Genomic DNA, 57,080 nt, shown 5'->3' with positions numbered 1-57,080 from the left:
GCGCTTGGCCAGCGAGACCACCAGCCGCAGGTTCGCCTCGAGCAGGTGGTTCTTGGCCCGCTCGCCGTCCCGGGAGATCCACATCAGGTCGCGCTGCATCTCCCGGACGAGCTTCTCCTCGCCCTCCTCGGCGGCGCGCAGTCGCTCGGCGGCGTAGAGTCCGGCCTCGATCCGCTTGGCGAGCTCGACCTCCTGCTCGGCGTTGAGCAGCGGGACCTTGCCGATCTGCTTGAGGTAGGCCCGGACCGAGTCGGCCGAGGCGGTCAGCTCGGCGTCCCGGCGCGCCTGCTTGAGCGCCTCGGACTCCTCGTCGTCCCACTCGAAGTCGTTGTCGGTCGCGGCGTCGGCGGCATCTGCCTCGGCGGCCTTGGCCAGCTCGGCCGGCTCCTCGACCACCACGTCCTCGATCTCGGCGGCAAGCTCCTCCGGATCGATGTCGTCGCCGGGACCGTCCGGGTCGCCACCCTTGGTCGGCGCGCCGGCCTTGGCGGCCTTGGCCGGTCCGGTGCCGGCGGCCTTGCCGGCTCCCCGGCCGGGCTTCGCCGGAGCCTTGGCGGCCGTCTCAGCGGCCTTGGCGGCACCAGCCGGCGATGCGCCGTCGGCCGCGAGCGTCGGCTTGCGGGCCGCCGGCTTGCGCGGCGCGCCGGCCGACTCGTCGGCGGCGGGCGCCTGCTTCGGGGCCGGCGGCGCCGACTTCTTGGTCGCCTTGGCGGTGGTCGCCCGCGAGGCGGGGGTGGCGGACCGGGCGGCGGCGACCCGGCGGCGGGTACTCGCCGAGCCGTCGACCACGACGGTCACCCCCGCGTCCGAGAGCGCACGCAGGATCTTCTTGGCCTGGGCCGGAGTCACCTCAGCAGACTCGACCGTACGCGCCAACTCGGCCGACGTGAGCTGGCCGCCGGCGTTCTGCGCATGGGCGATCAGGGTGTCGGTGAGCGAGCGTACGTCGGCGCCGATGTGGCGGGGTTCTGTCACGAATGACCTTCCGGAGGCGATGAGCGAGCACGGCCGGGATCGGCCGGCGCAGCGCTATGCGTTGTGCCGGGCCGATGTGGTTGAGGGACCCCCGTGTCCCGGGCCGGCCGGTGCTCGGCGGTCCGTGGCGCGTGGGCAGGCGTGAATTGTAGCGCCGTCTGCGGCGATCATCCCGCGCCGCACGCCGGAGACGTGGTCCGGGGCCACCGACCCGATGCGCGTGTTGACTTTGTAAGGATGATACTCGCGCCGGGGGCGGGACGTCACAGGCGTGCGGGAAGGGGACGTCATGGACGGCACGACACCGGCTCCGGAGGAGCTGCTGAAGATCGCGGTCGAGGTGGCCCGGGAGGCGGCGGAGACCGCGTACCGGATGCGCGCCGACGGCGTCTCCGGGGTGGCCACCAAGAGCACCGTGACCGACGTGGTCACCGCGGCCGACCGGGCGGTGGAGCGGCAGGCGGTCGCGACCCTGCGGGCGGCCCGGCCCGGCGACGCCGTGCTGGGCGAGGAGTACGGCGACGCCGAGGGCACCGGCCCGGCCGGCGGCAGCGGCGTACGGTGGATCCTCGACCCGATCGACGGCACCGTGAACTACCTCTACGGGCTGCCGCACTACGCCGTCTCGCTGGCCGCCGAGGTCGACGGCGAGGTGGTCGCCGGAGTGGTCCGCAACGCGGCCACCGGGGACGAGTGGACGGCCGTCCGGGGTCGGGGCGCCTACCGGGCCGGCCGGCGGCTGGCGGGCTCGGTGGAGACCGATCTCGGGCAGGCGCTGGTGGCCACCGGGTTCGGGTACGACCCCGCGCGCCGGGCGCACCAGGCCGGGGTGCTGCACCGGCTCATCCCGTACGTCCGGGACATCCGCCGGTTCGGCGTCGCCTCGATCGACCTCTGCCTGGCCGCCGAGGGACTGGTCGACGGCTACTACGAGAAGGGGCTGAACCTCTGGGACCACGCCGCCGGCGGGCTGGTCGCCACCGAGGCCGGGCTCCGGGTCGGCGGGCTGGCCGGTGCCGCACCCGGGCCGGACCTGGTGATCGCGGCCCCACCGGCGCTGTTCGGCCTGCTGCACGACCACCTGGTCCGGCTCGACGCGGCCGGCGGCCCCTGACGGTCAGTTCAGGTTGGGGTCGGCGCAGGTCCGCGGCGGCAGTTGCGTGCTGTCGCTGTCCCGCTGGGTCAGCGCCTGGTTGACCTCGGTGATGGTCGCCAGTTGCTTGAACTCGCCGCCGATGACGACGTCGACCACGTCGTCCTTGCGGTCGAGCTGGAACTCCGGCTCCGCCTCGTTCAGGAAGTACGCCCTGAGCACGTGGTACGAGCCGACGCCCTTCGGCCCGTACCGCAGCACCGCGACCTCGTCGTCGATGCCCTTCTTGGCCGGCTCGTTGCCGGCCTTGAGCACCTGGAACTGCCGGTTCTGGAAGTCGGTCTTCACCGTGTTGGCCAGGCCGGCGGTCTCGGTCGCGTTGTAGACATTGATCTTGATGTCCTTCGGCAGCCGCAACCGCGTGTCGGCGAGCTTGTCGCCTTCCTGGCAGTCGCTGGCGACCTCCTTGCCGGCCTGGGTGTCGCGGACGAGGGTGACGGCGACGAACACTATGGCGATCACCGCGAGCACGCCGACGACGAGGAGGGCTCGGACGCGCGCGAAAGTCATCTGCTTGGCTCCTGCGAAGCTGGTGTGGAACAGACACCGGGCGGCCGACCGGGCGGGCCGCCGTGGCTATCGAGTATGCCGGTGGCGCCAGCCGTTGTCCGACCGGGTGCTGAATCCACCAGATTTGTCGGCGCGCCGACGCCGATCGGCCGACCGCTACCCCTATCTTCGTGTCGCCTGAGTCACATTGGGAACAACTCCGCGCGCTCGGACGTACATGTCTGCCGCAGGGACGGTATACATGCCTCGCCCGAAGGGGGGTAAGGTACCCCGCTCGCCGGGGGAGTTCCGCCCGGCGGCCACGACCCGGAACGTGCGCCGGGTCGGGCGACCGGAAGTGATGGCCGGCCAGCGGGAACCGAAACAGCGTCCTCCGGCGTTACAACCGGAAGCGACTATATCGATATGGGAGAGTGAGACCGATGGCCACCGACTACGACGCCCCGCGTCGCGACGAGGTCGACCTCGGCGAGGACAGCCTGGAAGAGCTCAAGGCTCGGCGGGTCGACTCACAGTCGGCCGCCGTGGACGTCGACGAGGCCGAGGTCGCCGAGAGCTTCGAGCTGCCCGGTGCCGACCTGGCCGACGAGGAGCTCACCGTGAAGGTGCTGCCGATGCAGTCGGACGAGTTCCGCTGCGCGCGCTGCTTCCTGGTGCACCACCGCAGTCAGCTCGCGGTGGAGCGCAACGGTGAGCTGATCTGCCGCGAGTGCGCCTGACCACTGCGGCCGGAGCGGTCTTCCCGGGCAGGGGAGTCCGTCCGGCGGGTACGGGGTGAGTCTTCCGGGACGGGGGGAGCGGCGACCTCCACGGCTGGGGGTCGCCGCGCGTGATTCGACATGCGGGGCTGGCGGGTAACTGCTTGACTCGATGCGCGTGGTGGCACGCCCCACCGACGACACGCGCTGGAGGTCATGATGAGCCGCTCCGACCGGGCGTCCGACGCTTCCTCGCCGGGACCGACCGATGCCGCCTCGGCGGGACCGACCGACCGGGACGGACCCGCCGTACCGGTCGACGACACGACCTCGGCCACGCCCGCCGACCGGGGTGCGACGCCAGGTGCCGAGCTGGCGTCCCGGGACGACGAGCTGAGTTCGACCGTCGCCGCGCTCACCGCCGACGAGCTCAACCAGTCCCGTCGGCGACGGCTGCTCGGCCGGCTGGTCGGCCAGGTGCGCACCGGGCGACCCGGAAACCTGTTCAAGCCGAAGGCGGCGGTCCGCTGGCTCACCGACACGGTGACGGAGATCGCGCCGCACATCCCGGTGCGCGACCGGGAGACCCTGCTCCGGCACTTCGACGGTCTCGACGGGGACGCGCTGGCCGAGCGGCTGATCCGCAACGCCGTCAGGGCGACCGCCGGGGTGGGCGCGGCCGGTGGCGGTGTCGCGGCGGTGGAGTGGGCCGTCACCCCGACCCTGCTCTCGGCACCGCTGCTGCTGGCCGCCGAGACCGTCGCGGTGGTCGCCATCGAACTCAAGCTGATCGGCGAACTGCACGAGGCGTACGGCGTGCGGCTGCCGGGCGGCGGCGGCCAGCGCGCCGTCACCCTGATCCGGTCCTGGGCGGGCCAGCGCGGAGTCAATCCGCTGCTGCCCGGGGTGGGCGTCGGCGCGGTACTCGGCACGGCGGCCCGCAAGGAGCTGCGGGACCGGCTGCTGCGGCGGTTCGGCCGCAACCTGACCACCCTGGGGCCGTTCCTGACCGGCGCGGCGGTGGCCGGTTTCCTCAACGGCCGGGCCACCCGGGGACTCGGCGACCGGGTCCGGGAGGACCTCCGCCAGGGGCCCAAGGCGCTCGGCGGATGACCGACCGACCCGGCGATCGGCCGGCTCCGGTGCCTTGCCCGGGTGCGGGTCCAGGTGGGCGGTGGACCGGGTGCGGGTCGGGCGGCGGTCAGTCCGGGTCGCGGGCCGCGAGGATCGCCTCGGCCAGGCGTACCGGATGGCGGGAGCTGATCACCCAGTAGGGTGTCGGGTCGGCCGGGTCGTCGAGGACCACCTGCACCGCTCCCGGCACCCACGGACGCTGCACCACGAACGCCAGCGGGTCGGCACCGACGCCGAGCACCTCACGCCGGCCCTCGGCGTCCAGCGGGATCGCGTCGGCGACGAACCGCACCGGCAGCCGGGCGTCGTCGACCAGGAGTTCGCCGTCGCGTACGGCGATCCGGATCCGGCCGAGCCAGCCGAGACCGACGGCGGCCAACGGCAGGAGCACCACGAAGGGCAGCCAGGCGCGTACGCCGGTGGAACCGAGCCAGAGTTCGGTGGCCAGCAGCCCGGCGGCGGCGATCCCGGCCAGCCAGAGCCACCAGGGCAGGGTCAGCCGCTCGGCGTACCGGGCACGGGCCGGGACGACGGCGGGCTCGGAACTTGTCGGGGCCACGCTGGAAGGGTACGGCCCGACGCGCCCGGTCGACCCGGCAGGATGGGGGCAGCACCGATGGATCCGCGAACCTGCCAGGAGAGTGAGAGCGTGACGCACGTGCTGCCCGTACCTGTCCGGCGACTCGACCCCGACCTGCCACTGCCGGCGTACGCCCATCCGGGTGACGCCGGAGCGGACCTGGTCGCCGCCGAGGAGGTCGAGATCCCGCCCGGCCAGTGGCGGCTGGTCCGGACCGGTGTCGCGCTGGCCCTGCCCGCCGGGTACGTCGGGCTGGTCCATCCGCGGTCGGGGCTGGCGGCCAGGCTCGGTGTGACCGTGCTCAACGCGCCCGGTACGGTCGACGCCGGTTACCGGGGCGAGATCCTGGTCAACCTGATCAATCACGACCGGGTCACCCCGGCGAAGATCTCCCGGGGGGACCGGATCGCGCAGCTCGTGGTGCAGCGGGTGGAGCGGGTCGAGTTCCTCCCCGTCGACGAGTTGCCCGACTCCGTCCGGGGCGCGGGCGGGCACGGCTCGACCGGGGGGCACGCCGGACTGGTCGCCGCCGACCACCGGGGCGAGCGGGTCGAGGGGACGGAGAGCCGGTGAACCCGCCGGAAAGAGTGCCCGGGTCGGCCCACGCCGCACACCGTGCCCGACAATGCGAGTGAGATCCGCCCACCCGGCAGCCGGAAACGGAAGGTAGCAGGTAAGCACGATGATCTTCTCCCGAGGACGCGGCGGGCGCCACTCCCGCGACGAGCGCTCCGGTCGGCAGTCGGCCGACACCCAGGACCTCGCCGCCGCGGCCGAGCCCGAGGGGCCCAGGCGCGGGCCGTACGACATCGGCGACGCGCCGCCGGACGTGCAGCGGCTCGACCTGGGCAGCCTGCGCATCCCGGCCGTACAGGACGTGGAGGTACGCGTCCAGGCCAACCCGGACGGGGTGATCCAGCAGGTCGTCCTGGTGCACGGCGAGAGCGCCCTCCAGTTGGGGGTCTTCGCGGCGCCGCGTACCGAGGACATCTGGCCGGAGTGGCGGGAGGAGATCCGCACCTCGCTGGCGGCCGACGGGGTGGTGGCCGAGGAGGTGGACGGCGAGTACGGCACCGAACTGCGCGCCCGGGTCCGTACCCCGGACGGCGGCATCGCCGACCTGCGGTTCGTCGGCGTGGACGGGCCGCGTTGGATGATCCAGGGCGTCTTCCAGGGGCGTGCCGCCAGCGACCCGGTCGCGGCCGGACCGCTCGCCGAGTGCCTGAACGGGCTGGTGGTCGACCGGGGTCAGGAGGCCAAGCCGGTCCGCGAGCCGCTGCCGCTGCGGCTGCCCCGCGAGGCGGCTGCCGAGGCCGAGCCGCAGCCGGACGGCGACGGGTCCGGGCCGCCGGTCAACGGGGTGGTCTCCGGCCACCAGCACCCGCACCGGTCCGAACCGCGACCCCGCCGCGACGTCTGACCACTGCCCGCCGGGTACCCGCTCCGGTGGGTGCCGGGGCGGTCGTGGCGGCGGCCCGGGCCGGCCGCCGGCACGCGTCCGCCGGGCATCCGGACGCGCCCGGCCGCCGGCGGGACCTGCCCGGGCGGATTCCGGAGGTCGGGGGGCCACCGATCCGGGCGTGGACGGCAGGCGGGTCGGCAACCCGCCACCAGGTGACAGGTGCGCGCGTGCCGAACCGGCGTACGCTTGCGGGACGGCTTCACGCCAGTCGTGTCGAGGACGCGCCGGGCGGGCGCGTCGAGGAGGGTGACACCGGGTCATGGCGACCGACCAGGGCCGAGTCTCGTGGCGGGGCTTCCTGCAACGGCTGACCGCGAGCGAGGCCGAAATCGAGGCCGAGGAGTTGCTCCGGGAGAGCGCCGAGTGCGGCAGCACCCCGGCCGGGCAGTGCAGCCGGGGACAGGTGGTGTCGGTCTCGGGTCGGCTCCGCACCGTGGTCTACACCCCCCGGACGAACCTGCCGACCCTGGAGGCGGACCTCTACGACGGCAGCGACATCGTGACCCTGGTCTGGCTGGGCCGCCGGCACATCTCCGGGATCGAGCCGGGCCGGCAATTGACCGCGCGCGGTCGCATGGCGGTACGGGATGACCGTAAAGTCATCTACAACCCGTACTACGAGCTGGAGTCGCCGCGGTGAGCACGGACGGCGTCGACTCCGGCCGCGACCGGAAGATACCCAGATGACCGCTGGACAGCCCCGCACCGACAGCACGGGCAGCGACCCGACGGCCGGCCGGACCGAGGAGGAGGAACCGCTTCCCAGCCTGACCGAGCAGATGGCCGAGCAGCTCGGCGGCTGGCGGGGGATGGTCGAGTCCAGCGTCCCCGTGGTCGTCTTCGTCGCGGTCAACATCATCACCGAGCTGCGTCCGGCGGTGATCGCCTCGGTGGCGGTCGCGGTGCTGATCGCGGTCGTCCGGCTCTTCCAGCGGCGGCCGGTCCGGCACGCCGTCAACGGCCTGGTCGGGATCGGCATCGGCGCCATGATCGCCTGGCGTACCGGTGACGAGCGGGACTTCTACCTGCCCGGCATCCTCTACGGCATCGCCTACGGCTTGGTGCTGCTCGGTTCGGCGGTGATCCGCCAGCCACTGGTCGGCTGGATCTGGTCCATCATCGCCGCCGGTGGCCGGTCCGAGTGGCGGCAGGATCCCCGGCTGGTCCGCACCTTCACCCGGCTCACCGTGCTGTGGGGCGTGGTGTGGCTGGCCAAGGTCGGTGTGCAGGCCGGGCTCTATCTGGCCGACATGGACACCGCGCTCGGTATCGCCCGGCTGCTGCTCGGCTACCCGCCGTACGCGCTGCTGCTGGTGATCACCATCTGGGCGGTCCGCCGGGTGAACCGGGTGCCGGCCGTACCGGCCCCGCTCGGCGGCTGATCGCCGCCGGCCGGCCCCGCCCGATCGGCTTTTGCCGGCTCAGCCGCTGCTGCCGCGGGTCCGTTCGACGCTGTCCGGACCGAGGATCACCTTGCGGACCTCGTCCTCGACCTCGGCGGTGCAGACGAAGATCAGCTCGTCGCCGGCCTCCAGCGGGTCGTCCGGGCTCGGCACCAGCACCCGCTTGCCGCGCAGGATGGCGGTGAGCGCCGAGTCCCGGGGCAACGGCACGGAGTGGACCGGATGCCCGACGTACGGGGCGGTCGGCGGCAGGGTGATCTCGACCAGGTTCGCCTCGCCCTGCCGGAACGTCATCAGCCGGACCAGGTCGCCGACGGTCACCGCCTCCTCGACCAGGGCTGCCATCACCCGAGGCTTGCTGACCGCGACGTCGACACCCCACTGGTCGGTGAAGAGCCACTCGTTCTCGGCCCGGTTGATCCGGGCGACCACCCGGGGAACCGCGAACTCCGTCTTGGCCAGCAGCGAGACCACCAGGTTGACCTTGTCGTCGCCGGTGGCGGCCACCACCACGTCGCAGCTCGCCAGGTCGGCCTCCTCGAGGCTGGCCAGCTCGCAGGCGTCGGCGAGTACCCACTCGGCGGCCGGTACCCGCTCCGGGCGGAGCATCTTCGGCTTCCGCTCGATCAGCATCACCTGGTGCCCGTTCTCGATCAGCTCCTGGGCGATCGAGCGGCCCACGTTGCCGGCGCCGGCGATGGCGACCCGCATGTCAGCGCCCTCCTTCCGGCGGCGAACCCGCCACCGTCGTCACCTGGTCGGCGATGTCGTCGGTGACCAGCATGGAGACCTGGTCGCCCTCCTGGAGCACGCTGGACGCGGTCGGCAGGGCGGCGATGCCGAACCGGGTCAGGTATCCGACCCGGGCCCCGGTGGCCTCCTCCAGCCCGCGTACCGGCCGGCCGATCCAGTCGTCGTGCACCGGTACCTCGATGATCGAGACAGTGCTGGTCGGGTCGCGGAAGATCTCCACGTGTCCCTCCGGCACCAGGTGCCGGACGATCCGGTCGGCGGTCCACCGGACCGTGGCCACGGTCGGGATTCCGAGCCGCTCGTAGACCTGGGCGCGCTTGGAGTCGTAGATCCGGGCCACCACCCGGGAGACGCCGTACGTCTCGCGGGCCAGCCGGGCCGAGATGATGTTGGAGTTGTCGCCGCTGGAGACGGCGGCGAAGCCGTCGGCCCGCTCGATCCCGGCCTGGCGGAGCACCTCCGCGTCGAACCCGGCGCCGGTGACGGTGATCCCGCCGAAGTCCGGGCCGAGCCGGCGGAACGCGTCCGCGTCCTGGTCGATGACGGCCACCGAGTGGCCGCGCGACTCCAGGTTGTGCGCGAGGGTCGAACCGACCCGGCCACAGCCCATGATCACGACGTGCAAGGTAAGTCCTCCCGGGTCACCGCGGGACCGACCCGTCCGGTGGGGTGATGTCACCCTGAGCGTAGTCATCCGGCCCTCCGCCCGTGCTGCCCGACCTCCCGCGCCGCCGGATCTCCGGGCGCGTCCCGGCCTCGGGAGCGGTCGGACGGCATGGCCCCGCACGCTTGGCGCCGGGCGATCGGTCCGTCCCGGGTGCCGGGTCGGCCGGCCCACCGGGAAGATCGGCCGCACCGCCCGACCGGGCGAATCCGGCAGCCGTACCCTTAGCGGTTGTGGCCAGTCCCACCTCGCTAGTCAAGCGCCTGCTGCTGGGCCGACCCTTCCGGTCGGACAAGCTGCAGCACACCCTGCTGCCGAAGCGCATCGCGCTGCCGGTCTTCGCCTCCGACGCGCTCTCCAGCGTGGCGTACGCCCCGGACGAGATCCTGCTGACGCTGTCGATCGCCGGCACCTCGGCGTACCTCTTCTCGCCGTGGGTCGCCCTGGCCGTCGTGGTGGTGATGCTCACCGTGGTGGCGAGCTACCGGCAGAACGTGCACGCGTACCCCTCCGGCGGCGGCGACTACGAGGTGGCCACCGTCAACCTCGGGCCGAAGTTCGGCGTCGGGGTGGCCAGCGCGCTGCTGGTCGACTACGTGCTGACCGTCGCGGTCTCGGTCTCCTCCGGGGTGGCCAACCTCGGGTCGGTGCTGCCGTACGTCTCCGAGCACCGGGTCGGGGTCGCGGTGACCGCGGTGGTCGTGCTGAGCGCGATCAACCTGCGCGGGCTGCGGGAGTCCGGCACCGCGTTCGCGATCCCGACCTACGGCTTCATGATCGTGATCATCGGGATGATCCTCACCGGGCTGATCCGGATCTTCGTCCTCGGCCACGACCTCCGGGCGCCGAGCGCCGATTTGATGGTCAGCGCCGAGCACGCCAACCTGACCGCCTTCGCGATGGCCTTCCTGCTGCTCCGGGCCTTCTCCTCGGGCTGCGCCGCGCTGACCGGGGTGGAGGCGATCTCCAACGGCGTACCCGCGTTCAAGCCGCCGAAGAGCCGCAACGCCGCCACCACGCTGCTGCTGCTCGGCTCGGTGGCGATCGTCATGATCATGGGCATCATCTGGCTGTCCCGGCTGACCGGCCTGCAGTTCATGGAGAACCCGGCCCGGCAACTCGAACACGGCCCGGTCGACTACGTGCAGAAGACCGTGACCGTCCAGCTCGGCCAGGCCATCTTCGGCAGCGGGATCCTGCTCTTCGTGGTGGCCGGCGCGACCGCGCTGATCCTGTTCCTGGCCGCCAACACCGCGTTCAACGGCTTCCCGGTGCTCGGCTCGATCCTGGCGCAGGACCGCTACCTGCCCCGGCAGTTGCACACCCGGGGCGATCGGCTGGCGTTCTCCAACGGCATCGTCTTCCTCGCGCTGACCGCGATCCTGCTGATCGTCGCCTTCCAGGCCGAGGTGACCCGGCTGATCCAGCTCTACATCGTCGGCGTCTTCGTCTCGTTCACGCTCTCCCAGGCGGGGATGATCCGGCACTGGAACCGGATGCTGCGTACCGAGCGCGACCCGGTCGTCCGGCGGAGGATGGTCCGGTCCCGGGCCATCAACACCTTCGGGATGGGCCTGACCGGGGCCGTACTGGTGGTCGTCCTGATCACCAAGTTCCTGCTCGGCGCCTGGATCGCCATCGCCGCGATGGCCGTGATCTACGCCATGATGCTGGGCATCCGCCGGCACTACGACCGGATCGCCGCCGAGCTGACCCCGGCCGAGGGCCGCCCGGTGCTGCCGGCCCGCAACCACGCGATCGTGCTGGTCAGCAAGGTGCACCAGCCGACCCTGCGGGCGGTCGCCTACGCCCAGGCGACCCGGCCGGACACCCTGACCGCGCTGACCGTGAACGTCGACGAGGCGGACACCCGGGCGGTGCAGGCCGAGTGGGAACGGCACGGGGTGACCGTCCCGCTGACCGTGATCGACTCGCCGTACCGGGAGATCACCCGGCCGATCCTCGACTTCGTCGCGTCGGCGCGCCGGGAGTCGCCGCGCGACGTGGTCACCGTCTTCATCCCGGAGTACGTCGTCGGGCACTGGTGGGAGAACCTGCTGCACAACCAGAGCGCGCTGCGGATCAAGGGCCGGCTGCTCTTCGAGCCCGGGGTGATGGTGACCAGCGTGCCGTGGCAGCTCGCCTCCACCGCCCGGAAGAACCTGGACCGGTTCGACGCCACCCTCAGCCGCGGACCGGCCCGGGGCCCGCGCGGCGGTGCCGTCGGTGGCCTGCTCGGGCCCCCGCCGTCGAACACCGCCGCCGCGCCGGCGCCGCCGCCTCCGCTGGCCGGTACCGACCTCGACGAGCCTCCGCCCGCCCCCGGGCGGGACACGGCCGGTCCCCGATGAGCGCCGGGGAGCGGTCCCGGGTGCCCTCGGTGGGCCCCGGTGAAGCGGAGCGGGTCGAGCTGACCGTCGGGCCGGTGGCGCACGGCGGGCACTGCGTGGCCCGGCTGGACGGGCAGGTGGTCTTCGTCCGGCACGCGCTGCCGGGGGAGCGGGTGGTCGCCGAGATCACCGAGGTACGCCGGGACTTCCTGCGGGCGGACGCGGTGACCGTACTCGACGCCTCGCCGGACCGGGTCGTCCCGCCGTGCCCGTGGGCGGGGCCGGACCGGTGCGGCGGCTGCGACCTCCAGCACGTCGCACCGGCGGCGCAGCGGCACTGGAAGGCCGAGGTGGTACGCGAGCAGCTCCGCCGGCTGGCCCGGCTGACCCCGGAGGAGATCACCGAGCTGGACGTCCGGGTCGACGAGCTGCCCGGCGGCCCGCTCGGCTGGCGCTCCCGGGTCCGGTACGCCGTCGACGCCGCCGGCCGGGCCGGGCTGCTCAAGCACCGCTCGCACGAGGTCGTCCCGATCGACCGGTGCCGGATCGCCCGCCCGGCGATCCAGGAGCTGCCGGTGCTGGCGCCCAGCGGCCGGCTCTGGCCCGACGCCGACCTGGTGGAGGTGGTCGCCTCGGCGGCCGGCGACGTGACCGTACGCGGGCGGCGCGGTACGGGCCTGCCCGGTGGCGACCTGGGCGACGCCGCCGTCCCGCCAGGCGGCGGGCCGACCGGTGCCGGCGGGCCGGATCACCGGTCGGAGCGGACTGCCGAAGTGCCGACCGGGGACGGAGTGCCGACCGGGGACGGGACGGCGGAGCGGGTCCGGGAGGTGGCGGTCGGCCGGACGTGGCGGCTGCCGCCAGAGGCGTTCTGGCAGGTGCATCCGGCGGCGGCGGAGACGCTGGCGACGGCCGTACTCGACCTGCTGGCGCCGCGGGCCGGCGAGTCCGCCTGGGACCTCTACGGCGGCGCCGGGCTCTTCGCGGCGGCGCTGGCCGGCCGGGTCGGCCCGGCCGGCCGGATCACCCTGGTGGAGTCGGCGGAGCCGGCGGTCGAGGCCGCCCGGGACAACCTGCGCGACCTGCCGCAGATCGAGGTGGTCCGGGCGTCGGTCGGGCCGGCGCTGCGGCGGCGTCGGATCGTCGGGCCGGTCGACCTGGTGGTGCTGGACCCGCCGCGCACCGGTGCCGGTGCCGAGGTCGTCCGGGCGGTCGCCGCGGCCACCACCCGGGCGGTGGCCTACGTGGCCTGCGACCCGGCCGCCTTCGCCCGGGACGCCCGGACGTTCCGGGAGGCGGGCTGGCGGCTCGCCGCGCTACGCGGGTACGACCTCTTCCCGATGACCCAGCACGTGGAGCTGGTGGCGCTGCTGCTGCCGAGCGAGGGCTGAGCCCGGCCGGCGGCGGCGGTCGACACCCGGACGGGGTCGACCTCCGCCGCCGGCTCAGCGGCCGGTACGGCGGCGCTTCAGGGTCCGCTCGTAGTCCTGGAACCGCGCCTTGGCGATCGCCGAGCGGGTCTCCGAACGCAGCACGATGCCCTCGGCGCGGCCCGGCGTACCATCCAGGGCCACCGTCGTGGCCGGCAGGAGCTCGCCGAGGAGCCGGTGGGTCTTCTCCAGGTCGGTGGGCAGCTCGGCGGCGTCGACCGTGGCCAGCCGGGGGACCGTCGGCAGCCCGGCGGAACCGGCCCGGGCCAGCAGCTCCGGCTCGGCGAGGAACGGCTGACCCGCCGACTCCCGCCAGGACGAGATCCGCTCGACCGGCCAGTCCAGCAGCTCGGCGTAGTCGTCCAGCACGACCACGTCGAAGAGCCGGGCACCCACCGCCCGGGTCTCGGTGTAGTGCTTCGACGCGGCGGTCACCTTGCCGCCGTAGACCTCCAGGTAGTGCACCACGACGGCGTCCCGGTCGACCGGTGGCAACCGGTCGGCGATCGGCCGGAGCGCCTCGACGATGCCGAGCGCCGGGTTGCCGATCAGGTCACCCCGGGCGTAGAGCAGCTCCTCGCGGCTGCCGATCAGGTAACTGCCGTCCGGCAGCGAGACGATCCGACCGTTCGTACCGTCGACCTTCTCGGTCAGATGGACCCGGCCGGAGAAGGCGACGGCCTCGTCGAGCAGCCCGCCGTTGCGCGGGTCGAGCGAGTGGTAGGTCGGGATGGACGGGTACTTCGTCAAGGAGTTGACGGCGACCAGGTTCGCCGTACGGACGTTGAAGTCGGACATGCTGCCTCCCCGCGATCTGCCTGCCGTCCACCCACCGGTGGTTCCGCGGCAACTCTGCGGGATCGCCGACCGGGCGGGCAAGGCGGTTTCCGGCGCGGCGACCGGCGCGGCGTCGCGGGAATCGACGCGGATTCGAGGGGGAGCGGGCGGGTCCGATCCGGGTTCAGCCAGTGGCGTGCAGGGCGGACCGGGGCGCCGTGGGGACCGCCTCCGTATCCCGGCGGGCGGCCCGGGCGGCGGCCCGGTCGCGGAGCCGGATCCAGGCGATGATCAGCAGAATCAGCGGCAGCAGCGGCAGCGCGACCAGCAGCACGATGCCGACCGCGAGGACCTGGCCGGCGGCGTACCGGCCGGAGGTCGGGGTGGTTCGGGCGCGGCCGGGGGACCACTCGGGGCGGGAGTCAGCAGGCGACATGGCGAGACCTTAGGGGAGGGTGGGTTACCGGCCATGCTACGGCCCTTGGCGGCATCTGCCCGATTTTTCGTTCGCTCGGCGGAACGGACCCACCACTCGCGGTGCGGAGTCATCGACTGTCCGCAACGGCGGCGCCGTCCGGTCAACGGGACTCTGCTGATCGCCAGCCGCCGGGAACCGGCCGGCGAAGCGGTTCGCCCGCCGGACCGCTCCCGATCGGCTACCCTGGCGCGCCGGGGTGCGCGCTCAACCTCTGCAACTGGACGGCGCGGGGCCGTCCGTGGCACTGCTTCGGCGGCCCGGCTGCGGGCCGGTCCGGCCCCGATAGACTCTGCGGCTATGAGCCTGTGTAGGGAGCGAATCAGCCAGCCCAGCGCCGTGCGGCCCGATACCCCTGCCGAGCGCGGCGAGGTGACGGCATGACCGTGGAGGAGTCGGAGACGTCCGCCGGACGGCTGTTGGGCGCGGTCCGTGGACCGCAGGACGTCAAGCGGATGTCCGCCGAGGAGCTGGCGTCGCTCGCCGCCGAGATCCGGGACTTCCTGGTCGCGAAGGTCTCCCGGACCGGCGGGCACCTCGGCCCGAACCTCGGGGTGGTCGAGCTGACCCTGGCCATGCACCGGGTCTTCGACTCGCCCCGGGACCGTTTCCTGTTCGACACCGGGCACCAGGCGTACGTGCACAAGATGCTCACCGGGCGGCAGGAGGGCTTCGACCAGCTCCGCCAGCGTGGTGGCCTGTCCGGCTATCCGAGCCAGGCGGAGAGCGAGCACGACCTGATCGAGAACTCGCACGCCTCGACCGCGCTCTCCTATGCGGACGGGCTGGCCAAGGCGTACGCGCTGCGCGGCGAGTCGCGCAACGTCGTGGCGGTGGTCGGCGACGGGGCGTTGACCGGGGGCATGTGCTGGGAGGCGCTGAACAACATCGCCGCCGCCCGCAACCCACTGGTCATCGTGGTCAACGACAACGGCCGGTCGTACGCGCCGACGATCGGCGGTCTGGCCGACCACCTGGCCACACTGCGGCTCAACCCCGGCTACGAGAAGGTGCTGGACACCGTCAAGGAGGCGCTCGGCTCCACCCCGCTGGTCGGCAAGCCGATGTATGAGGTGCTGCACGCGGTCAAGAAGGGCATCAAGGACGCGGTCGCGCCGCAGGCGATGTTCGAGGACCTCGGTATCAAGTACTTCGGCCCGGTCGACGGGCACGACGTGGCCGCGATGGAGTCGGCGCTGCGCCGGGCCAAGGGCTTCGGCGGGCCGGTGATAGTGCACGCGGTGACCCGCAAGGGTCTGGGCTACCGGCCGGCCGAGGAGGACGACGCCGACTGCCTGCACGGCCCGAGCAGCGCCTTCGACGTCGAGACCGGCAAGCTGCTGGCCGCGCCGTCGGTGAAGTGGACGCACGTCTTCGCCGAGGAGCTGGTCGCGATCGCCGACGAGCGGCCGGACGTGGTCGGCATCACGGCCGCGATGGCCGAGCCGACCGGTATCGCCGCGCTGGCCCGGAAGTACCCGGAGCGGGTCTACGACGTCGGCATCGCCGAGCAGCACGCGGCCACCTCGGCCGCCGGCCTCGCCATGGGCGGCCTGCATCCGGTGGTGGCGGTCTACGCGACCTTCCTCAACCGCGCCTTCGACCAGGTGCTGCTCGACGTGGCGATGCACAAGCTGCCGGTGACGTTCGTGCTGGACCGGGCCGGGATCACCGGCCCGGACGGGCCCAGCCACTACGGCATCTGGGATATGTCGGTCTTCGGCGTGGTGCCCGGGCTGCGGATCGCCGCGCCCCGGGACGCCGCGACGCTCCGGGCGGAGCTGCGCGAGGCGGTCGCCGTGGAGGACGGCCCGACCATCCTGCGCTTCCCGACCGGTGCCGTCGTCGCCGACCTGCCGGCGGTACGCCGGGTCACCGCCACCGGCTCGGTCTCCGGCGGGGTGGACGTACTCGCCGAGTCCGCCCGGACCGACGTCCTGCTGGTCGCGGTGGGCGCGTTCGGGCAGCTCGGCGTCGAGGTGGCCGCCCGGGTCGCCGAGCAGGGCTACGGCGTGACGGTGGTCGACCCGCGCTGGGTCCGGCCGGTCCCGCCGGAGCTGGTCACGCTGGCCGGCAGCCACCGGCTGGTGGTCACGGTCGAGGACGGCGTACGCGCCGGTGGGGTCGGTGACGCGCTGGCCAAGGCGCTGCGCGACGCCGACCTCCGGGTGCCGGTACGCGACCTCGGCGTGCCGCCGGTCTGGCAGCCGCACGGCACCCGGGCGCAGATCCTCGCCGACCTGGGGCTGACCGCGCAGGACGTGGCCCGGGACGTCACCGGCTGGGTCTCCCAACTCGACGACGAGCCGATCGCGCCGGTGCGGGTGACCGCCCCCAACGGCGACCGGGCGGCGAAGGGACGCAACGGCCGGGGCTGACCGCGAGGGCAGGGCGAAGAGCCTCGTATGATCCCGTTACCTACCTGATGTAGTGGCCTCACCCCGACGGTGAGGCCACTACATCAGTGGAACAGCGCGATCACGGCGACCTGGACCGCCGGAGGCGGGGAAGAGCCTCAGTTGGCGCCGCCGGCAGAGCGGTCGGTGGTCTTGTCCGAGGCGATCAGGCTGAACGTCTCCCGGGTGGCCGGCTTCGGCACCACGACCAGGCCGGGGCGGTCGACCAGTCGGATCGTGTTCGCCGGCAGTGCGAGGCTGGTCTCCGGGCTCGGCTGCCAGACCAGCACCACGACGGGGCTGGACAGCGGCAGGACGTACGCCTGGAGCGGCTCGAGCCGGTCGGCGGCCGAGACCAACGGCGGACCTCCGGCGGGCCGGAGCAGGGCCGCCGTCATCATGCCCTCGTCGGTGCGCCAGCTGAGCTGTTCGAGCTTGGCCGGCTCCTCCCCGGCGCCCACCAGCTCGACCTCGGCCAATTCCTTCGTCGACAGCCGGTCGATCGGCCAGGAGACCGGCACCGATCCGGGGTGGGCCTCGCCGTGCACCCGGTGCGGGATGCTGCCGAACGGCCCGGTCTTGGTGCCGAGAGCGCAGGTGTCGAGGCCGTCCAGCACCTTGGCGCCGGAGCCGGTGTCGTCGCCGACCAGCGGATAGCGCGGTCCGTCGATGCCGGTGCCGAGGTCGATGAGCCGGTCGGCGGCCTTGCCGCTCGGCAGCGACTCGCTGGGGCGCAGCCGGGCGGTGACGGTGCGGGCGGCGCAGGCCGGCAGCGCGACCGGTCCGGTCAGGCCGTCGGTGACGGCCAGTGGCCGGCGGTCCGGCCCGAGGAGCCGGTCCACCCGGGCGGAGACGAGATAGCGCCGGCCGGTCGGCAACTGCACCGGGAGTACGTCGGAGTAGACCAGGTAGCCCGGATCGGTGTATTCGACCGCCCGGTCGACCGTGAACTCCGCTCCGTCGCCGGTCAACTGCAACAGCCAGGATCCCGCCTCGCCGGGCACGTCGGCGGCGACCAGCGCGAGCCGGCCGCCGTCGACCTCGCCGAGCCAGAGGATGCCGGAGGAGGGCAGGTGCGCCCGGTCCTCGACCGGGGAGCGCCACTCGTCGACGGCCCGGGCCACCGCCGAGGTCGCTTGTGGATCACCGGCCAGGGCGCCCCGCGAGGGCCACACCTGGAGGGTGCCGTCCAGCGTGTCGTAGCCGACCCGGAGCGCGACCGGAGGTTCCTTCGGGACGGTGCCGCACCCGCCGATGAGCAGGGCCAGCGTGAGGGCCGCGCCGACGATCCCGCTCCGAGGGAGTGAACCCACCGCTGTGCTCCCGATCCGCCTCAGTCGTCAACAGAAGCCACATCCTACGAGATCTCGGACGCGGCTCGGGCGCGACCCGGGAAAGCCCGACCGATCGGGGACAGGCGTCCCGGCGACACGACTCGCCCTGCGGAAACCCGCCGCCCAGGCAACTGGGACCAATGGGGTACTCCTGTAGACTCCGCCGACTGTGACGCTTGCCGAGCCACGTCTGCACACCACGCCGGACCCGGAGGGCCCCGAGTCAGGAAGCCGAACGGCGACCGGAACCGACGGGGGCGCGGCGGAGTCGGCGGGTTCGGGCACCGGTTCCGAGACCGGCTCGGGTACCGCGACGGCGGCGGCCGCCGACCGGGAGCAGGCGCGGCGTCCCGGCGACGCGGGCGAGGACGCGGGTACCCCGGACCGGAACACCGGCCAGCCGGCCACCCGGCCGGCCCGCTGGCCCACCTGGCGGCGCGACCTCGCCGTCTACGCCGCCTTCCTGGTCGCCGGTCTCTGGGTGACCAGCCAGATCTGGCTCGACCCGGCCGGCCGGGTCGCCTCGCTCTACAGCAGCGATCCCGCACAGGTGCAGTACTTCCTCGCGCACTCCGTCCGGGTGGTGCTGCACGGCGAGTTCCCGTTCTTCACCGACCGGTTGAACTACCCTGACGGCGTCAACCTGATGGCCAACACGGCGATCCTGGGGCTGGGCATCCCGATGGTGCCCGTGACGCTGCTGTTCGGCCCGGCGGTGTCCTTCGTGGTGCTGGTGACGATCGGCCTGGCCGGCACCGCCTCCGCCTGGTACTACGTGATCTCCCGGCACCTGGTCAGCGCCCCGGTCGCGGCGATCGTCGGCGGCTGGTTCTGCGGCTTCTCCCCGGCGCTGCTGTCGCACGCCAACTGGCATCCCAACATCATCTCCCAGTTCCTGTTGCCGTTCATCGTCTGGCGGGTACTGGTGCTGACCCGCTCCACCCGGCCGGTCCGGGACGGCGTGATCCTCGCGCTGCTCGTCACCTACCAGGCGTTCATCAACGAGGAGATCCTGCTCTTCACCGCGATGGCCTGCGGGGTCTTCCTGCTCGCCGTGCTGGCCCAGGAGCCGGCCCGCTGGAAGGCGGCCTGGCGCCCGCTCGGCGCCGGCCTGGCGGTCTGCGCCGTGCTCGCCGGGACGCTGCTGGCGTATCCGCTGATCGTGCAGTTCGCGGGCCGGCAGGCGTACCACGGGCTCAGCGACGCGGTGCGGGACTACGGCAACGACCTGGCGGCGTTCTTCGTACCCGGCTCCACCACGCTCGGTGGCAACCAGCGGGCCAATCTCGACCTCGCCCCGAACTACTCCGAGGAGAACGCCTTCTTCGGCTGGAGCCTGGCGCTGCTGACCGTGGCGATCGTGGTCTGGCTCCGCCGCGAGGTGGTGATCCGGGCGCTCGCGGTGACCGGCCTGCTCTTCGCGATCCTCTCGCTGGGCGAGCGGATCTCCTGGTGGAACCGGGGCGCCTTCTGGGGGCCCTGGGACATCCTGGTGAAGGCGCCGCTGCTCGACGCGGTGGTGCCGACCCGGTTCGGCCTGATCACCACCGTGGTGATCGGGCTGATCCTCGCGCTCGCCACCGACCGGGCCTGGAAGCTGGAGATCGCCGAGCGGCGGGCGCTGCGTGCCGTGGTGGTGGCCGCGCTGGCGATCGCGCTGGTGCCGATACTGCCGCTGCCGCTGCGCGAGGTGAGCCGGCCACCGGTGCCGCACTTCATCACCTCCGGACAGTGGCGGCCGTACGTCGGCCCGGACCAGACGCTGGTGCCGGTGCCGATCCCGGCGATGGGGCACACCAACGGGATGCGCTGGGCCGCCGCCACCAATCTCGACTTCAAGATTCCGGGCGGCTACTTCCTCGCTCCCCGCAACGGCAACACCGGCGACCCCGGCCGGTTCGGCGGGCGGCCCAGCGGGCTCAGCGCGGTACTCGACCGGGTCGCCACCAGCGGCCAGCCGGCGACGCTGACCGACCGGCAGCGCCGCCGGGCCCTGGACGAGCTGCGGCACTGGCGGGCCGCGATCCTGGTGCTGCCGGTGCGGCAGGACAACGTCGAGGCGCTGCGCAGCACCGTCGACCAGCTCGCCGGGCCGGCCCGGCGTACCGGCGACGTGTGGCTGTGGGACGTCCGCGCCCTGACCAACCGCACGCCCGGGTGAGCGGGCCGGGTCGACCCGCCGAGACCGCGCCGGACGTCGCGGTCCCGGCGGCCGTGCCGGCGACCAGCAGCGCCGGCCGCCGGGTGCTGGTGCGGCGCATCGCCGCCGACCGGCTCGGCGTACTGCGTGCCTGGCCGATGCGGCGGCGGGGTCCGCTGGTCGACGCGGCGGTCGTGCTGCTCTATCTGGCCGCCGCCGGTTACGTCACCTCCGGGCTCTGGCTGCACCGGGACCGGATGACGTACGCCAGCAACGACATGATGCTCTTCGAGTGGATGCTGGCCCGGGCCGCCCGGGCGGTGACCCATCTGGAGAACCCGTTCTACAGCACCGCGTTGAACGCGCCGGACGGGATCAACCTGATGGCGAACACCTCGGTGCTCGGCCTGGGCGTGCCGCTGACCCCGGTGACCCTGCTCTTCGGCTCGCAGGCCAGCTATCTGCTCGCGCTCGTGCTCTCGCTGGCCGGTACGGCCACCGCCTGGTATCTCTTCCTGTCCCGGCGGATCGTCGGGTCCCGCCTCGGCGCGGCCGTCGCCGGCCTGTTCTGCGGGTTCGCGCCCGGGATGATCTCCCAGGCCACCGGGCACCTGCACATGATCGCGCAGTTCCTGGTGCCGGCGATCCTCGCGGTGGTCTTCGACCCGCGCACCGACCGGGTGGTCCGGCGTGGCGTACTGCTCGGGGTGCTGGTCGGCTATCAGGTTTTCCTCGGCGAGGAGGTGCTGGCCTTCCTGGTGCTGGCCTGCGGGCTCTTCACCGTCGGCTACGCGGTTTCGGCCCCGCGGACCGCGCGGCGGCTGGCTCCGGCGTTCCTCGGCCGGCTCGGCGTCGGCACCGCAGTCGGGGTGGTGCTGCTGGCGTACCCGCTGTGGTTCCAGTTCCTCGGGCCGGGGCACTATCGCGGACTGCCGTTCGACCCGAAGGCGTACCCGCTGGACCTGGCGTCGTTCACCGCCGCGTCCCGGCAGTCGATCACCGGCCACGACTCGGTGCCGGGCCTGCTCTCACCGAACCTGACCGAGGAGAACTCCTTCTTCGGGCTGGCGCTGATCGTGCTCTGCGCGGTGGTGGCGATCTGGCAGTTTCGGCGGCCGCTGGTGCGGGCGCTGGTGCTCTGCGTACTCGTCTTCGCCGCGCTGTCGTTCGGCGAGGACCTGCGGCTGGGCGGGGAGGTGCTGGACCTGCCCGGCCCGTACCGGCTGGTCTCGGCGCTGCCACTGATCGACCTGGCGGTGCCGGCCCGGTTTTCGCTGATCTGCGTACCGGCCCTGGCGATGCTGCTGGCGCTCTCCTTCGACGAGGTGTTCCGGCGTACGGCGGGCGGCGGCGCGGCGGACACCGGTACGGCGGACACCGGTGCGGTGCCGGAAGCCGGGGCAGGGGTGGCCGGCGCGCGGGTGCCGGTCCGGCTGCTCTGGACCGGGGCGGTGCTCGCCGTACTGCTGCCGGTGGCGCCGACGCCGCTGCACACCAGGCCGGTCTGGCCGGTACCGGACTTCGTCGCCAGCGGCGAATGGCGGTCGTACGTGCCGCCCGGGCGTACCCTGGTGGCGGTGCCGCCGACCAGGGGCTCCGAGGCGACCGCCGGGATGTTCTGGTCGGCCCGGACCGGGCTGGCCTTCACCACCCCGGGCGGCTACTTCATCGGACCCACCGGGCCGGACGATCCGCAGGCCCGCTGGGGAGCGCCGGACCGCCCGACCGCGGTGCTGCTCGACCGGGTCGCCGCCACCGGTGAGGTGCCACCGATCGGTGAGGTCGAACGGCGGCAGGCGGTCGAGGACCTGCGGCACTGGCGGGCCGCGATCGTGGTGCAGGGTGGCCTGCACCGGGGCGTGCCGGTCAGGGAGACTCTCGACCAGTTGCTCGGGCCGGGCCGGGACATCTCCGGCGCCTGGGTGTGGGACGTCCGCGCCCTCGTCGGCTGAGCCGTCGCCCCGTCGTATCGCCCCGTCGCCCCGTCGTATGGCCCCGTCGTCCCGTCGCCCGGCCGGGTTCTTGCCCGAGTACGCCGCCCAGCAGAGAGCCGTGCCGTAACTGCGGTCAGCCGACGAGCGGTCGGACGTCCCAGAGCCAGACGTCGTCCACCCGCTGCCCGGGGCCGAGCAGTCCGGCCAGCAGGACGTGCAGGGCGGGTGTGGCCGGGTGGTCGCCGAGTACCACCACCGAGGCCCGCCAGAACCGCAGGTCCTCGATGGCCTGGCGGCGGTGCTCCTCGGTGACCACCGGTGCGGCGCCCCGGTCCATCGTCCCGTAGATCAGCAGGCTGGTCGGCCGGGACGGGGCGCCGAACACCCCGTAGCCCTGCGCGTCCGGGCCGATGAAGTAGCCGGCCGGGATCGGGAACGCCTGCCCGGTCAGCGCGCTCCAGCGCAGCGTGGAGAGGCCGTGCACGTTGCTCGGGATGGGCACCGGCACCAGGGTCCGGCCCGCCGGCACGTAGGGCCGCCAGGCCCCGGAGGTGATGAACCGCGGCGGCGGGTCGATGTGCGTGGCCGGCAGCGGGCGCGGGACGAGCGGCAGCAGCGCGAGCGCGATTGCGGCGTACGCCAGGATCCGCAGCCGGGGCTGGGCCGGCGCGACCCGGCCGGCGACGTCGAGCGGGGCACTGCCCGGCGCCGGGCCGCCGTTGGCCGTCGCGCTGCCGTCCGGCGTGCCGGATGCGATCTGAAGCGGCGTGCCGGACGTGATCTGGTGCGGCGTGCCGGAGGTGGCCGTGACGCCGTTGCCGGAGCCGTCGGCCGGAGCGCCGCCGTCAGAGGTAGCGGCGGCCGGTCGCGGGCGGCCCTTCGCGACGTCGTTCCAGGCGAGCGCGACCAGGATCCCGACGGCGGCGACCGTGACCAGACTCAGCCGGGTCGGCATCATCATCTCGATCAGCGGCAGGTCCTCCGGCAGCAGGTGCCACGGCCCCTCGTGCTCGGTGAGCCGGCCGTCGTAACGGATCTGCCGACCCAGCGAGGCGAGCGCGAACCCGGCACCGAGCAGCGCGGCGATCCGGGCGGCGACCGAGGTCCGCCAGAGCAGCACGGCGACCAGCACGACCAGCCCGACGAGCGGCCAACCCAGCCAGGTGTTCTGCTCGGTGACCCCGATGGTCTTCTCCACCTCCGGCGAGCCGGCGATGGTGTCCCGGGAGTAGGTGACGAAGGCCCGCAGGTCCTCGCCCCAGTTGTGGAAGACGCCGCCCTGTAGGCCGCGGTAGGACTGCGGGCCGTTGAACTGGTACCAGATCGGGTAGCCGGCCAGCAGCAGCGCCACGACGCCGCCGACGCCGAGGCCGCGCAGGAAGGTCCAGATCCGGTTGCGCATCAGCGACCAGCGGAAGGCGACGTAGAGCGGCACCACCACCGCGCAGGCCAGCGCGGTGAGCAGCAGCATCTCCTCGTTGATGAAGATCTGGTACGCGACCAGCAGCCCGAGCAGCAGCCCGTTGCGCAGCCAGCGGCCCGGCTCGGCGAGCCGGAACACCCGGACCACGATCAGTGGCAGCAGGAAGTTGGAGACGAAGTTCGGCTGCCCGTTGGCGTGGTGGACGATGCCGGGCGCGAAGCCGAGGAACGCCCCGCCGACGAACGCCGCGCCCCGCGAGGAGACCAGGTGCCGGGAGAGCGCCCAGTACGAGGTGGCGGCCGTCGCCGCGAGCGCACCGCCCAGATAGAGCGCGTACGTCACCTGCGGACCGAACAGCCAGGTGAGCGGGGCCAGTGGCAGGGTGACGCCCAACAGCGAGGTGTTGGCCATCATGTTGACCCCGTCCGGCGCGTTCTGCCGGGCCGAGAAGAGCGGGTTCTCCAGGTGCTGCACCGAGTACGCGCCGTGCGCGAAGAGCCACTCGAACCAGCTGTGGTCGGTCGGCAGGTGCGACGACACCCGGTGGTTGACGTCGCCCCAGTAGTTGGCGCACACGAAGATGCCGAGTAGGACGTACGCTCCGATGGCCAGTACGTCGACCCGCGCGGGAGTTCGGAAGATCCGCCACCGTCGAGATCGACCGACTTCGGTCGAGCCGGCTTCGGCGTCCGAAGAATTGTCCACCACCGGAACTGCCACGAGGCGCCATCGTACAGGTGGCTTCGCGTCCGAATTGCCGCTACCCGCTCCGGGATATCCGGAGTATGCCGGATCACCGTGCCGGCTCGCACCGGACCATCCGGGCGGAACGCGCCGGGCCGGCCGGCGGAGCCGGGGAGGGAGGGAGATGCCCACCATCGAGCTGGGTGAGTTGGCCGCGGGGTCCCGTCCCGGGCCGGTCGAGCCGGACCGGACAGGGCCACGCCGAGCCGGCCGGCACCGGTCGGTCCGGCCGGGGTTGCTCGCGGCCTTGCTGGTCGGGGTGCTCGGCACGGTGGCGGCCGGCAGCCCGTTCCCCCGACCCTGGCCGGAGGCGGCGGTACCGGCCTGGCTCGGCTCCATCGTCCACGCCGACCGGGACTGGATGTTCGTCGTCGACCCCGAGCGGTCCCGTCGGGGCGGTCCGGAGCTGGCCGCGTACCGGCTGCCGGCGGCGGAGCCGGGCTGGCGGGTGACGCTGCCGGCCGGCGACGTCGGGAGCCTCCAGCTGGTCGGCGAGCACCTGCTGCTGGCGCGTTATCCGGAACCGTTGCTGGGCAGGGTCGCCCGGCTGACCGTGCTGGACGTGTCGGACGGCGCCGTGGCCTGGGAGCGCGAAGCGGACCTGATGGTGGTCGGCAGCGGCGGTGACCTGGTGCTCTGGGCGGCGGCCGAGGACTGGCGGCCGGGCGCGGAGAACCGGCCCGGCACGCTGGAGGTGGTGGACCCGGCCTCCGGTGCCGTGCGGTGGTCGCTGCCGGTGCCGGCCGGCGCCCTGCCGTCGTTCGACGTGTCGGCGGCCGACCCGAGGGCACCCGTCCGAGCCTCGACCCTGGTCCTCGCCCTGCCGTCCGGCCGGGTCGAGGTGCGCGATCTCGGCACCGGCGCCGTCGTGCGGACCGTCCAGATGCCGCCGCCGAGCGCCGGGCTGCGGACCAACTGGCGGGCCGCGGTCGCCGCCGGCCTCTTCGTGGTGTACGAAGAGAGCGCGGTGACCGCGTACGGGCTGCCGGGGCTGGACCGGCGCTGGTCAGTGCCGGCCCAGCCCGGCGTGGAGCGGGGGCCGTTCGCCTGCGGGGCCGACCTGTGCAGCCTGCGCTCCCAGCACGGCGTACGGGTCTGGGACGCGCTGACCGGCCGTACCCGCTGGTCGGACGAGCGCTGGACCGGCATCTGGGCGGTCGGTGAAGCCCTGGTCGCCGCCGAGGTGGCCGGGGCCGGCGAGACCGAGGCGCTCTTCGTGCTCGATCCGGCCACCGGACGGGTACTCGCCGACCTCGGCGCCTGGGGACTGTTCACCCCGCACGGATCGCGGTTCCTCGGCGTCCGGTACGGCGCGGACCGCCGGACCTGGGTGGTGGAGTTCGATCCGGCGACCTGGCGGAGCCGGCTCGTGACGGTGCTGTCCGGGGTCTCCGGCGACTGCGGGCTGACCGCGACCGCGCTGCACTGCCGGCGGCTGGACGCCTCGATCGGGGTGTGGCGGCTGCCCGGATAGCCGGCCGGCCGGCGCCTGCGAGCTGTCACTTGTCGGGCACGGATAGGTTGTCCCCTACAGGCAGCCGGGGAGGTCGTGGTGCGGGTACTGGTGGTGGAGGACGAGCGCAACCTGGCCGACGCGATCGTCCGTGGGCTGCGCCGGCAGGGCATGGCGGTCGACGTCGCCTACGACGGCTCGGCCGGACACGAGATGGCCTTCGTCACCCGGTACGACGTGGTGGTGCTCGACCGGGACCTGCCGGGGGTGCACGGCGACCAGATCTGTGCCGACCTGGTCACCTCGGGCGCGCTGACCCGGGTGCTGATGCTGACCGCCAGCGGTACGGTCGCGGACCGGGTGGAGGGTCTCCAGCTCGGCGCCGACGACTACCTGCCGAAGCCGTTCGCCTTCGACGAGCTGGTCGCCCGGGTGCAGGCCCTCGGCCGCCGGGCCACCCCGGTCACCCCGCCGGTGCTGACCGTGGCCGACCTGGTGGTCGACCCGGCGCGGCGGGTCGCCACCCGGGCCGGGGCGGCGGTGGACCTGACCCGTAAGGAGTTCGGCGTGCTGGAGGAACTGGTCAAGGCGCGTGGGGCGGTGGTGTCCAGCGAGGAACTCCTGGAACGGGTCTGGGACGCCAACACCGACCCGTTCACCACCACGGTCCGGGTGACCGTGATGACGTTGCGGAAGAAGCTCGGTGATCCTCCACTGATCGAAACGGTGGTCGGGGCCGGCTACCGGGTGCCGGACCCGTACGTGCCGGGGCAGGTGAGCGCGTGACCGTCTATCTGACCCGCCGCCGGCCCCGGGTGCGGCCCACCCTCCGGCTCCGGCTGACCCTGCTCAACGGCGTGCTGCTGATCGGCGCCGGGGCGATCCTGGTGCTGCTCGCCTGGCTGCTGGTCGGGGACGCGCTGACCCCCGACATCCAGCTCAGGTCGAACCCGATGCTCGAACTCTCGGACGGCCGGACGGTCGGGGCACGCCAGTGGCAGCAGGAGATGGCGCAGACGGCCACCCGGGAACTGCTGGTCAAGGGGCTGCTGGCGCTGTTGGTGATCAGCATCGTCGGGGTCGCCGGGGCGTACGCGGTGGCCGGCCGGGCGCTCCGCCCGCTGCACCAGGTCACCTCGACGGCCAGGCGGCTCGGCGAGGCCACCCTCGACCAGCGGATCCGCTACTCCGGCGCGGACGACGAGGTGGCCGAGCTGGCCGGCACCTTCGACGCCATGCTGGACCGGATCGGGGACGCCTTCGAGGCGCAGAAACGCTTCGTCGCCAACGCCTCGCACGAGCTGCGTACCCCGCTGGCGGTGATGCGGACCGAGATCGACGTCACGATGGCCGACGACGAGGCGGACGTGGCCGAGTACCGGCGGATGGCCACGGTGGTCCGGGACGCGTCGGAGCGGGCCAACAACCTGGTCGACGCGCTCCTGGTGCTGGCACGCAGCGAGGCCCAGTCGGGTCGCCGGCTGGCCCGGAAAGCGCCGACCGACCTCGCCACCGGGGCCAGTGCGGCACTCTCGGCGGTCCGGAACGAGACCAACCGGCTCAAGCTCCAGGTCGAGACGGCGTTGGCTCCGGCACCGGTGGTCGGCGATCCCGGCCTGCTGGAACGGCTGGCCGGCAACCTGATCGAGAACGCGGTGCGGTACAACCACCTGCACGGCCGGATGTGGGTGCGTACCGGCTCGGGGCCCGAGCACGCCTGGCTGGTGGTCGGCAACACCGGTTTCGAGGTGGAGCAGGCGGACGTACCAGGGCTGTTCGAGGCGTTCCGGCGGGGCGGCCGGGAGCGTACCGGTGCCCGTGGCTCCGGGCTGGGGTTGTCGATCGTCCGGGCGGTCTGCGACGCGCACGGCGGCACGGTCAGCGCGATCGCCCAGGACGGCGGCGGGCTGGAGGTGACGGTGACCTTGCCGGCGGCCGAGACGACTCCGGTGGTGGCCGCCTCGGCGGCGGTCGGCGGGGGTCCGGTCGCCGTGCCGGTCCGGCCGGTGCCCGCGAACAGCGTGGCCAGTACGGCCAGCACCATCCCACTGGGCTCGGCGGCCAGCCGGGCCACCCCGGCCGGCGTGCCGGTCCCGGGTACGCCGCCCGAGCCGACTCCCGGCACCCCGACCGGCCTGGCGGAGGCCGGCCCCGGCGCGGACCCCGCATCCGGCTAACGGTTCTGCGTTCAGGCGACGAGGTCGAGTTCGCGTACCTCGCGGCGGATCGCGCGCAGCCGGGCGGTGGTGATGCCGAGTTCCCGCGCCACGTCGGCGTCACTGGCCTCGGGCCGCTCCGCCTGGATCGCCGCGGCCAGCGCGGCGGTCTCGGTGATCGGCCGGCGTGGCCGGGCCGTGGCGCCCGGCTTGGCCGCGCGCCCGGTCGAGCCCCGCTTCCGGGCCGCTCCGGTCGGCGCCTTCCTGGTCCTGGCGGCGGTTCCGGCGTCCGGTGGCGCCGCCGCGCCGGTGTCCCCGGGTGTGCCCGCCTGCGTCCCGCCGGCTCCCGCCCCGCCGGACGGGATGGCGAGGATCTCGCCGATACCCCGGCCGAGCGGCTCGACCGCGCCGAGCGGTACGCCGCCCGGTGCCGCCGCCGGACGCCGGCGCGTCCCGGCGGCCCGCTCGGATCCGGCGGCCCGGTCGAACCCGCCAGTTTGGGCGGAACCGGCCGCAGCGGCGGAATCCGCCGGGCCGGACTCCGCCGCTGCGGCGCTCGTCGTTCCGGCCGTCTGCTCGGCCTGCGCCGTGGAGATCCGGCCGCCCAGCTCGACCAGGCAGATGCTGGCCACCACGATCAGGCCGTCGACCGACAGCGGCAGCAGGTACGGCGACGCGCCGGTCTCGCCGTACCGGGCGGCCACCCCGACCATGTGCCAGTACGACACCCAGGCGGCGATCCCGGCGATGGTGGCGGTGGCCGCCATCCGGGCGAACGCCAGCGAGCGGCGGTGCACCGGTACCCGTGAGATCAACTCGACGGTGAGCAGCAGGGCCAGCGGTGGCCAGGCGGCGATGGCCTGGCTGATCGGGTTGTCCCGGGCGTGCAGGATGTTGGCCACCACCGAGGCGGCGACCCCGAGGGCCAGGGTGGCGCGCACGGCCCAGCGGACCCGGCGAAGCTGTGGGAGGGGCACCGGTCGCTCCTTGCCTGTCGTCGTGCTTCCTCTCGGCCCAGCGGACCAGCCGGCCTGACCGCTCATCCTTACGGCCGGAGCGGTCCAGCCGGTGTACCGGCCGAATTTCCGGCGTGTCGCTCACCGCCTGGTGGCCGTCCATGTGCTTGGCGTTGCCACCCTTTCCGGTCGGTTGCCGACCGGGCGACGGTGGAAAAACGCGGTTGCCGATCCCGTCGGGCCGTGCCAGGCTGGCCGCCGTCAGCCCGGATTACCGGAGGGAGGTGCGGAAGATGGTTGCGCTGTCCTGTCCCGCGCCTCGCCTCGGCCACCGCTGACCGATCCGCGTTTCTCCGCGAGGCGCACACTCCACTATGGAGGATTTGTGAGTTCCATCATCCACAACGTCAGTTTCGACTGCGCCGACACCTACAAGCTGTCCAGCTTCTGGGCGGAGGTGCTGGACCGGTCCCTGCGTCCGGAGGACCAGCCCGGCGACGACGAGATCACGCTGCTGGCGCCGGACGGCGTCGGGCCGCAGGTCTTCTTCCAGCGGGTGCCGGAGGGCAAGGCGGGCAAGAACCGGCTGCACATCTGCCTGCAACCGACCGACCGGACCCGGGACGAGGAGGTCGACCGGCTGTTCGGGCTGGGCGCCACCCTGGTCGCCGACCACCGGCGGCCGGACGGCACCGGCTGGGCAGTGCTCGCCGACCCGGAGGGCAACGAGTTCTGCGTCGAGCGGAGCGCCGCCGAACGCACCGGCTGAGCCCGGGTAGTACGCGGGAGCGGGCCGCTCCGCACCGGTAGCGGTGTGGAGCGGCCCTTGCTAGTCGGGCAGCCGGGCGAGCAGGGCGTAGGTGTTCGGCAGCCGGCCCCGCCAGGCCGCCGCCGGGACCCCGGCCGGCCGCCAGAACGGTTCGGGGAACTCGGCGAGGTGACGCAGCTCCAGCCCGGCCGTGAGCACCGCGCCGACGATCTCGCCCAGCGTCCACTGCCACTCCACGGCACCGTGCCCGGGAAAGGTGTCGTTGACGTGCGACCGCCCGAAGTAGCTGCGGTCCGGGCGGATCCGGGGCTCGTCGGAGTCCCAGCTCCAGAGCGGTACCGCCGGATGGCCCTCGTAGACGAAGAGGTGTCCACCGGGCCGGAGCAGCCGGGCGGCGTCCCGGGCCCAGGCCGCCAGATCGGGCAGCCAGATCAGCGCGCCCTTGCCGGTGTAGACGAGATCCGTGCAGCCGTCCCGCAGCGGGGCACCGGGCAGCCGGGCGACGACGTACCGGCAGGGGACCGCCAGCTCGGCGGCCCGGCGGGCGGCGGCGGTGGCCGCCACCGAGCTGAAGTCGACTCCGAGCACGGCACGCGCCCCGGCCCGGACCAGCGCGACGTCGTCGAGGCCGTGCCCGCTCTGCAGGTGTACGACCGTCGGCGACGACCGCAGCAGCGGCCGGAGCAGCGCGACCTCGGCCGGGAAGAGCGACGAACCCTCCCGGGCCTGCCGTAGCAGCTCCCGGTATTCCCGGACGTGCTTGGCGGAGGCGGTCTCCCAGGCGATCCGGTTCCGCCTCGTCTCCTCATCCATGCCGTTGAATGTCGGCGGGCGCGAGCGACGGCGCAACCGGATTCGCCCCGACCCCGCCGTGGAGACTCGGTGAAGGATGCCTGCCGGGTCCTCCCGACGGGACGAATCCAGTCGACGTCCAGTGGTAGTTCAGTCCGGTACGCGAATCTCGATTCCTGCCCGGCCGGCGCCCCCGCCCGGTCGGGCAGGCAAATCGCGGCGTCCCGCCACCACCGTTGGCAACCGTACGACGCAGTCGCGTCAGGGCATCCCTGGGAGGTCACGTGAACACCTGGAAGGCCAAGCTCGGCACATCCACGGGTCGGGGCGGAGGGCGGTGGCGGGCGCGGCTGGGCGTACTCACACTGCTGGCCGGCGTGCTCGCCGTACCGGCGGTGGCGGTCGGGCCCGGCGTCGCCAGTGCCGGCGCGATCGTGCCGTGTCCGGACACCATCACCGACTGGCGGCTTCTCTCCAGCGGCCGCTTCGGGCGGGTCTGGGAGGGCTACCGCTACACCCTGCACAGTGCCACCCCGACGTTCCTGGCCAGCGACGGCCAACTGCTCGACAACGGCACCGACAGCACGGTCAACTACACCATCACCTCGCGGGTGTCCCGCACCTTCAGCGTGCAGGCGACGGTCGGGATCAGCGCGACCGGGCAGGACAGGTTCTTCACCACGAACGTCAGCACCCAGATCGTGATGACCCAGGTCACCGAGCGGGGGGTGAGCATCGCGGTGCCGGTGCCGCCCCGGAGCCGGCTGATCGCCGAGTACGGCGTGGAGGCGTACCAGGTCAGCTACGCGGTGGAGGCGTGGCGGGCGTCGACCCGAGTGACCGACGAGCCGGTGCCGGGCGGACGCTGCGAGGAGTGGGGTTACTACCCGCAGAGCACCACCGCGCCGACCCACATCGAGGGCTGGCGGTTGCGGACCGGCTGAGCCGGTTCCGCGTACCGTCGGTGTCCGGGCAGATCGCGGTGATCAGGGACCGAGTCGCACAGCGCGCCGTGCGACTCGCCGGGACAGGTCCCTGATCACCGCGATCGTGGGGGATGGGTGGGTCCGGTCAGGCGGGCAGGCTGGCCGCGCCCCGGGGCAGGAAGCGGCGGCCGGTGACCCGCTCCGAGGTGCCGGTCCGGTCCAGGTACGGCGTGACACCGCCGAGGTGGAACGGCCAGCCGGCACCAAGGATCATGCAGAGGTCGATGTCCTGCGGCTCGGCGACCACACCCTGGTCCAGCATCAGCCGGATTTCCTGGGCGAGCGCGTCCAGCGCCCGCTGGCGTACCTCTTCGGCGTGAAGCGGCGCGGAACCGACCTCCAGCAGCCCGGCCACCTCGGGGTTGACGTCGCCGTCGACCACCAGCGGCTTGCCGGACTCGGCGATCCGCCTCAGGTTCTCGCTGACCGCGAAGCGGTCCGGGAAGGCGGCGTGCAGCGTCCCGCCGACGTGGTACGCCACCGCCGGCCCGACGAGCTGGAGCAGCGCCAGCGGGCGCATCGGCAGGCCGAGCGGGTCGAGTGCGGCGTCCGCCACCTCGGGCGGGGTGCCGGCGTCCACGGCCGCGAAGATCTCGCCGAGGAACCGGGTCAGCAGCCGGTTGACCACGAAGGCCGGCGCGTCGGCGACCAGGACGCAGGACTTGCGCAGCTCCTTGCCGATCGCGAACGCGGTGGCCAGGGTGGCGTCGTCGGTCCGCTCGCCCCGGACGATCTCCAGCAGCGGCAGCACCGCGACCGGGTTGAAGAAGTGGAACCCGACCACCCGCTCCGGGTGCTCCAGGTCTGCGGCCATCGCGCTGACCGAGAGCGACGAGGTGTTGGTGGCGAGTACCGCCTCCGGCGAGACGATCTTCTCCAGCTCAGCCCAGACCTGCTTCTTCACGGCCAGGTCCTCGAAGACCGCCTCGATCACGAAGTCGGCGTCGGCGAAGACGCCCTTGTCGACCGAGCCGCTGACCAGGCCGCGCAGCGTGGCGGCCGTACCCTCGGGAAGCCGGCCCTTGCCGACCAGCTTGTCGATCTCGGCGTGCACGTAGCCGACGCCGGAGTCCACCCTGGACTGGTCGAGGTCGGTGAGCACCACGGGCACCTGGAGCCGGCGGGCGAAGAGCAGCGCGAGCTGCGAGGCCATCAGGCCGGCGCCGACGATGCCGACCTTGGTCACCGGCCGGGCCAGTGCCTTGTCCGGGGCCCCGGCCGGCCGCTTGGCCCGGCGCTGCACCAGGTCGAAGGAGTAGAGGCCGCTGCGCAACTCCTCGCTGAAGACCAGCTCGGCCAGCGCCTCCACCTCGGCGGCCATCCCCTTCGGCAGCCCGTCCGGGTCGCCGTCGGCGGGCCCGGCCGGCGCCTCGCGGGCCAGCTCCAGCAGCTCCAGCGCCCGGTAGGCGGCCGGGACCGCGCCGTGCAGCCGCTCGTCCAGCATCTGCCGGGCGAAGTAGAGCACGCCGTCCCACATCTCCCGGTCGACCTCCGGCCGGGTCACCTGGACCTCGCCGCGCACCACCTGCGCGGCCCACTCCAGCGAGCGCTCCAGGAAGTCGGCCGGCGCGAAGAGCACGTCCGCGATGCCCAGCTCGGCGGCCTGCTTCGGCTTGAGCATCCGGTTCTGCGTCAGCGGGTTCTGGATGACCACCTGGGCCGCACCGGCGATGCCGATCAGGTTGGGCAGCAGTTGGGTGCCACCCCAGCCGGGCACCAGGCCGAGGGAGACCTCGGGCAGGGCCAGCGCGGCGGCGCCACCGGAGAGTGTCCGGTAGTGGCAGTGCAGCGCCAACTCCAGCCCGCCGCCCATCGCCGCGCCGTTGACGAACGCGAAGGTCGGCACGGCGCTGGTGCGCAGCCGGCCGAAGACCCGGTGCCCGAGCCGGCCGATCTCCCGGGCCTCGTCCCGGTCGGCGAGCAGCGGCATGCCGGTCACGTCGGCGCCGACGCAGAAGATGTACGGCTTGCCGGTCACCGCCACGAACGCCGGCTCGGCGGCGAGCGCCTCGGTGATCGCCTTGTCCAAGCTGGACAGACCGGCCGGGCCGAAGGTGTTCGGCTTGGTGTGGTCCAGGCCGTTGTCCAGGGTGATCAGCGCGGCCGGGCGGTCCAGCCCCGGCACCTCCACCAGCCGGAGCAGCGACCGGGTGACCACCTCGTTCGGGTTACGCGGAACCGTCACTGCGCCACCTTCCGATCGCACTGCGGGGCTCGCAAACCCGGCTCACTCCTCGCGCTCACTTGTCATCGCCCTTCCAGTTGGGGTTCTCCCAGATGACCGTGCCGCCCATGCCGATGCCGATGCACATCGCGATGAGGCCGTACCGCACCTCGGGGTGCTCGGCGAACTGCCGGGCGAGTTGGGTCATCAGCCGTACCCCGGAGGAGGCGAGCGGGTGGCCGATGGCGATCGCCCCGCCCCACTGGTTGACCCGGGGGTCGTCGTCGGCGATGCCGAAGTGGTCGAGGAAGGCCAGCACCTGCACCGCGAACGCCTCGTTCAGCTCGAAGAGGCCGATGTCGGAGATGGAGAGCCCGGCGATCCGCAGCGCCTTCTCGGTCGACGGGATCGGGCCGTAGCCCATCACCTCCGGCTCCACCCCGACGAAGCCGTACGACACCAGTCGCATCGACACCGGCAGCCCGAGTTCCCGGGCGACGTCCTCGGCGGCGAGCAGGCTGGCGGTGGCCCCGTCGTTGAGCCCGGCCGCGTTGCCGGCGGTGACCTTGCCGTGCGGGCGGAACGGTGTCTTCAGGGTGGCCAGCTTCTCCAGTGAGGTCTCCCGGGGCGCCTCGTCGACGGTGGCGAGTCCCCAGCCGGTCTCCGGGTCGCGAATCGCCACCGGTACCAGGTCGGGTTGGAGCTTGCCGTTGGCGTACGCCTTGGCGGTCTTGACCTGCGAGGCGAGCGCGAACGCGTCGGCGCGGTCCTTGCCGATGTGCGGGAGCCGGTCGTGCAGGTTCTCCGCCGTGGATCCCATCACCAGGGCGGAGGGGTCGACCAGCTTCTCCGCCAGGATCCGCGGGTTGGGGTCCACGCCCTCGCCCATCGGGTGCCGGCCCATGTGCTCGACGCCGCCGGCGATCGCCACGTCGTAGGCGCCCATCGCGATCCCGCCGGCCACCGTGGTGACCGCGGTCATCGCCCCGGCGCACATCCGGTCGATGGCGTAGCCGGGCACCGTCTTGGGCAGCCCGGCGAGCAGCGCGGCGGTACGGCCGATGGTGAGGCCCTGGTCGCCGATCTGGGTGGTGGCGGCGATCGCCACCTCGTCGACCCGCTCCGGCGGCAGTTGCGGGTTGCGCCGCAGCAGTTCGCGGATGCAGCGGATCACCAGGTCGTCGGCGCGGGTGTGGGCGTACATCCCACCCGCCTTGCCGAACGGGGTGCGGACGCCGTCAACGAAGACGACGTCCCGGACTTCACGGGGCACTGGAGCCTCCTTGCCGCAGGGGCCCGGGTGGGCGGGTACCTCGGATGCTACTAGTCAGTAACTAGTGTCGTTTGCGTCCCCCGTGTGGCTCGGACCACATATTGTCCGGCTGGGTGCTCCGGTAATCCCGCTATTGCCGGCTAAACACCGAGCAATTGTGAAAAAGCCTCCAATCAGCCAGGAGTCCGGGTGAAGGTGCTGGTCGCCGGTGGTGCCGGCTTCATCGGCAGCACCATCGCGTCGGCCTGCCTGGACGAGGGCATCGAGCCGGTGATCCTGGACAGCCTCTGCACCGGGCGGGTCGAATTCACCCGAGGACGGACCTTCTACCGGGGCGACATCTCCGACGGCGCGCTGCTCGACCGGATCTTCACCGAGCACCCGGAGATCGGCGCGGTGGTGCACGCGGCGGCGCTCATCGTGGTGCCGGAGTCGGTCAGCGAGCCACTGCGCTACTACCGGGAGAACGTCGCCAAGTCGCTCGACTTCCTCGACCACGTCCTCCGCAACGGGGTCACCCGCTACGTCTTCAGCTCCTCGGCGGCGATCTACCGTACCGGTGCCGACCTCTCGGTCGACGAGAGTTCACCGCTGGAGCCGGCCAGCCCGTACGCCCGGACCAAGGCGATGATGGAGACGGTGCTCGCGGACACCGCCGGGGCCACCCCGCTGCGGGCGCTCTCGCTGCGCTACTTCAACCCGATCGGTGCCGATCCGCTGCTGCGTACCGGTCTCCAGGTGCCCCGGCCGACGCACGCACTGGGCAAGTTGATCGACGCCTGGGCCGACGGCGGGGAGTTTCTGATCACCGGTACCGACTGGCCCACCCGGGACGGCTCGGGAATCCGCGACTACATCCACGTCTGGGACCTGGCCCGGGCACACGTCTGTGCGCTGCGCCGGTTCGACGAGATCCTGCCGCCCGGCGGCGACCGGTCGGTGGAGGCGGTCAATCTCGGCACCGGGGACGGGACCACCGTCCGGGAACTCGTCGCCGCCTTCGCCGCGGCGGTCGGGCCGGTGCGGACCCGCGAGGCGCCGCGCCGCCCCGGCGACGCGGCCGGCTCGTTCACCCGGAGCACCCGGTCCCGACTCCTGCTCGACTGGAAGCCCGAGTATTCCGTTGCCGACGGCATCCGGCACGCCGTGCAGTGGTGCCGGATCCGTGACGAACTGCTCGGCATCCGCCGGCCCGCCCTGCACCTGCACCACTGACCTGTGCTGCCGGTCCGGCCCGCCGGACAGCCGTACTGCCAGCGGGCCGGTGCGGACGCGGGGTCAGGTCGTGGGCTCGACCAGCGCCGCCGCGAGTTCCTCGGCGATCAGGCCGACCTGCCAGCTCCGGGCGCCGTACCCGCGCAGGGTCTCGGCGACCGTCTCCGCAGTGATCTCCTCCGGCGGGATCCAGGCCAGCCGGCGGACCGAGTCGGGAGTGATCAGGTTTTCCGGCGGCAGGGTGTGCGCCGCGGCGATCCGGGTCACCACCTCGCGGCACCGGGCCAGCCGGGCGGCCGCCACCGGGTCCCGCTCGGCCCAGCGGTGCGGCGGGGGCGGCCCGTCGATCGTCGGGCTCACCGGCAGCGCGTCGTCCGGCAGTTGCCGAGCGTCGGCGAGGGCGTCCAGCCAGGTCCGGACGAGCCGGCGTACCGAGCGCCCGCCGAAGCCGGGCAGCATCAGCAGGGTCCGCTCGTCCTTCGGGTCCATCTCGGCGGCGGCGATGATCGCGGCGTCCGGCAGCACCCGGCCGGGCGCCGAGTCACGGCGGGCGGCGATCTCGTCCCGGGCGTACCAGAGCGACCGCACCCGGGCCTGCGCCCGGGCCCCGCGCACCCGGTGGATGCCGGAGGTCCGCCGCCACGGGTCCGGCCGCTGCCGGGCCGGCTGGGCACCCCAGGCCACCAGCGCGGCGAACTCCTCGGCCGCCCACTTCGCCTTGCCCTGCCGGTCCAGCTCGGCCGCGAGCTTGTCCCGCAGTTCCGTGAGCATCTCCACGTCCAGCGCGGCGTAGGTCAGCCAGGACTCCGGCAGCGGCCGGCTGGACCAGTCCGCCGCCGAGTGGTGCTTCTCCAGGGTGAAGCCGAGCAGTTGTTCGGTCAGCGCGGCCAGGCCGACCCGTTCGAAGCCGGCGAGCCGGGCGGCCAGCTCGGTGTCGAAGAGGCGTCTCGGCCGCAGCCCGAGGTCGGCGAGGCAGGCGAGATCCTGGCTGGCGGCGTGCAGCACCCATTCGGCGTCCGCGATCGCCTCGTCGAGGGTGCGGAGGTCGCCGAGGGGCAGCGGGTCGATCAGCACGGTGCCGGCCCCGGCCCGCCGGAGCTGGACCAGGTAGGCCCGCTGGCTGTAGCGGTAGCCGGAGGCGCGTTCGGCGTCGACGGCGACCGGGCCGGTGCCGGCCGCGAACCGGGACACCACGTCGGCCAGGCCGGCGGGTGTCTCGACGGGGGCCGGGGTGCCGTCGCGAGGGGTGAGAAGCGGTACGGGCCCGCCGGGCGTTGGGTCGGGCCCCACTGTCTCGGGATCCGGCGCGGACACCGGAAGGCTGTGCGGCTCGTCCCCTGCTCGGCGTTGCGCGGCCCGACGGCGCAGGGGTGGTTCGTCGGTCACCTGACAACCCTAGTCTTCGCCAGGATTCGGGTCGCGCAGCCGGTCCGGCGAGTCGGGTCCGGTGGGGCGGCTGGGGCCGCCGAAGCGGTTGGGGCGTAGGAGGTTCGGCGGAAGTTGCGGCTGGTCAGGCGGCGCCGGCCGGCCGGGAGTGCGGCAGCGCGGTGACACCCGGCGGCGGCAGCCCGGCGGTGGAGGCGAGCAGCGTGCACCAGGCCAGCAGGTGTGCCCGCAGGTCGTCGTCGACCGGGGTCCAGGAGGCGCGGATCTCGATGTCACTGGCAGCCGGCGGGCCGGCCAGCTCGCCGAACCGGGTCGACATGGTCTGGGTCACCGTGCCGCCGAGCGCCCGGTAGGCCGCGTCCCGCGCCTGGAGCGCGTCGGTCAGCCAGGTCCAGCCGACGGCGGGGAGCAGCGGGTCGGCGGCGAGGTCGATCTCCAGCTCGGCGGTGACGTAGGTGACCAGGCGCAGCGTCCCCTCCCAGCCCTCGTGTCCGGCCGGGTCGTGCAGCAGGATGAGCCGTCCGGTGGCCACCTCCTCGCCGTCGCGCCGCACGGTGGCGGCCAGCGCGAAGGCGTACGGGGCCAGCCGTTGCGGGGCCCCCACCTCCTCCAGCACGATCTCCGCGCGGGGCGCCGCCGACCGCAACCCGGCCACCGCACGGGCGAAGGTCTCAGGCTGGACGATCGGGGAGGCCATATCCGCAGCCTAAGCCGATCGTCTGCGCGGTGGTGGGGCGCCGCGCCGGTCGGAGCGGCTGGTCGGCCCGGCACACCGCACATCGGGTCTGCCTGCCCCGGCGACCGCAGCCGGATCCGGCGCGTCTGGCACGCCACAAAACCCGGCGGTGGGCGTCGCCGGGATCGGGGCGCGTGGCACGATGGCGCCGATGACCACCACGACTGCGGGCAACGTGGCCCGAGACGACCAGCCGGCCCCGGGCGGCCCGGCCGATTCGCCGTTCGTCCGGGCCTGCCGGCGCCAGCCGGTGCCGCACACCCCGGTCTGGTTCATGCGGCAGGCCGGGCGTTCGCTGCCGGAATACCGCGAGGTGCGGGCCGGGATCCCGATGTTGGAGTCGTGCCGCCGGCCGGAGCTGGTCACCGAGATCACCCTCCAGCCGGTACGCCGGCACGGCGTCGACGCGGCGATCCTGTTCAGCGACATCGTCGTACCGGTGGCGGCGGCCGGGGTGGATCTGGACATCGTGCCCGGCACCGGCCCGGTGGTGGCCGAACCGGTACGCACCCTCGCGGACGTCGACCGGATCCGCCCCATCGACCCCTCCGACGTGTCCTTTGTGGACGAGGCGGTCCGGCTGCTCGTCGCCGAACTCGGCGACACCCCGCTGATCGGGTTCGCCGGAGCGCCGTTCACCCTGGCCAGTTACCTCGTCGAGGGCGGGCCGTCGCGCAACCACGTACGCACCAAGGCGCTGATGCACGGCGCACCGGACGTCTGGCACGCGCTGCTGGGCCGGCTGGCCGAGATCACCCTTGCCTTCCTGAAGGTGCAGGTCGGGGCCGGCGTCTCGGCGGTGCAGCTCTTCGACTCCTGGGCCGGGGCGCTCTCCGAGGCCGACTACCGCCGGTTCGTGCTGCCGCACTCGACGACGGTGCTGCGCGGGCTCGCCGACGCGGGCGTGCCCCGGATCCACTTCGGGGTCGGCACCGCCGAACTGCTCGGCGCGATGGGGGAGGCCGGCGCGGACGTGGTCGGGGTGGACTGGCGTACCCCGCTGGACGCGGCGACGGTGCGGATCGGGCCGGACAGGGCGGTGCAGGGCAATCTGGACCCGGCCGTGCTCTTCGCGCCCTGGCCGGTGGTCGAGGCCGAGGTGCGCCGGGTGCTCGGCGAGGGCGCGGCCACCCCCGGGCACGTCTTCAACCTCGGGCACGGCGTGCTGCCGGAGACCGATCCCGACGTACTGACCCGGGTCGTCGCCCTGGTCCACGAGGCGTCCGCGAACTGACCGAGAGGCGGGCACCGGGGTGAACGACACGACACGGTCCGGCGGGCCGCGGATCGCCGTGGTCGGCGGCGGGATCACCGGGCTGGCCGCCGCGCTCCGGCTGCGGGACCGGCTCCCCGCCGACACCGAGATCACCGTGTACGAGCAGTCCGGCACGCTCGGCGGCAAGCTGCGTACCGGGTCGCTGGCCGGAGCGACTGTCGAGTTCGGCGCCGAGGCGTTCCTGACCCGGGACCCGGCCGGCGGGGACTCGGCGGCGGTCGCCCTGGCCCGCCGAGTGGGGCTGGCCGACGCGCTGGTGCACCCGGCGATCGGGCGGGCCGCGCTGGCGATCGGAGGCGAGCTGCGGCCGATGCCCCCGGGCACCCTGGTCGGAGTACCCGGTGACCTGGCCGCGGTGGCTCCGGTGGCCCGGCCGGCGGCGGAGCGGGACGCCGACGGGGGCCGTCCGCTGCTCGACCCGGACGAGGACCCGACGGTCGGCGAGCTGGTCCGGCGGCGGCTCGGCGACGAGGTGGTGGACCGGCTCGTCGACCCGATGCTCGGCGGGGTGTACGCCGGCCGCGCCGACGAGCTGTCGCTGGCCGCCACCATGCCCGGGCTGGCCCGGGCGGCACGCGTCGAGGCGACCCTGACCGGGGCGGTCCGGGCGGCGATGGCCGCCGCGCCCCGGCCGGCCGGTACTCCCGTCTTCGCGACCGTGAACGGCGGGGTGAGCCGGCTGGTGGCCGCCGCCGCCGAGGCGGCCCGGGCCGAGATCAGGCTGAACGCGGCGGTCCGGGAGCTGCTGCCGGTCCCGGGCGGCTGGCGCCTGGTGATCGGCCCGACCCGCGACCCGGAACTGGTCGAGGTCGACGCGGTGGTGCTGGCCCTGCCGGCCCGGCCCGCCGCCCGGCTGCTCGGCGGGGTCGACGTGGCGGTCGGTGCGCTGGTCGGCCGGCTCGACTACGCCAGCGTGGCGCTGGTCAGTCTCGCCCTACCCGGCCCGCCCGACGGGGCGGCGGCGAGTGACCGCGGCGCGGTGCCGGGGGACCTGTCCGGGTTCCTGGTGCCGGCGACCGAGGGGACCCTGGTCAAGGCGGCCACCTTCTTCACCAGCAAGTGGGCGCACCTACGCCGCCCGGACGGCACGCTGCTGCTGCGCGCCTCGGTCGGCCGGCACGGCGAGGAACACCTGCTGCAACGCGCCGACGACGAACTGGTCTCGGCGGTGCACCGGGAGCTGTCCGGGCTGCTCGGCGCGGAACTGCCCGAACCGGTCGACAGCCACGTGCAGCGGTGGGGCGGCGCGCTGCCCCAGTACGCCCCCGGCCACCTGGACCGGGTGGCCGCGGCCCGGGCCGCGCTGCGGACCGCACACCCGACCCTGGCGCTGGCCGGCGCCGGCTACGACGGGGTGGGGATTCCGGTCTGCGTACGCTCCGGCGAGACCGCGGCCGAGGAGATCATCAAGGTGCTGGGAGTATCGAGGGCATGACTGTGGAACAGACGGGTGGCGCGGAGCAGCGGGGCGGCGCGGAGCAGAGTAACGCGGCCCGGCTGCGGGAGCTGAACGAGAGCATCCGCTACACCATGTGGTCGGTGTTCCGGGCGACCGGCCCGCTGCCGGAGGCCCGGGACGGCATCGCGGCCGAGGTCGGGTCGCTCTTCGAGGAGCTGGCCGGCAAGGACGTGGTGGTGCGGGGCAGCTACGACGTCTCCGGGCTGCGCGCCGACGCGGACCTGCTGATCTGGTGGCACTCGTCGTCGAGCGACGCGCTCCAGGACGCGTACGGGCGGCTGCGGCGTACCGCGCTCGGCCGGCAGTTGGCGCCGGTCTGGTCGCAGATGGCGCTGCACCGGCCGGCGGAGTTCAACAAGAGCCACGTACCGGCGTTCCTGGCCGGCGAGCCGGCCCGGGGTTACGTCTGCGTCTACCCGTTCGTCCGCTCCTACGAGTGGTATCTGCTGCCCGACGCCGAGCGCCGGGAGATGCTGGCCGAGCACGGCATGATGGCCCGCGGCTATCCGGACGTCCGGGCCAACACGGTCGCCTCGTTCGCGCTCGGCGACTACGAGTGGCTGCTCGCCTTCGAGGCCGACGAACTGCACCGGATCGTCGACCTGATGCGCGACCTGCGCGCCTCCCGGGCCCGCCGGCACGTCCGCGAGGAGGTGCCGTTCTTCACCGGCCGGCGCCGGAGCATCGGCGAACTGGTCAACGCGCTGCCGTGACGCGAACGCGCCGCCCTGCCGTCGGTGCTGCCGGGTCGTCGGCTCCGGACCCGACCGCAGCCGGGCAGCACCTGGTCGGAGGGGAGTAGGGGGCAACGGCGTCGCGCCGCTGCCCCCTACTCCTTCCGTTCCTGAGAGCGTCAGTCGACGACCGTGACGATCCGGCGGCGCCGGGCCACGACGACGCCGAGCACACCGGCGGCGAGCAGCAGCACACCGCCGAGCGCGACCAGTCCGGCCCGGGCACCGGTCACCGGCAGGCCACCGCCGGCACCACCGGTCTCCAGGGTGATCGGCGCGGTGTTGTTGCCGGCGTTCTTGTCCTGCACGCCGCCGTCGACGACGATCGAGCCGGCCGCCCCGGGCTCGCGGGCAATCTTGACCGTGAAGTCGAAGAGCCAGGTCTTACCCGACTGGAGCTGCTCCGACGGCCAGCAGTGGTACGACAGGCCGTCCACCACTCCCCGCCGGTCCGCACCGTTCGGGTTGGCGGTGTTCGGCTCGCACTGCTCGTCGACCTTGAGCACCGACAGGCCGGCCGGCAGGACCACCTCGGCCGACGACGACCACTCCTCACCCGGGGTGAGGGTGTTCGCCGGGCCGTCGTTGCGGATGCCGACCCGGATCGACCTGGTCTCGTCGACCGCACCGTCGACGGTCGCCCCGATCGCGACGCTGTCCGCCTCGTGCAGCGGCACCTTCACGGTGAACGCGGTCTCGTTGTCGTCGTGGTTCAGGTCCTCCGCCGGGGCCCGCAGCGCCTTGCTGGTCGGGACCAGCCGGAGCCGCTTGCCGCTCGACTTGTTGCCCGCCTGGCTGAGCCGCTGCTCGGCCTCCTCGTCGGTCAGCGGCAGCACGGCGGCCCAGGCCCCGTAGGTGTCCGGGCCGGCCGCCTTGTCGGCCACCTTGAGCCGCAGCGGCGTCGCGGGATCGATCTCGAAGGTCTCGTCCGGGCCGAGCGCTCCGTCCACAATGCAGGTCAGGGCGAGGTCGTCCCGGCTGTACAGGCAGTTCTCGTACGGGTTGGGCAGTTCCAGGTAGTGGGTGGTGCTGATCACCACGGCGACCGCGTCGGCGGCGACGGTGCCCTCGTTGCGGGCCGAGATCGGCACGTTGGTCGAGGCGCCGGCCGTCAGTTCGACGTCGGCGATCCGGCCGATCACCAGGTCGATGCCGGGGCCGCTGACCTGGACGATGCTCTCCGTGCTGGCCTCGCCCATGGTGTTCTCCGCGTGGGAGGTGGCGGTGATGGTGCCGCTCCACGGGGTGTCGCCGTCGAGGTTTCCGGGTGCGATCCCGATGGTGTAGGTGTGCGTCGTGCCGGCCGCGAGTTCCGCGAGCGTGCAGGTGGCCACCGCGCCGGAAACGGCGCAGCCCTGGTCGGTGCCGGGCAGCGTGGCGGTGATGGCGGCGGGCAGCCCGGAGGCGTCGACCTTCACCGAGACGTTGCGGGCGGCGACCCGCGAGTAGTTGTCGATGGTGAGCTTGACCGGCTTGGGCTTGGTCGCGTTCTGGGCGACGTTGACCACGAATGGCAGCGACGGGTACGCGTCGGCGTATGGCGATTCGGGCTCCTGGGCGCCGGCCGGCGTGGCGGCGGCGACCGTGGTCAGTGCGACCACGGTGACGGCCACGCCGATCCGGGCCAGGGGCAGGAGGGGGCGCATGTACACCTTCCATGGGGGTTGCGGAGAAAGGCGCCGGGGCACGATCTCCACGGCGGTGATCGGGAGGCTAGAGGTGGCCCGGTCGGGCCAGCAACCCCGCCCGGCACAAACCCCGCGAATGCCCGCGATCCGCGGGCAGTTCCATCCGAACCGCCGGTCCGGGCTGGCCAGGCAGACTAGTCCGCCGCCTCGGCCCGGTCCGCCGGGTCGCGGCGCATCGGCACGTGCGGGATGCCGTCCTCGACGTACTCCGGGCCGCTCACGGTGAAGCCGTAGCGGGCGTAGAAGTCGACCAGGTGCGACTGGGCGTCGAGTACGCAGGGCCGGGAGCCGACCATGGCCAGCGCCTCGGTCATCAGGCGTCCGGCGTACCCGCCGCCCCGGGCCTGCCGGGCCACCACCACCCGGCCGATCCGCTCCACCCCGCCCGGGTCGGCGAGCAGTCGCAGGTACGCGATCGGTGCGTCGCCCCGAGCCAGCCACAGGTGCCGGGTGCCCGGCTCGACGTCCCGGCCGTCGAGTTCGGGATAGGCGCAGTCCTGCTCGACCACGAAGACGTCGACCCGCAGCTTCAGCAGGTCGTGCAGGGTCCGGGTGTCGAGGTCGGCGAACGAGGCGACCCGGAGCTCGACCCGCTCCGCGGGGTCCGCCTGGCGCGGCGGCGTCTGCGACTGCTGCATCCCGCGATGGTAGGCCGGCAGCGGCGTGGACCGTCGCCGGGGAGATCCGGCGGCGTCAAGAGCCGGGTGGAGCGTCAGGCCGGGCGGGCGCCGACGGCGTCCCGGATCTCCGCCCCGCGCTCGCCCTCGACGACCCGGGCGCAGTGCCCGCAGCAGAAGAACCGGCCGGAGACCTCGACACCGTGCCCCATGATCCGGATGCCGCAGTGCTCACAGACCGGGGCGAGCTTGTGCGCCGCGCACTCGAACGAGTCGAAGGTGTGCACGTCCCCGCTGGTGGTGCGGACCTCGAACGCCATCCAGTAGTCGTTGCCGCAGACCTCGCAGGTCGCCATGTCGAATTCCCCCGTTTCACCGTATCTGCGGTGATTCTACGTGGCTGACGGGTCGAGGCGCATCGAGATCGAGTTGATGCAGTACCGGGCGTTCGTCGGGGTGAAGCCCTCGCCGTCGAAGCGGTGCCCGAGGTGGGAGTCGCAGGTGGCGCAGCGCACCTCGATCCGGACCATGCCGAGCGAGCGGTCCTCCAGGTAGCGGATCGCGCCGGGCAGTGCCTGGTCGAAGCTCGGCCAGCCGCAGCGCGAGTCGAACTTGGTGTCGCTGGAGAAGAGTTCCGCCCCGCAGGCCCGGCAGTGGTAGGTGCCGGCGGTCTTGGTGTCCACGTACTCGCCGGTCCACGCGCGTTCCGTGCCCGCCTGGCGGAGCACCCTGAACTCCTCCGGAGTGAGCCGGACCCGCCACTCCTCCTCGGTGCTGGGCAGCTTGCCTGCCTGGTCGTCCCGGACACTGTTGTCAGCCATACCCCAACGGTACGGCGGAGATCGTCGGGCGGCTAAGCGCCTCGTCGGGGCGGCCGAGCACCGCAGATTCATCGGAAAACAGCGAGAAACAACTGGTTAATCACCGCCCGGCGACCGAGTCGTTGACAGGACATGCGGGCGGCCACCGGGCCGGGGGGAGAGCGACGGCGACGCGAGCACCGGCCGGTGCTGGCCGAGTTCCGGCTGACCTGGCGGCAGGCGGTGGTCCGGGGGCTGCGCTGGGGCGGTCTGGGCAGTGGTGCCGTGATCGTGATCGTCAGCACGCTGCCCGGGCACCGGGAACTCTCCGAACTGGCCTGGGCCGCCGTGCTGGCCCCGCTGCCGCTCGGGATGCTCTGCGGCGCCGCCGACCGGCTCCGGGCCCGGGTCCGGCTGGACGATGCGGGGCTGCGGGGCCGGGCGTACGGGGGGTACGCCTTCGTGGCCTGGCCGCGGGTGGTCGACGTCCGGGCGGAGCGCCGCCGGGGTCGTACCGTCGTCGCCGTCTACCTCGGCGATGCCGGGCCGCTGCGGCTGCCCGCCCCCTACGACGGCGGTCTGCTGGACCGGGATCCCCGGTTCGAGCAGAAGCTCGTGCTGATCTGCCAGGTCTGGGAGGCGCACCGGCACGGCAGCCGGGAGCGGGAGGCGCGACCCCTGTCCTAGAGCGGCCGTGCCGGCTGTCCGGCCGTGGTGGCGGGCGGCGTCTCCGTGTCGGGTCACCCGTGTCGGACCGGTGGCATAGGGTCGGCGCATGGCTGGTGGCAGCGCGAAGGCGAAGCCCGTCGAGGTCGAGGTGGCCGGGCACACGGTACGGCTGAGCAGCCCGGACCGGGTCTACTTCCCCCGTCGCGGGTTCACCAAGAAGGACATGTTCGACTACTACCTCGCGGTCGGCGACGGGATCATGCGCGCCCTGGGCAACCGACCGACGGCGTTGCAGCGCTTCCCGGAGGGCATCGAGGGGGAGATGTTCTACCAGAAGCGGGTGCCGGCGCGGGGCGTACCGCCCTGGATCCAGACCGCGAAGATCCAGTTTCCGAGCGGCCGGAGCGCCGACGAGCTCTGCCCGGCCGACCTGGCGCACGTCGCCTGGGCGGCCCAGATGAGCACGGTGGTCTTCCATCCCTGGCCGGTCCGGGGCACCGACGTCGACCGCCCCGACGAGCTGCGGATCGACCTCGACCCGCAGCCCGGCACCGACTTCGCCGACGCGGTGGAGGCGGCCGGCGAGGTGCGCGGGCTGCTGGACGAGCTGGGCGCGACCGGCTGGCCGAAGACCTCCGGCGGCCGGGGCGTGCACGTCTATCTGCGGATCGCGCCCCGGTGGACCTTCACCGAGGTGCGCCGGGCGGTGATCGCGTTCGCCCGGGAGGTCGAGCGGCGCCGCCCCGACCTGGTCACCACCTCCTGGTGGAAGGAGCAGCGCGGCGAGAAGGTCTTCATCGACTACAACCAGATGGCCCGGGACCGGACGATCGCCTGCGCCTACTCGCTGCGGGCCAATGCCCGGGCCACCGTCTCCACCCCGGTCACCTGGGACGAGCTGCCGGACGTGGAGCCGGACGACTTCGACCTGAAGACGGTACCGGAGCGGGTGGCGAGGATCGGCGATCCGCACGCCGGCATCGACGACGCCCCGTGGGACATCACCCCGCTGCTGGAGTGGGCCGACCGGGACGACCGGGACGGCGCGGGCGGGGATCTGCCGTACCCGCCGGACCATCCGAAGATGCCGGGGGAGCCGAAGCGGGTGCAGCCGTCCCGGGACCGCGACCGGTAGCCCCGACCAGGCTGCGGCCGCCGAAACCGGGGCTCCAGCCGTTCGGGTTTGTTCGCGTCCGTTCGGGACGCTGGACAGGCCGCGACCGGCGCCGTAACGATCTCCGGCTATGGAGCAGTTGACGGTGAACCTGCTGGGTCCGATGGAGGTGTGGCAGCGAGGTCGCCTGGTGTCGATTCCCACCGGAAAGGCGCGCACACTCCTGGCGATGCTGCTGCTCTACCGGGACCGAGTGCTTCGGCGGGCGACAGCCTATACCGAACTGTGGGGTGACGCCGTGCCTGCCTCGGCTGCCTCGAACTTTCGCAGCTACCTGGCGGAGTTGCGGCTGTGGTCGATGGATCTGGGCGGTCAGCTGTTCCAGGCCAGCTCTGGCTGGTCCTTGACCATCGGCGGTAACGTCGACGCCCTGCGATTCCAGACCATGATCAATGATGGTCGCGGTGCGCGGCGCCGCGGCGACCCGGCCTCGGCGCTCAGGCTTCTCGCCGATGCGGTTTCGCTGTACCGCGGTGCTCCGATGCTCGACGTAGCGCAGGGGCCGGCCCTGTTCGGCTACGCCCAGGCCCTGCTCGTCCAGTGGCAGTCCGCCGTGGAGGATTCCGCCGAACTGCTGATTGAGGCCGGCGAGCCGGATCGCGCCCGCCTGCTGTTGCAAGACTTCGTCAGCCGCCAGCCATACCGCGAGCGGGCCTGGGGCCAGCTCATGGTGGCATGTAGCCGCAGCGGCGATGTCGCGGCGGCCGTCGACGCGTTCCGGCGCGCCTGCGGGTACCTGGCCAGCGACCTCAACGCGCGGCCAAGCCCGCTGCTGACGGCGCTGTACGAGGCGATCCTGCGCGGGGATCCGCGGGTACGGCTCGGGCCCGGTCCGGTGCCGCACTGCTCGCGGGGTTGGCACCGGGGCACCGGGGCGGTGTGCGCTCCGAAATGCGCACAGGCGTGCGGCGCTGACCGATCCTGCGCGCATGACAGAACCAGTAACACGATGGCGAACGGTTGTGGCGGCAGCGACTGCGGTGGCGATGGCAGCGACCCTGCTGACCGCCACACCGGCGCAGGCGGAGCCCGATCGTCCACGTCGACCTGACCGGGCCAAGCCGGCCTCGGTACCGGGCGCCAACGCCGCGCCGACCAGCGGGCACAAGCCCGGGCGTGAGGAGGCCACGTTCCTGCGCACCTCGCCGGGCGCGAGCTGGCAGGCCACGGTCGCCGCTCCTTCCGGGGTACGGGCGGAGGTGCTCGACCGGGCCGCCGCCACCCGGGCCGGAGTGAAGGGCCTGCTGCTGCGCGTATCGAGCGACGAGGCAAAAGTTGCGTCCGTCGAGGTCGACTACGGCGGGCTGAGACACGCCTACGGCGGCGACTGGGCCTCGCGCCTACAGATCGTGCGGGTCTACGACGGCAAGGTGTTCCCGGCCCGCAACGATCTGAAGGGCGGAAGGCTGCGGGCGGAGCTGCCGCTGCCGGGCAGGTCCCGGCTGCCGAGTGGGCTGCGCGCGGCCGACGAGCCGGGGCTGGCCGAGGCGAGCCTGTTCGCGGTGACCGCCGCCGCCAGCGGTCCCAACGGTAGTTTCCAGGCCACCACCCTGTCGCCGTCGTTGAGCTGGCAGGTCGGGTTGAACTCCGGCGACTTCGGCTGGTCGTACCCGATCGGGGTGCCCGACCTCCCTGGCTTGACCCCCGACCTGGGCCTCGGCTACTCCTCCGGCAGCGTCGACGGGCGGATGGCCGCGACGAACAACCAGCCGTCGATCATCGGTGAGGGCTTCGACTCGCAGGCGGGGTTCATCGAGCGCTCGTACCAGTCCTGCAAGGAGGACGGGCAGGCGACCTCGCAGGAGCTGTGCTTCGCCTCCCGGAACGCGACCGTCGCGCTGCCCGGCATCACCGGTGAACTGGTCCGGGATGACGCGACCGGCGTGTGGCGATCGGAGGAGGACAGCGGCTGGCGGGTGGAACTGCTCACCGGAGCCTCGAACGGCGACAACGACGGCGAGTACTGGCGGATGACCTCACCAGACGGCACCCAGTACTTCTTCGGCCGTTCGGCGGCGGCGAAGTCGGCGTGGACCGTCCCGGTCTTCGGCGATGACGCCGGGGAGCCGTGCCACCAGGCGGCCTTCGCCAACGCGTGGTGCACCCAGGCGTACCGGTGGAACCTCGACTACGTCGTGGACACCCACGGCGACGCCATGGCGTACTACTACGACACCGAGACCAACTACTACAGCCGGGCCCAGTACGTACGGTCGGGGCATCTGAACCGGATCGAGTACGGCTTCCGCGACGGCTCGACCGCGCCCGCGGCGGGGCGGGTGGTGTTCACCCCCGCGCCGCGCTGCATTCCCGGCGCCGTCTGCGACCCCGCCACCCACCCGCAGAACTTCCCCGACGTGCCGTTCGACCAGCAGTGCACGAGCACGAGCTGCCTAGTCCCGACACCGACGTTCTGGACAGCCAAGCGGCTGGCGAAGATTACGACGCAGGTCTACCACAACGCCGGATACCGGGATGTGGCGTCGTGGACGCTCAACCACGAGTTTCCGGCTAACGGCGACGGCACCGATCCGGGGTTGTGGCTGGAGTCGATCGTCCAGGCTGGCCACGCCGGCGGGACGGTGACCATGCCGCCCGTGCAGTTCGACGGGGAACTGCTCGACAACCGGGTCGACGGGCTCGACATGGCACGCCCGTTCGCCAAGTGGCGGCTCAACGCGATAACCAACGAGACCGGTGGCCGGATCGAGGTCACGTACGCCGAGCAGGAGTGCCAGCGGACCAGCCTGCCCACGCCCGACAACAACGTCATGGCCTGCTATCCGGGGTACTGGCTGATGGGTGGTTCCACCGAGCCGACACTCGACTGGTTCCACAAGAACGTCGTCACCAGGGTGGTCGAGCGGGACGCCACCGGCAGCGACAACGCGTCGGAGGTCACCGAGTACGAGTACCTCGGCGGCGCCGGGTGGGCCCACGACGATGGCGAGTTGACCCCGGCCCGGTTCAGGTCGTGGGGCCAGTTCCGTGGCTACCAGCGCACCCGGGTCAAGCACGGCGACCCGCTGGCCGGGCCGCAGCGGGTGGAGGAGCACCTGTTCCTGCGTGGCATGGACAACGACCTGCTGTCGACCGGTTCGCGGCGCGACGTGTGGGTCAGCGACTCGCAGGGCGGCAGCGTCGAGGACAAGCCGGTGCGGCGTGGCTTCACCCGCGAGGTGACGACCTTCAACGGGACCGACTGGCTCAGCAGGACCATCTCGGAGCCCTTGGAGATCCGCAAGACGGCCAGCCGCAACCGGGCGGTCGGGCCGCTGGAGGCGTACCTGACCGAGGAGCGGTCCGAGCGGGAGTACACCAAACATCCGGGCGGGGTCTGGGTGACCGAGACCGTCTACTCCTACGACGACTACGGCCGGGTGATCCTGACCGACGATCGCGGGGACACGTCCACTCCCGATGACGACACGTGCGCCCGGACGTCGTACACGCAGAACCTGACGTCGTGGATCATCGACACGGTGGCCAGGATGGAGACGGTCAGCGTGGGCTGCTCCGTCACGCCGTCGAGCGGCGACCTTCTCAGCGACGAGCGCCACTACTACGACGGCGCGACCAGCATCACCACGCCGCCGGTCAAGGGAGACCAGACGAAGTCGGAGGAGGTGTCCGAGCCCGGCACGTACGTGCCGATCGGCAGCCTCCGGTACGACGTGCACGGCCGGCCGGTCGAGTCGACCGATCCGTCCGGTGACAAGAGCACGGTCACCTACACCCCGGAGACGGGTGGGCCGGTGACGGCGGTCGCGGAGACCAACGCCCTCGGGCACACCAGCACCACCTCGATCGACCCGCTGCTCGGCACCGTGCTCTCCACGACGGATGCCAACGGTGTACGCACCGACATGACCTATGACGCGCTGGGCCGGCTCACCGCGGGCTGGGCTCCGGGACGCAGCAAGGCGGCAGGCCAGTCCCCGTCTGCCAAGTTCTCCTATCTGGTACGGGGCAACGCGCCCTCGGTCGTCAGCAGCAGCACCTTGCTGTCCAACGGCTCGTACCTGGTCAGCCACAACCTTCTTGACGGCTTCCTGCGGCTGCGCCAGACGCAGAGCCCGTCACCGGTCGGCGGACGGGTCATCACCGACGTGTTCTACGACAGCCAGGGCAGGGTGGAGAGGACCAACGACGACTACTGGAACGAGAACTCCACCCCGGCGACCGCTCTGTTCAAGGCGGCCGACGAGAAGGTGGTGGCGCAGACGCGCTACCTGTTCGACACGGCCGGACGCGAAACCGACGAAATCCTTTTGTCGGGTGGCGTCGAGAAGTGGCGTACCACGACGTCGTACGGCCCGAACTGGACGGCGACCGACCCGCCTGCGGGCGGTACGCCGACGATGGAGATCTTCGACCTCGAGGGCCGTACCGTCGAGCTGCGCCAGTTCCACGGCGCCTCGCCGACCGGCGCGTACGACGCGACAAAGTACGGCTACAACAGGGCCAGGCAGAAGGCGAGCGTGACCGACGCATCCGGGAACGTCTGGCGCTACTTCTACGACCTGCGCGGCCGGGTGATCCGGGACGAGGATCCGGACTCCGGGGTCACCACCCATACCTACGACGACGAGGACCAGGAGGTCTCGAGTACCGACTCGCGCGGCATCACACTGACCAACACGTACGACGCGTTGGGCCGCAAGACCGGTCACTTCAACGGGCAGACCAAGCTGGCCGCGTGGACGTACGACACCCTGCCCAACGGCAAGGGGCTGCCGGTGGCGTCGCAGCGCTACGTCGACGGCAGCGTCTACTCCAGCGAGGTCACCGGGTACCAGCAAGGAACCGGCCGTACGCTGGGCTCGAAGGTGACCATTCCCGCCGTGGAGGGGAGCCTGGCCGGTACGTACACGACCAGCCTGACCTACGACGCGTTCGGGCGGCTGAGCACGACCGGGCTGCCGGCGGTGGTGGGACTGCCCAACGAGACCCTCACCCACGGCTACAACGAGTTCGACCAGCCGCAAACCCTGTCCGGATTGGACAAATACGTCGCAGACACCTGGTATGACGAGTTTGCCAGGGTCGTCGGCACACTGCACGGCACGCCGGGGCGCCAGGTCTGGTCCGGGTTCGGGTTCGACCCGGTGACCGGCCGGTTGGAGCTGGCCACGATGGACCGAGAGGACGAGGACAATCCCGGCGTGTCGGCGTTGACCTACCGCTACGACCCGGTCGGCAACGTGCTGTCCAGCTCAGATGCCGTCTCCGGCGACCAGCAGTGCTTCGGCTACGACTATCTGACCCGGCTGACCGAGGCATGGACACCGTCGTCCGGTGACTGCGGCGACGCCCGATCCGCGGCCGCGCTCGGCGGACCCGCACCGTACTGGCACTCGTTCAGCTACGACAAGACCGGAAACCGGCTGTCCGAGGTCCGGCACGCGGCGGGCGGGGACACCAGCCGGGCGTACACCTATCCTGCGGCGGGGTCGGCGCAGCCGCACACCCTGAAGTCGGTGACGACCACCGGCCCCGGGGTTTCCAAGACCGACACCTACAGCTACGACAGCGCCGGCAACATGCTGACCCGGCAGGGCCAGAACCTCAGCTGGGACGCGGAGGGGCAGTTGGCGCGTATCGGCGACACCTCGTTCCTCTACGACGCCGACGGCAACCGGTTGATCCGGCGCGACCCCTCCGGTACCACGCTCTACCTCGACGGACTCGAGATCCATCAAGGTACCGGCGGGGCTGTCTCGTCGACCCGCTACTACGGCAACGTCGCCGTGCGTAGCGCGGCCGGGCTCAGCTGGCTGGTCTCCGACCACCAGGGCACCGCCAACATCGCCATCAAGGCGTCGGACCTGTCGGTGACCCGGCGGTACCAGACCCCGTTCGGGCAGTCGCGCGGCACCGCCGTAGGTTGGCCGTCGGAGCGCGGTTTCGTGGGCGGGACAAAGGATCCGTCGACCGGGCTGGTCCATCTCGGGGCGCGCGAGTACGACGCGGACATCGGGCGCTTCATCTCGGTCGACCCGATCATGGACGACACCGATCCGCAGCAGATGAACCCGTACCCGTACGCCAACAACTCGCCGGTCACCTACTCCGACCCGGACGGGTTGAAGTACAAGTGCTCCAACCCCAGGCAGTGTGACGGCAGCGCCGCGAAGCAGAAGGCGGACGCGGCCAAGCGCAAGCAGTGGGAGGCAGCCCAGAAGCGGGCGCGCGCAGAGCAGGCTCGCAAGGAGCGGATCCGGGCCCGCAACCAGGCGGCGGCCGCGAGGGCGGGGGCCAAGAAGGCGCGGGAGGAAGCGGCCCGCAAGGAGCGCATCCGCGCCAAGAACCAGGCGGCGGCGGCCAAAGCAGCGGCCAAGGCGGCCCGGGACAAGGCCAAGAAGGAACGGGCGGCGCAGAAGAAGCGTGACGATGCGCTGGCAAAGTGTGGTGGAAGCATCCGCGCCTGTAACAAGAAGGACGACGAAAGTTACAAGAAGAAGGTCTGCTACAACAAGGCCTCCTGCGAGCACTATGAGCGCCGTTTCGTCAAGCCCGCCGCCAAGAAGCCCGCCGCGCAGAAGTGCGGCGGACGGTACGGCTGCACGTCCATGGGGCCTGCCAAGGGACCGCTCAAGCAGACGGCAGGATCATCCTGCCGTGGGTTTGCTCTGGACTGCTGGAAGGCGGATAACGACAAGGTCATCCGAAACGTCTCCAAAGGTGCGGTGATGGTCGGAGGCGCCGTGGCCGGAGCGGTCGCCTGCGGGACGGTTGTCCTGTGCGCTGCGGGCATCGGCGCGGGCGCCGGCGCCCTCAGCTACGCGGTTACCGCCGACGAGGGGGAGTGGGACAACGGCGACTTCATGACCGAAGTCCTCGGCGGCGCCTTCGCCGGAATAGCCGCTAATCGCCTGGCTCCGAAGCCCCCGACGAAGCCGCGCATCCGTGGCAGGTGGGTAAACGGCGAGTTGAAGGGGGACCTGGTCGAATAGCCATCCTCACGGGCGGTGTGCGCCACGCCGCTTGGGTCAGGTCGATGTGCGGTTCGATATGCACCTCGCGGTAACGCTGTAGCCGGCCCGTTCTACGAGCGGGCCGGCTACTCGTTGCTGGAGGCTGGCTGTGCGACGTTTCGGCTTGATACTGCTCTGCGCCCTGTCGCTCGTGGCGCAACCCCTTCCCGCGCGGGCCGCTCCGGACGACACGGCCGGACGTACGGCGCTGAGCGGCAAACCCGGCCCGGGCGTGCCCGCCCGGGCGCCCATGGACGACGCGGCGAGCAGGAACGCCTGGCGCTCCGCCCCTGCGGTCACCTGGCCGGCGCCCGGCGTAGCGGAGGTCAAAGCGACCGAGGTCGAGAAGGCCGATGCGGACGCGCCGAAGCTGACGCGGGCCGGAACGCTGCCGATCTGGCTCGGGCAGTCGGCGACCGTACGGCTGCTGCGCTCCGGGAAGGACTCCGGCGTTGTCTTCAGCATCACCGGCGCGGCCGGGCGGGCGCCGATCGAGGTGGACTACACCGGTTTCCGGCACGCGTTCGGCGGCGACTACGCGGCCCGACTCAAGCTGGTACGCCTCGACGGCCAGCCCATCACCAGCAACAACGACCCGATCCGTGGCCGGGTGACGACGACGGGCGCGGATGGCGTCTACGCGTTGGTCGCCACGTCGAGCAGCAGCGCGGGCAGCTACCGGGCGACCAGCCTGGCGCCGTCGGCGACCTGGCAGGTGGGCCTGAACTCGGGCGACTTCACCTGGTCCTACCCGATCACCTTGCCCCAACTGCCCGGTCCGGTCCCGGACCTGAGCCTCTCCTACAACTCGGGCGCCGTCGACGGGCGGACCGGTTCCACCAACAACCAGCCGTCGGTGGTCGGCGAGGGGTTCGACCTGCGTACCGGCTACATCGAGCGGTCCTACCACGCCTGCGACCAGGACGGCCAGGCGGGCGTCGCCGACCTGTGCTACCTGTCGCCCAACGCGGTCGCGGTGCTGCCCGATTTCACGACTGAACTCGTCCGCGACAAGGACACCGGCACGTGGGCGGCGCAGCGCGAGAGCGGGTGGCGGATCGAGCAGCTGTTCGGCGCGTCCAACGGGGACAACGACGGCGAGCACTGGCGGCTGACCTCGCCCGGTGGCGTGCAGTACTTCTTCGGTAGCAGCGCCTCCGCCAGCTCGGCCTGGACGGCGCCGGTTTACGGTGACGACGGTGGCGAACCCTGCCACCAGGCGACGTTCGCCGCGTCCTGGTGCCAGCAGACCTACCGCTGGATGCTGGACAAGGTCGTCGACCCGCACGGCGACGCGATCACCTACAGCTACGAGAAGGAGACCAACAACTACAGCCGGGCCGGGACGATCACCCCGTACGTGCGCAGTGGCCACCTGGTCGGCATCGAGTACGCCGGGGGCGCGGCCCGGGTGGTGGTCACCGTGGCCGGCCGGTGCCTGCCCGGATCAACCTGTGCCAGCAGCGAACCGGCCAACTTCCCCGACGTCCCGTACGACCAGGAGTGCGGCACCAGCAGTTGCGCCTACCTCGCCCCGACGTTCTGGTCCAGCAAGCGGCTGGCGAAGATCACCACGCAGGTGAACAGCGGCAGCGGCTTCCGCGACGTCGACTCCTGGACGCTGACCCACTCGTTCCCGGGCACCGGCAGCAGCGGTGCCGACGCGGCACCCGCGCTGTGGCTGGAGTCGATCACCCGTGCCGGCCACGTCGGCGGCACCGTCACGCTCCCGCCGATGAGGTTCGCCGGGACCATGCAACGCAACCGCCTTGAGGCGATCGACGGCAAGGTCCCCCTCAACAAGTACCGGATCCACGGCATCGTCAACGAGACCGGCGGGCAGATCAAAGTCAACTACTCGCTCGTCGACTGCGTCGCGGGCAGTACACCGGCTCCGGACAGCAACGTGCGCAAGTGTTTCCCCGCGTTCTGGAGCCCCGGCGGCACGGGGCCCGCGCTGGACTGGTTCCACAAGTACGTCGTCAACGAGGTGATCGAGGAGGACCTGGTCGCCGGGCGTACGGCGAAGGTCACCCAGTACGAGTACCTCGACCCCGGCGCGGTGCTGTGGAGCCACGACAACTCCGAGATCCTGCCCGCCACGCAGCAGTCCTGGGGGCAGTGGCGCGGATACCAGCGGGTGCGGGTGCGTACCGGCGGCCAGTCGGTCACCGAGTACCTGTTCCTGCGCGGGCTGTACGACGACAGGGACGCCGACGGCGACCAGCGTCTGATCACGGTGGACGGCGTCGAGGACCGGGCGGCGTTCAGCGGCATGGTCCGGCAGACCGCGGTATTCGACGAGTCGAACGTGATCAGCCGTACCACGTCCCAGCCGCGGCTCCTGGGCACCACCGCGACCCGGCCGCGGGCCTCCGGCACGCTGGAGGCGACCCTGGCCGACGAGGTGTCGGAGCGGACACTCATCACGCTGGCCGGCGGGGGCACGCGCACCGTGGAAAAGCGCTTCGGCTACGACAGCCGGGGCCGGCTGCTGCACACCAGCGACCTCGGCGACACCTCGACCACGGCCGACGACAGCTGCGTGCGCAACACCTACACCGAGAACACGACCACCTGGATCATCAACACCATTGGCCGGGTGGAGACCCTGGACGCGGCGTGCGACGCGACCGGAACGACGCTGACCGATGTGAAGAACACCTACAGCGACGCCGGTGACCTCACCAGGGTCGAGGAGTGGAACGGCAGCGGCTTCGTCACCGCCTCCCGTACGGTCCCCGACCGCCACGGCCGCCCGCTGGAGCAGTACGACGCGCTGGGGCACGTCACCCGCACCGCGTACACCCCGGCGACGGGTGGACCGGTGACCCGCACGGTGCGGACCAACCCGCTGGGCCACAGCGTGACCACCGACTTCGAGCCACTGCGCGGCACCGTCTCGTCGACCGAGGATGCCAACGGCAACGTCACGCGCACCGGCTACGACGCACTGGGTCGGCTCACCGCGGTGTGGCTGCCGGGCCGGGCCACCACGGCGACGGCGAACGTGCGCCACGAATACCTGGTACGCGCGAGTGGACCATCGGTGGTGACCACCCGGCCGCTGATCGGCCCGGTCAGCCACGAGCTGTACGACGGCCTGCTGCGCCCGGCGCAGACCCAGACCGGCTCCCCGACCGGTGGCCGCATCGTCACCGACACCGTGTACGACGGTGCCGGCCGGGTCTCCCGGGACATCGACGCGCGCTGGGACGCCGGGTTGCCCGGCACCAGCCTGCTCGCCGTGCCCACCACCCCAAATCGCGAGACGCGGTACAGCTATGACGGGGCGGGCCGGGTCACCGGCGAGGCCCTCTACTCGGGTGGGGTGCAGCAGTGGCGCACCACGACCGCGTACGGCGGCGATCGGGTGGACGTCGACCCGCCGCAGGGCGGCACGGCCACGACGTCCATCCTGGACGGACATGGCCGGACCGTCGAGCTGCGGCAGTACGCCGGTGGCGCACCGACCGGCGCCTACG

At 72.6% G+C, this 57,080-nt stretch carries 44 protein-coding genes and 1 pseudogene (1 of these 45 cut by a window edge); 26 read left to right on the top strand and 19 right to left on the bottom strand.

Annotated features, from left to right (window positions below):
• A partial coding sequence (locus AAH979_RS19875; protein ID WP_346259616.1) for a sigma-70 factor domain-containing protein occupies nt 1-975 on the bottom strand: 975 nt, incomplete at its 3' end.
• A 289-nt stretch (nt 976-1,264) separates the two neighbouring features.
• On the opposite strand from AAH979_RS19875, the gene AAH979_RS19870 reads away from it, so the two are divergent.
• Nucleotides 1,265-2,089: an inositol monophosphatase family protein gene (locus tag AAH979_RS19870; RefSeq protein WP_346259615.1), complete on the top strand. Its 825-nt coding sequence runs from the start codon at nt 1,265-1,267 to the stop codon at nt 2,087-2,089.
• A gap of 3 nt (nt 2,090-2,092) precedes the next feature.
• Here the strand turns inward: AAH979_RS19870 and AAH979_RS19865 are convergent, their stop codons facing one another.
• Nucleotides 2,093-2,638 carry a LytR C-terminal domain-containing protein gene (locus AAH979_RS19865; RefSeq protein WP_346259614.1) on the bottom strand — a complete coding sequence of 182 codons (546 nt, stop codon included), beginning with the start codon at nt 2,636-2,638 and terminating at the stop codon, nt 2,093-2,095.
• Between the two features lie 422 nt (nt 2,639-3,060).
• On the opposite strand from AAH979_RS19865, the gene AAH979_RS19860 reads away from it, so the two are divergent.
• Together AAH979_RS19860 and AAH979_RS19855 are read left to right on the top strand one after the other, a co-directional pair.
• Nucleotides 3,061-3,357 (top strand): DUF4193 domain-containing protein, encoded by a 297-nt coding sequence (locus tag AAH979_RS19860; protein WP_203861001.1) that lies wholly within the window; start codon nt 3,061-3,063, stop codon nt 3,355-3,357.
• A 198-nt stretch (nt 3,358-3,555) separates the two neighbouring features.
• Nucleotides 3,556-4,449, top strand: coding sequence for a hypothetical protein (locus AAH979_RS19855; RefSeq protein ID WP_346259613.1), 894 nt, complete (start codon nt 3,556-3,558; stop codon nt 4,447-4,449).
• 88 nt (nt 4,450-4,537) lie between these two features.
• Here AAH979_RS19855 and AAH979_RS19850 read toward each other — a convergent pair whose 3' ends face one another.
• Nucleotides 4,538-5,029: a DUF3093 domain-containing protein gene (locus tag AAH979_RS19850; protein ID WP_318395152.1), complete on the bottom strand. Its 492-nt coding sequence runs from the start codon at nt 5,027-5,029 to the stop codon at nt 4,538-4,540.
• A 90-nt stretch (nt 5,030-5,119) separates the two neighbouring features.
• On the opposite strand from AAH979_RS19850, the gene dut reads away from it, so the two are divergent.
• From dut to AAH979_RS19830, 4 genes are all read left to right on the top strand, one after another.
• Entirely contained in the window at nt 5,120-5,623 is a 504-nt protein-coding gene (dut, locus tag AAH979_RS19845) for a dUTP diphosphatase (RefSeq protein WP_346259612.1), read from the top strand.
• A 109-nt stretch (nt 5,624-5,732) separates the two neighbouring features.
• Complete coding sequence (locus AAH979_RS19840; protein ID WP_346259611.1) at nt 5,733-6,470, top strand: DUF3710 domain-containing protein; 738 nt, start codon at nt 5,733-5,735, stop codon at nt 6,468-6,470.
• 301 nt (nt 6,471-6,771) lie between these two features.
• Nucleotides 6,772-7,152 carry an OB-fold nucleic acid binding domain-containing protein gene (locus AAH979_RS19835; protein WP_331206888.1) on the top strand — a complete coding sequence of 127 codons (381 nt, stop codon included), beginning with the start codon at nt 6,772-6,774 and terminating at the stop codon, nt 7,150-7,152.
• A gap of 43 nt (nt 7,153-7,195) precedes the next feature.
• Nucleotides 7,196-7,894, top strand: coding sequence for a DUF3159 domain-containing protein (locus AAH979_RS19830; protein WP_346259610.1), 699 nt, complete (start codon nt 7,196-7,198; stop codon nt 7,892-7,894).
• Between the two features lie 39 nt (nt 7,895-7,933).
• On the opposite strand, the gene AAH979_RS19825 is transcribed toward AAH979_RS19830, so the two are convergent.
• Both AAH979_RS19825 and AAH979_RS19820 read right to left on the bottom strand, forming a co-directional pair.
• On the bottom strand, nt 7,934-8,626 hold the full coding sequence (locus AAH979_RS19825) for a TrkA family potassium uptake protein (RefSeq protein WP_346259609.1): 693 nt from the start codon (nt 8,624-8,626) through the stop codon (nt 7,934-7,936).
• 1 nt (nt 8,627) lies between these two features.
• Nucleotides 8,628-9,293 (bottom strand): TrkA family potassium uptake protein, encoded by a 666-nt coding sequence (locus AAH979_RS19820; RefSeq protein WP_107258644.1) that lies wholly within the window; start codon nt 9,291-9,293, stop codon nt 8,628-8,630.
• 272 nt (nt 9,294-9,565) lie between these two features.
• Between AAH979_RS19820 and AAH979_RS19815 the strand changes: the two genes are divergently transcribed.
• A complete protein-coding gene (locus AAH979_RS19815; RefSeq protein ID WP_346259608.1) occupies nt 9,566-11,683 on the top strand; it encodes an APC family permease in 2,118 nt (705 codons plus the stop codon).
• Nucleotides 11,680-13,053 carry a TRAM domain-containing protein gene (locus AAH979_RS19810; protein WP_346259607.1) on the top strand — a complete coding sequence of 458 codons (1,374 nt, stop codon included), beginning with the start codon at nt 11,680-11,682 and terminating at the stop codon, nt 13,051-13,053. The genes AAH979_RS19815 and AAH979_RS19810 overlap by 4 nt, the downstream gene beginning before the upstream one ends.
• A gap of 54 nt (nt 13,054-13,107) precedes the next feature.
• On the opposite strand, the gene AAH979_RS19805 is transcribed toward AAH979_RS19810, so the two are convergent.
• Both AAH979_RS19805 and AAH979_RS19800 read right to left on the bottom strand, forming a co-directional pair.
• The gene (locus AAH979_RS19805; RefSeq protein WP_346259606.1) at nt 13,108-13,890 is read right to left on the bottom strand and encodes an RNA ligase family protein; all 783 of its coding nucleotides are present in this window, start codon (nt 13,888-13,890) and stop codon (nt 13,108-13,110) included.
• Between the two features lie 163 nt (nt 13,891-14,053).
• Nucleotides 14,054-14,305 carry a hypothetical protein gene (locus tag AAH979_RS19800; RefSeq protein WP_346259605.1) on the bottom strand — a complete coding sequence of 84 codons (252 nt, stop codon included), beginning with the start codon at nt 14,303-14,305 and terminating at the stop codon, nt 14,054-14,056.
• 419 nt (nt 14,306-14,724) lie between these two features.
• Between AAH979_RS19800 and dxs the strand changes: the two genes are divergently transcribed.
• Complete coding sequence (gene dxs, locus AAH979_RS19795; RefSeq protein WP_346259604.1) at nt 14,725-16,722, top strand: 1-deoxy-D-xylulose-5-phosphate synthase; 1,998 nt, start codon at nt 14,725-14,727, stop codon at nt 16,720-16,722.
• Nucleotides 16,723-16,859: 137 nt separating this feature from the next.
• On the opposite strand, the gene AAH979_RS19790 is transcribed toward dxs, so the two are convergent.
• The gene (locus tag AAH979_RS19790; protein ID WP_346259603.1) at nt 16,860-18,053 is read right to left on the bottom strand and encodes a hypothetical protein; all 1,194 of its coding nucleotides are present in this window, start codon (nt 18,051-18,053) and stop codon (nt 16,860-16,862) included.
• Between the two features lie 190 nt (nt 18,054-18,243).
• On the opposite strand from AAH979_RS19790, the gene AAH979_RS19785 reads away from it, so the two are divergent.
• Both AAH979_RS19785 and AAH979_RS19780 read left to right on the top strand, forming a co-directional pair.
• Complete coding sequence (locus tag AAH979_RS19785; RefSeq protein WP_346259602.1) at nt 18,244-20,235, top strand: hypothetical protein; 1,992 nt, start codon at nt 18,244-18,246, stop codon at nt 20,233-20,235.
• Nucleotides 20,232-22,166: a hypothetical protein gene (locus AAH979_RS19780; RefSeq protein WP_346259601.1), complete on the top strand. Its 1,935-nt coding sequence runs from the start codon at nt 20,232-20,234 to the stop codon at nt 22,164-22,166. The genes AAH979_RS19785 and AAH979_RS19780 overlap by 4 nt, the downstream gene beginning before the upstream one ends.
• Nucleotides 22,167-22,281: 115 nt before the next feature.
• On the opposite strand, the gene AAH979_RS19775 is transcribed toward AAH979_RS19780, so the two are convergent.
• Nucleotides 22,282-24,279, bottom strand: coding sequence for a hypothetical protein (locus AAH979_RS19775; protein WP_346259623.1), 1,998 nt, complete (start codon nt 24,277-24,279; stop codon nt 22,282-22,284).
• Nucleotides 24,280-24,439: 160 nt separating this feature from the next.
• Between AAH979_RS19775 and AAH979_RS19770 the strand changes: the two genes are divergently transcribed.
• The 3 genes and pseudogenes from AAH979_RS19770 to AAH979_RS19760 all read left to right on the top strand — a co-directional run.
• Nucleotides 24,440-25,789: a PQQ-binding-like beta-propeller repeat protein gene (locus AAH979_RS19770; protein WP_346259600.1), complete on the top strand. Its 1,350-nt coding sequence runs from the start codon at nt 24,440-24,442 to the stop codon at nt 25,787-25,789.
• Nucleotides 25,790-25,867: 78 nt separating this feature from the next.
• Nucleotides 25,868-26,554, top strand: a complete 687-nt coding sequence (locus AAH979_RS19765; protein WP_346259599.1) for a response regulator transcription factor — start codon at nt 25,868-25,870, stop codon at nt 26,552-26,554.
• Between the two features lie 8 nt (nt 26,555-26,562).
• Nucleotides 26,563-27,708, top strand: a pseudogene (locus tag AAH979_RS19760) (HAMP domain-containing sensor histidine kinase); the annotation flags it as partial.
• A 248-nt stretch (nt 27,709-27,956) separates the two neighbouring features.
• Here the strand turns inward: AAH979_RS19760 and AAH979_RS19755 are convergent.
• Entirely contained in the window at nt 27,957-28,901 is a 945-nt protein-coding gene (locus AAH979_RS19755) for a DUF2637 domain-containing protein (RefSeq protein ID WP_346259598.1), read from the bottom strand.
• Between the two features lie 364 nt (nt 28,902-29,265).
• Between AAH979_RS19755 and AAH979_RS19750 the strand changes: the two genes are divergently transcribed.
• Complete coding sequence (locus tag AAH979_RS19750; RefSeq protein ID WP_346259597.1) at nt 29,266-29,649, top strand: VOC family protein; 384 nt, start codon at nt 29,266-29,268, stop codon at nt 29,647-29,649.
• Between the two features lie 60 nt (nt 29,650-29,709).
• Here the strand turns inward: AAH979_RS19750 and AAH979_RS19745 are convergent, their stop codons facing one another.
• A complete protein-coding gene (locus AAH979_RS19745; protein WP_346259596.1) occupies nt 29,710-30,462 on the bottom strand; it encodes a class I SAM-dependent methyltransferase in 753 nt (250 codons plus the stop codon).
• A gap of 263 nt (nt 30,463-30,725) precedes the next feature.
• Between AAH979_RS19745 and AAH979_RS19740 the strand changes: the two genes are divergently transcribed.
• Complete coding sequence (locus AAH979_RS19740; RefSeq protein WP_346259595.1) at nt 30,726-31,385, top strand: hypothetical protein; 660 nt, start codon at nt 30,726-30,728, stop codon at nt 31,383-31,385.
• Between the two features lie 127 nt (nt 31,386-31,512).
• Here AAH979_RS19740 and AAH979_RS19735 read toward each other — a convergent pair whose 3' ends face one another.
• Both AAH979_RS19735 and AAH979_RS19730 read right to left on the bottom strand, forming a co-directional pair.
• Nucleotides 31,513-33,612, bottom strand: a complete 2,100-nt coding sequence (locus tag AAH979_RS19735; RefSeq protein ID WP_346259594.1) for a 3-hydroxyacyl-CoA dehydrogenase NAD-binding domain-containing protein — start codon at nt 33,610-33,612, stop codon at nt 31,513-31,515.
• A gap of 55 nt (nt 33,613-33,667) precedes the next feature.
• Nucleotides 33,668-34,864 (bottom strand): acetyl-CoA C-acyltransferase, encoded by a 1,197-nt coding sequence (locus AAH979_RS19730; RefSeq protein WP_346259593.1) that lies wholly within the window; start codon nt 34,862-34,864, stop codon nt 33,668-33,670.
• A 189-nt stretch (nt 34,865-35,053) separates the two neighbouring features.
• Between AAH979_RS19730 and galE the strand changes: the two genes are divergently transcribed.
• On the top strand, nt 35,054-36,079 hold the full coding sequence (gene galE / locus AAH979_RS19725) for a UDP-glucose 4-epimerase GalE (RefSeq protein ID WP_346259592.1): 1,026 nt from the start codon (nt 35,054-35,056) through the stop codon (nt 36,077-36,079).
• 63 nt (nt 36,080-36,142) lie between these two features.
• On the opposite strand, the gene AAH979_RS19720 is transcribed toward galE, so the two are convergent.
• Both AAH979_RS19720 and AAH979_RS19715 read right to left on the bottom strand, forming a co-directional pair.
• Nucleotides 36,143-37,465 carry a ribonuclease D gene (locus AAH979_RS19720; RefSeq protein WP_346259591.1) on the bottom strand — a complete coding sequence of 441 codons (1,323 nt, stop codon included), beginning with the start codon at nt 37,463-37,465 and terminating at the stop codon, nt 36,143-36,145.
• 124 nt (nt 37,466-37,589) lie between these two features.
• On the bottom strand, nt 37,590-38,162 hold the full coding sequence (locus tag AAH979_RS19715; protein ID WP_346259590.1) for a DUF3000 domain-containing protein: 573 nt from the start codon (nt 38,160-38,162) through the stop codon (nt 37,590-37,592).
• Nucleotides 38,163-38,352: 190 nt separating this feature from the next.
• On the opposite strand from AAH979_RS19715, the gene hemE reads away from it, so the two are divergent.
• Genes hemE through hemQ form a run of 3 tightly spaced genes read left to right on the top strand, consistent with a single transcriptional unit; the run spans nt 38,353 to nt 41,649 of the window.
• Nucleotides 38,353-39,435, top strand: a complete 1,083-nt coding sequence (gene hemE, locus AAH979_RS19710; protein WP_346259589.1) for a uroporphyrinogen decarboxylase — start codon at nt 38,353-38,355, stop codon at nt 39,433-39,435.
• A gap of 19 nt (nt 39,436-39,454) precedes the next feature.
• Entirely contained in the window at nt 39,455-40,912 is a 1,458-nt protein-coding gene (gene hemG / locus AAH979_RS19705) for a protoporphyrinogen oxidase (RefSeq protein ID WP_346259588.1), read from the top strand.
• Nucleotides 40,909-41,649, top strand: coding sequence for a hydrogen peroxide-dependent heme synthase (gene hemQ / locus AAH979_RS19700; protein ID WP_346259587.1), 741 nt, complete (start codon nt 40,909-40,911; stop codon nt 41,647-41,649). The genes hemG and hemQ overlap by 4 nt, the downstream gene beginning before the upstream one ends.
• A gap of 140 nt (nt 41,650-41,789) precedes the next feature.
• Here hemQ and AAH979_RS19695 read toward each other — a convergent pair whose 3' ends face one another.
• The 4 genes from AAH979_RS19695 to msrB all read right to left on the bottom strand — a co-directional run bounded on the left by AAH979_RS19695 (nt 41,790) and on the right by msrB (nt 44,796).
• A complete protein-coding gene (locus tag AAH979_RS19695) occupies nt 41,790-43,316 on the bottom strand; it encodes a hypothetical protein (RefSeq protein WP_346259586.1) in 1,527 nt (508 codons plus the stop codon).
• A 176-nt stretch (nt 43,317-43,492) separates the two neighbouring features.
• Nucleotides 43,493-43,996, bottom strand: a complete 504-nt coding sequence (locus AAH979_RS19690; protein WP_346259585.1) for a GNAT family N-acetyltransferase — start codon at nt 43,994-43,996, stop codon at nt 43,493-43,495.
• 74 nt (nt 43,997-44,070) lie between these two features.
• Nucleotides 44,071-44,331 carry a Prokaryotic metallothionein gene (locus AAH979_RS19685; protein ID WP_318395121.1) on the bottom strand — a complete coding sequence of 87 codons (261 nt, stop codon included), beginning with the start codon at nt 44,329-44,331 and terminating at the stop codon, nt 44,071-44,073.
• Nucleotides 44,332-44,367: 36 nt separating this feature from the next.
• Nucleotides 44,368-44,796 (bottom strand): peptide-methionine (R)-S-oxide reductase MsrB, encoded by a 429-nt coding sequence (gene msrB / locus AAH979_RS19680; protein ID WP_346259584.1) that lies wholly within the window; start codon nt 44,794-44,796, stop codon nt 44,368-44,370.
• Between the two features lie 186 nt (nt 44,797-44,982).
• On the opposite strand from msrB, the gene AAH979_RS19675 reads away from it, so the two are divergent.
• From AAH979_RS19675 to AAH979_RS19655, 5 genes are all read left to right on the top strand, one after another.
• Nucleotides 44,983-45,462, top strand: coding sequence for a hypothetical protein (locus AAH979_RS19675; RefSeq protein ID WP_346259583.1), 480 nt, complete (start codon nt 44,983-44,985; stop codon nt 45,460-45,462).
• Nucleotides 45,463-45,550: 88 nt separating this feature from the next.
• Nucleotides 45,551-46,579 (top strand): non-homologous end-joining DNA ligase, encoded by a 1,029-nt coding sequence (gene ligD, locus AAH979_RS19670; protein ID WP_346259582.1) that lies wholly within the window; start codon nt 45,551-45,553, stop codon nt 46,577-46,579.
• Nucleotides 46,580-46,688: 109 nt separating this feature from the next.
• The gene (locus AAH979_RS19665) at nt 46,689-47,669 is read left to right on the top strand and encodes an AfsR/SARP family transcriptional regulator (protein WP_346259581.1); all 981 of its coding nucleotides are present in this window, start codon (nt 46,689-46,691) and stop codon (nt 47,667-47,669) included.
• Nucleotides 47,605-53,574, top strand: a complete 5,970-nt coding sequence (locus tag AAH979_RS19660; RefSeq protein ID WP_346259580.1) for an RHS repeat-associated core domain-containing protein — start codon at nt 47,605-47,607, stop codon at nt 53,572-53,574. Before AAH979_RS19665 ends, AAH979_RS19660 begins: the two co-directional genes overlap by 65 nt.
• Nucleotides 53,575-53,704: 130 nt before the next feature.
• Nucleotides 53,705-57,080, top strand: partial view of an RHS repeat-associated core domain-containing protein gene (locus AAH979_RS19655; RefSeq protein WP_346259579.1) — the 5' portion only. Its footprint extends 2,246 nt past the window's final position; 3,376 of the gene's 5,622 nt are visible here — the first part of the coding sequence; it begins with the start codon at nt 53,705-53,707; its stop codon lies off the right edge, out of view.

Origin of the sequence: Plantactinospora sp. ZYX-F-223, from assembly GCF_039649625.1 — a bacterium.
Lineage (GTDB): Bacteria > Actinomycetota > Actinomycetes > Mycobacteriales > Micromonosporaceae > Plantactinospora.
Note: the sequence above shows the minus strand (reverse complement) of the source record. Positions and strands in the feature narration are given on the sequence as shown.

What these genes read in the sequence shown, in the direction of transcription:
- AAH979_RS19870 (WP_346259615.1), top strand. Translation starts at nt 1,265, where the DNA reads ATGGACGGCACGACACCGGCTCCGGAGGAGCTGCTGAAGATCGCGGTC.
- AAH979_RS19865 (WP_346259614.1), bottom strand. Translation starts at nt 2,638, where the DNA reads ATGACTTTCGCGCGCGTCCGAGCCCTCCTCGTCGTCGGCGTGCTCGCG.
- AAH979_RS19860 (WP_203861001.1), top strand. Translation starts at nt 3,061, where the DNA reads ATGGCCACCGACTACGACGCCCCGCGTCGCGACGAGGTCGACCTCGGC.
- AAH979_RS19855 (WP_346259613.1), top strand. Translation starts at nt 3,556, where the DNA reads ATGAGCCGCTCCGACCGGGCGTCCGACGCTTCCTCGCCGGGACCGACC.
- AAH979_RS19840 (WP_346259611.1), top strand. Translation starts at nt 5,733, where the DNA reads ATGATCTTCTCCCGAGGACGCGGCGGGCGCCACTCCCGCGACGAGCGC.
- AAH979_RS19835 (WP_331206888.1), top strand. Translation starts at nt 6,772, where the DNA reads ATGGCGACCGACCAGGGCCGAGTCTCGTGGCGGGGCTTCCTGCAACGG.
- AAH979_RS19830 (WP_346259610.1), top strand. Translation starts at nt 7,196, where the DNA reads ATGACCGCTGGACAGCCCCGCACCGACAGCACGGGCAGCGACCCGACG.
- AAH979_RS19825 (WP_346259609.1), bottom strand. Translation starts at nt 8,626, where the DNA reads ATGCGGGTCGCCATCGCCGGCGCCGGCAACGTGGGCCGCTCGATCGCC.
- AAH979_RS19810 (WP_346259607.1), top strand. Translation starts at nt 11,680, where the DNA reads ATGAGCGCCGGGGAGCGGTCCCGGGTGCCCTCGGTGGGCCCCGGTGAA.
- AAH979_RS19805 (WP_346259606.1), bottom strand. Translation starts at nt 13,890, where the DNA reads ATGTCCGACTTCAACGTCCGTACGGCGAACCTGGTCGCCGTCAACTCC.
- AAH979_RS19800 (WP_346259605.1), bottom strand. Translation starts at nt 14,305, where the DNA reads ATGTCGCCTGCTGACTCCCGCCCCGAGTGGTCCCCCGGCCGCGCCCGA.
- dxs (WP_346259604.1), top strand. Translation starts at nt 14,725, where the DNA reads ATGACCGTGGAGGAGTCGGAGACGTCCGCCGGACGGCTGTTGGGCGCG.
- AAH979_RS19770 (WP_346259600.1), top strand. Translation starts at nt 24,440, where the DNA reads ATGCCCACCATCGAGCTGGGTGAGTTGGCCGCGGGGTCCCGTCCCGGG.
- AAH979_RS19745 (WP_346259596.1), bottom strand. Translation starts at nt 30,462, where the DNA reads ATGGATGAGGAGACGAGGCGGAACCGGATCGCCTGGGAGACCGCCTCC.
- AAH979_RS19715 (WP_346259590.1), bottom strand. Translation starts at nt 38,162, where the DNA reads ATGGCCTCCCCGATCGTCCAGCCTGAGACCTTCGCCCGTGCGGTGGCC.
- hemE (WP_346259589.1), top strand. Translation starts at nt 38,353, where the DNA reads ATGACCACCACGACTGCGGGCAACGTGGCCCGAGACGACCAGCCGGCC.
- hemQ (WP_346259587.1), top strand. Translation starts at nt 40,909, where the DNA reads ATGACTGTGGAACAGACGGGTGGCGCGGAGCAGCGGGGCGGCGCGGAG.
- AAH979_RS19695 (WP_346259586.1), bottom strand. Translation starts at nt 43,316, where the DNA reads ATGCGCCCCCTCCTGCCCCTGGCCCGGATCGGCGTGGCCGTCACCGTG.
- AAH979_RS19690 (WP_346259585.1), bottom strand. Translation starts at nt 43,996, where the DNA reads ATGCAGCAGTCGCAGACGCCGCCGCGCCAGGCGGACCCCGCGGAGCGG.
- AAH979_RS19685 (WP_318395121.1), bottom strand. Translation starts at nt 44,331, where the DNA reads ATGGCGACCTGCGAGGTCTGCGGCAACGACTACTGGATGGCGTTCGAG.
- msrB (WP_346259584.1), bottom strand. Translation starts at nt 44,796, where the DNA reads ATGGCTGACAACAGTGTCCGGGACGACCAGGCAGGCAAGCTGCCCAGC.
- ligD (WP_346259582.1), top strand. Translation starts at nt 45,551, where the DNA reads ATGGCTGGTGGCAGCGCGAAGGCGAAGCCCGTCGAGGTCGAGGTGGCC.
- AAH979_RS19665 (WP_346259581.1), top strand. Translation starts at nt 46,689, where the DNA reads ATGGAGCAGTTGACGGTGAACCTGCTGGGTCCGATGGAGGTGTGGCAG.
- AAH979_RS19660 (WP_346259580.1), top strand. Translation starts at nt 47,605, where the DNA reads ATGGCAGCGACCCTGCTGACCGCCACACCGGCGCAGGCGGAGCCCGAT.